Below are 57,671 nucleotides of genomic sequence, written 5' to 3'. Positions count from 1 at the left end.
GATTATCAGCCGCGATCCGTCTACAGTCACGCGGGGTTCAGGTCACCATTTTAGAAAAAGAAGCGGCTTTAGGGGGGAAATTGCAGCGCCATCACGAGGCAGGCTACTCTTTTGATTTAGGACCGAGCACCATTACAATGAAGGCCTATTTTGAAGAAGTGTTTACATCCTGTCATAGACGGATGGAGGATTATGTGACCTTTTATCCGATTTCTCCGCTGACCAAAAATATTTTTCCAGATGGACATACGGTCGAGTTTACGCCGAATATTGAGCTAATGGAATCACAAATTGCTGCATTCAGTCCTGAAGATGCGAAGCAATACCGCGCATTTTTACAGGAATCAAAGACGCTTTTTCAAAAGGCAGAGGAGCAGTTTTTAAATCGTTTGTTATTGAGCTGGAAGGATAAGGCGGATGTAAAGCTGATGAAAGCACTTCTTGCTGTCAAACCATTCACATCGGTTCAGCGCCTGCTGCGTCAATATTTCCGTCATCCCCATACATTGGCGATGTTTGGACGGTATGCCACTTATATTGGCTCTTCTCCCTACGAGGCGCCGGCTATTTTTAATATGATGGCGTATTTAGAAGGAGAGAAAGGGATTTATGGAATACAGGGCGGTACATATCGTTTAGTTGAGGCATTTGAGACGCTGGCAAAAGAATTAGGCGTTCAGATTTACCTCAATGAACAAGTGAACAAGATTCATGTGAAGGATCGGCGCATCAAAGGAGTAGAGACGGATCAGCAGATGTATGAGGTAGATCAAGTCATTGCAGGAGCAGATGCGCTGACTGTATACCGTCATCTCATAGATGAAAAAGACCGTCCTCGTTTTTTAAATCAAAAACTGTCTGGCATTGAACCGTCGTTGTCGGGCTTTGCTCTCTTATTAGGGGTACCTAAAGTCTATGAACAGCTGGTCCATCACAATGTGTTTTTCCCTGAGGATTATGAGCAAGAATTCAAGGATATTTTTCAGAAAAAACAATTGCCTCAAGACCCGGCGCTATACATATGCTATTCAGGCCATTCAGAACCAGCTTTAAGCGGAGGACCGGGAAGAAGCAACCTGTTTGTACTGGCCAATGCACCTTATGTGACAAAAGAGCAAGATTGGGACATGCTAAAGGAGACATATCGTCAGCATGTAAAAAACAAATTAATGGAAAAAGGTCTTTTTAATTTGGATGAGCTTATCGAATATGAAGCGGTTCAAACCCCGCTCGATCTGCAGCAGAAAACGGGGGCATATCGTGGAGCCATTTATGGCATGTCTTCAAACTCGTTCAAACAGGCATTCTTTCGCATCAATAATCAGTCAAAGGATATTGAAGGACTTTGGTTTGTTGGTGGAACAAGTCATCCAGGCGGCGGCACGCCGATGGTGACAAAATCAGGCCAGCTTGTCGCAGAAGCGATACTGAAGCAATGGACGTAATCAAAGATGAAAAGGAGAGAAATCAAGTGATTGTGGAAAAAAGAAGGTTTCCGTCGCCCCATCCGCATATTCACTTATATACAGTGACCTATGAGGCAGATGGACTTCGGATGAAAGGCCTGCTCGCTGAACCAGCCGGGGAAGGTTTCTACGACGGCTTTTTGTATTTACGAGGCGGCATTAAAAATGTGGGGATGGTCAGACCTGGCCGGATTGTGCAATTTGCCGCGCAGGGCTTTGTCGTCTTTGCTCCCTTTTACCGGGGAAACCAAGGAGGCGAAGGGAACGAAGATTTTGCCGGAGAAGATCGAAAAGATGCGTTCGCTGCCTTTCAGCTGTTAAAACAGCACAAAAAAGTGAAGAAGGACCGCATTCATATCTTTGGTTTTTCGCGAGGCGGTATTATGGGCATCTGGACCGCTGTTGAAATGAAACAGGAGGCAGCTTCCTTTGTCACATGGGGAGGCGTCAGTGACATGAAACTGACTTATGAAGAGCGTGTGGATATGAGACGGATGATGAAGCGTGTGATTGGCGGTCCGCCGCATAAGGTGCCAGAGGCATATGAGAACAGAACCCCTTTAAATGATGTGGACAAAATTGAAGCACCTGTCCTTATCATCCACGGAGAAGAGGATCAAAATGTATCGATTGAGCATGCGTATTTGTTAGAAGATGCGCTGCGCCAGCACGGAAAGTCCGTGGAGACATGGTATTTCCATGGATACAACCACTATTTCCCGCCGCAGCATAATCGAGAAATTGTGAGAAGGCTGACCACATGGATGCACAGCCGAAAAAGCGGAAATGTGGTAAAATAAGCAGTATAACGAAATATAGAAAGTAGGGGGATTTTCATTATGGGAATGCCTGTTGAATTTAATACAATGATTGTAACAAAGGGAAAAGAGACAAGAATTGAAGAAAATGTATTTGAACTCATGAAGGATGGATACCGCATTTATCCATTAAATATTCCACTTGAGGTGCGCAAAACGAAAGACGGAGAAAAAACAGGGACAGCACATGTTGAAAAACTGGAGCTGACAGACAATGTCACGAAGGTGACGTACCGTCTTGTGTCATTGCATTCAACAAACTAAAAAAGCTGAGGAATTTTATTCTCCTCAGCTTTTTTCATTTGGTTATACGAGTGGACCGCCTTTGGCTTCAATGTCACTTGCCGCGTGGCTGAATTTTTGGAAGTTCTTTTTAAATTCATTGGCAAGGAAGTGTGCTTTTTCTTGATAAGCCTCTTGGTCCTCCCATGTTTTAGCAGGTTGAAGCACTTCATCTGGTACACCAGGAATATGAAGCGGGATGTGTAAGCCAAAGATGTCATCAGTAATCATCTCGGCATTGTCAAGGTCACCTTCGATTGCTGCCTGCACCATTGCTCTTGTATGAGCGAGATTCATTCGTTTGCCTGTACCGTAGCCTCCGCCAGTCCAGCCTGTATTCACAAGGAATACTTTTGCACCGTGCTCATCAATCTTTTTGCCAAGCATTTCAGCATAGACGTGAGCTGGAAGCGGAAGGAATGGTGAACCGAAGCAAGTAGAGAATGTCGTTTCTGGTGATGTGACACCGCGCTCAGTTCCAGCTAATTTACTTGTGTACCCGCTCAAGAAATGGTACATTGCCTGCTCTTTTGTTAAACGGCTGATTGGAGGTAAGACGCCAAACGCATCAGCTGTTAAGAAGACAATGGCAGATGGATGTCCTGCGATACTTGGTTTCACGATGTTATCAATCATTTCGATTGGGTAAGCAGCGCGTGTATTTTCAGTAAAGAAAGTATCATCGTAATCCGCTTCACGTGTTTCTTCATCAAGCACAACGTTCTCAAGAACTGATCCGAAGCTGATCGCTTTGTAGATCTGAGGTTCTTTTTCTTCACTTAAGTTCACACATTTCGCATAGCATCCGCCCTCGATATTGAAGACCCCTGTGCCAGACCAGCCGTGCTCATCGTCTCCGATCAGCTTGCGGCTTGCGCTTGCAGAAAGCGTCGTTTTCCCAGTACCTGAAAGCCCGAAGAATAAGGCTACATCGCCTTCTTGACCTACGTTTGCTGAGCAGTGCATGGATAAAATGTCTTGCTCAGGAAGCAGGTAGTTCATCACAGAGAAAATGGACTTTTTCATTTCTCCTGCATATTCTGTTCCACCGATAAGAATCGTGCGTTTTTCAAAAGAAACGATGATAAACGTTTCAGAGTTTGTGCCATCTGTTGCAGGATCTGCTTTAAAGTGCGGTGCAGATAAGATGGTGAAAGGTTTTTCGTTTGAAGAAGGTGTTGACCCGTCAGGTCTGATAAATAGCTGCTTGGCAAAAAGATTGTGCCATGCGAATTCGTTTACAACTGTAATCGGCATACGATATCTTTCATCAGCGCCTGCAAACCCTTCAAAGACGAATAGTTCATCACGTTCTTTTAAGTATGACACAACCTTTGTATATAAACGGTCAAATGCTTCTTTGGAGATCGGCTGGTTGACTTGACCCCAATCGATTTTATGTTCAGAGCTTTCTTCTTTGACGATAAATTTATCTTTAGGCGAACGTCCTGTATAGGCTCCAGTTGTGGCGCGGACAGCTCCAGTTGATGTTAAAACGCCTTCATTACGTGCCAAAATCTTTTCAACAAGTTTCGGAACAGATAAATTTTGGTGCGTATTTTCTAATGAGAGCAATGACTGCAAATCTTCTTTTAAATCCACTGAGTTCATAAAAAAACCCTTCCTTTACCGTTGAATTTGTTTGTTTCGATTAGTATAACACATTAATAATAATAGTCTATACTATTTAAAAATTTTTGTGTGTGTTTTTTCATTTCTGCTATGAAAATATGCTTTTTGGTGATGCTAATGGTGAGGAGAAAAAAGAGGGAGATAATTCTTATGAAGCATTGACATGACGCAAGGGTTTAAGATAAGATATCTTATTGAACGGATACTCTTATCCCGAGTTGGTGGAGGGACAGGCCCGATGAAGCCCAGCAACCGGTTTCTTATGAAAAAGGCATGAAAATGCTGAGAAACCAAGGTGCTAACCTGATGCAAGGTACAAGAACACCTTGAGCGATAAGAGTGAAAGGCATGCGATCTCAGACCCTTTCCTCGCAATGAAGGAAATGGTTTTTTTATTTTTGGGATATCATATGAACAAATTGCCAATAACATCTCTAATATAAACGTTTTCAAATATAAGAGGGAACGAGTTCCGTATCATATTGGAGGCCTCATCTTGGGATGATGTGGTCTTGTACAGGAGGAAATAGCCATTATGAGTCAAAATCGTCGTTTATTTACTTCAGAATCAGTGACAGAAGGACATCCGGATAAAATCTGTGATCAAATTTCAGACAGCATTTTGGATGAAATTTTAAAGAAAGATCCAAATGCACGTGTTGCCTGTGAAACTTCTGTTACAACCGGTCTCGTATTAGTAAGCGGTGAAATTACAACGTCTACTTATGTCGATATTCCAAAGACGGTGCGTGACACAATTAAGGAAATTGGCTACACACGTGCGAAATATGGTTTTGATGCGGAAACATGTGCGGTACTTACATCAATTGATGAACAGTCTGCTGATATTGCGCAAGGTGTAGACAAAGCGCTTGAAGCACGTGAAGGAACAATGACTGAAGAAGAAATTGATGCGATTGGTGCAGGTGACCAAGGATTGATGTTTGGTTTTGCTAACAACGAAACCGAAGAGCTCATGCCGCTGCCAATTTCACTAGCGCATAAATTATCTCGCCGTTTAACAGAAGTACGCAAGAATGAAACACTTGCATACCTTCGTCCAGACGGAAAAACACAAGTCACAGTTGAATATGATGAGCAAAACAAACCAGTTCGTATTGACACAGTGGTTATTTCTACGCAACATGCACCAGAAGTGACGCTTGAACAAATTCAAAGTGACTTAAAAGAGCATGTCATCAGTCCTGTCGTTCCAAGTGAACTGATTGATGAACAGACAAAATACTTTATTAACCCAACTGGCCGTTTCGTGATCGGTGGACCTCAAGGGGATGCTGGTTTAACTGGACGTAAAATCATCGTTGATACGTATGGCGGGTACGCTCGTCATGGCGGCGGTGCTTTCTCAGGTAAGGATGCAACGAAGGTTGACCGTTCTGCGGCATACGCTGCACGTTACGTAGCGAAAAACATCGTAGCTGCCGGCCTTGCAGATTCTTGTGAAGTACAGCTTGCTTATGCAATTGGTGTTGCACAGCCTGTATCGATTTCAATTGATACATTCGGAACAGGAAAAGCTTCAGAAGAAAAATTAATTGAAGTGGTTCGTGCAAACTTTGATCTTCGTCCAGCTGGCATTATTAAAATGCTTGACCTGCGCCGTCCGATCTACAAACAAACAGCTGCATACGGGCATTTCGGCCGTCACGACTTAGATCTTCCGTGGGAAAAAACGGATAAAGCCGATACACTTCGCAAAGAAGCATTGGGACAATAACAACATAAAAAACCGCTTATTTTAAGCGGTTTTCCTTTTGATTAAAAAAAAATCTGCAAAAAGCGAAAAAATGTGAAACAAAATCGGACAAAATACTGTCTAATTATAGGTCTACTTTTAAGAAATAACATAACGTGGAGGCAATAATATGTGTGGGTTTGTTGGTGTATTTAATCACCGTCCATTGTCCGAAACTACTGAACAGGAAGAGCTAATTAAACAAATGAATCGTCTCATCGTTCATCGTGGTCCGGATGATGAGGGTTACTTTCATGATGAGCATGTAGGATTTGGATTTAGACGTTTAAGTATTATAGATGTTGAGCACGGAAAGCAGCCGCTTTCTTATGAAGATGAAAAGTATTGGATTATTTTCAACGGAGAAATTTATAACTATGTGGAGCTGAAGGAAGAGCTTGTGAAAAAAGGCTATACGTTCAGCACAGATTCTGATACGGAAGTACTTCTTGCCACATACCGTCATTATAAAGAAGAAGCGGCTTCAAAGCTTCGCGGCATGTTTGCATTTTTAATTTGGGATAAAGAAGCGCAATTATTATATGGCGCAAGAGATCCTTTTGGCATCAAACCGCTTTATTTTACACAAATGGATGAGCAAGTGTACTTTGCGTCTGAACGCAAAAGCTTGATGGCAGTGAACGAGAACATTTTATTTGATGAGACATCCTTACAGCAATATATGTCATTCCAGTTCGTACCTGAGCCAAATACACTTGATCAAAAGGTGCACAAAGTAGAGCCAGGTCATCAGTTTACTTTACGCCCAGGACAGGAGATTGAATTTAAGACTTACTGGAAGGTTCAATTCAAGCCTGAGCAAACACAAGAACAAAAGCTGATTGAAGAAGTCCGCGATGCAATCTATGATTCTGTGAAAATTCATATGAGAAGTGATGTACCTGTTGGTTCATTCCTATCAGGTGGTATCGATTCTTCTTTCATCGTATCTGTCGCAAAGGAATTTCATCCTGAGCTGAAGACGTTTTCTGTTGGCTTCCAGCAGGATGGCTTTAGTGAAGTTGATGTAGCGAAGGAAACGGCTGATAAGCTGGGCTTACAAAACTTCAGCGCGGTGATTTCTCCTGAGGAATATATGAATGAGCTTCCGAAAATTGTTTGGCATTTAGATGATCCTTTAGCTGATCCGGCGGCGATTCCATTGTACTTCGTGGCAAAGGAAGCGAAGAAACAAGTGACGGTTGTTCTTTCTGGTGAGGGAGCAGACGAGCTGTTCGGTGGATATAATATTTACCGTGAGCCGCTTTCTCTTAAACCATTTGAATCTGTACCATCTATGCTGAAAAAGCTTCTTCTTCGTCTGGCGCGCTTAATGCCAGAAGGAATGAAAGGAAAAAGCTTTATCGTCCGCGGCTGTACACCATTAGAGGAGCGTTATATCGGTAATGCGAAAATCTTTGAAGAGCCAGTAAAGAAAAACCTCTTAAAGCAGTATGATCCGAACATTACGTATCGTGATGTGACGAAGACATACTTCGAGGAAAGTGCAGGCTACAGTGATATTAACAAAATGCAATATGTTGATATTCATACGTGGATGCGCGGGGACATCTTACTGAAAGCAGATAAGATGACAATGGCGAATTCTCTTGAGCTTCGTGTTCCTTTCCTTGATAAGGTCGTATTTGAAGCGGCTTCTAAAATTCCAGAAGAGCTGAAAACAAAAGATGGCACAACGAAATATTTATTGCGTAAAGCAGCAGAAGGCATTGTGCCTGACCATGTGTTAAACCGCAAGAAGCTGGGCTTCCCTGTTCCAATTCGTCATTGGCTGAAAAATGAGATGAACGCTTGGGCGAAAGACATCATTAAAAACAGTCAAACTGACGAATATATTAACAAAGCGTATGTGCTTGATTTATTAAATGAACATTGTGCTGGTAAAGCAGATCATAGCCGTAAGATTTGGACCGTTCTGATCTTTATGATTTGGCACAGCATTTATGTCGAGCGCAGTATTGATCCAGAGCAATTGAATCATCAACCGAAAGAAGTCATCTTCAGTTAATGAAAAAAGGTTTTCAGCTTTGTGCTGAAAACCTTTTTTGTCATGATAGAAAGGGGTGGAAAAGGGTAAAATAACAAGCGGTTCATAGTTATTGCTTAATATCCTGAAAAAAACATGATAAAGTGAAGATACACGTATGATGTTAACGAGATAAAAGGGAACGATAGTATTGTCCTTTTTCTACATATTCTCTGCGGATTCGGTCCATGTCTTGGATATCTTCATCTGTTAACAGCCGAACGACTTTGGCTGGACGGCCAAAAGCGAGTGATCCTTTTGGGATGACCTTTCCTTGAGGGACAAGACTTCCTGCACCGATAAAGGCGCCTTCGCCAATCTCCGCACCATCGAGAATAATAGACCCCATGCCAATGAGGGCATTTTTTCGAATGATTGAGCTATGTAATGTGACTTGGTGTCCAATAGTAGCACCATCTTCAATAAGAAGTGTTTTTCCAGGACTTTGATGCAGGCACGATAAATCTTGAATGTTGACGTTCTTTCCAATTCTCACAGGTGCAACATCGCCTCTGATGACGGTTTGAAACCACACGCTCGAATATTCTCCGATTGTGACATCACCGGTAATGGTGGCGTTATCTGCGACAAAGACCGATTCATGAATCTCAGGTGTAAACTGATGATATGGATAAATCACTTTTTCGACTTCCTTTCTTAATACAACATTTGTGAGGTGTTTACTTTGTGGACTTGGCATGCTGAAAGACCAGTTGGTACAATTGTCATTGTACATGGTGCGAGTGAATATCACGGCCGATATAAATGGCTGATTGAAATGTGGCGGAATGCAGGCTATCACGTCGTCATGGGTGACTTGCCTGGACAAGGCACATCAACACGTGCGCGAGGCCACATTCGTTCGTTTCAAGAATACATTGATACAGTCGATGAATGGATCGAACATGCGAAATCATTCAGACTTCCTACTTTTTTACTTGGACACAGTATGGGTGGACTCATTTCAATTGAGTGGATGAAGCAGTATACCCATACGAAGTTGAATGGCCTTATTTTATCATCACCTTGTTTAGGTCTGCAATTTAAACCGAAGAAGCTGATGGATTTTGCGTCAAAAGGTCTAAATGTGCTGGCACCGTCTTTTAAAGTGGAGTCAGGTCTGTCGATTGAACTAGCGACACGAAATCAGGCGGTCATTGAGGCAGACTCAAATGATTCTCTTTACGTGACAAAGGTGTCGGTTCGCTGGTATCGAGAGCTGATCAAAAATATCGATGCGGCGATGCAGCCGACGAATGTCTTTAAATCGATCCCGCTCCTTTTAATGCAGGCGGGAGATGATAAGATCGTCGATAAAACGAGGGTGATTAAATGGTTCAATGGCATAGAATCAACCAATAAATCATACCGTGAATGGGAAGAGCTGTATCACGAAATTTTTAATGAACCAGAAAGAGAAGATGTGTTTAAGGCGGCAAGAGCCTTTACAGATCAATATATTTGATTGTGAGCTTTAAGTTGGGGGTGGAGTGATTTGTCAGTACCAGAGCGTCCTTTTGCACTGATGACAAAGGTGTATAAAGATATTTTTCCGCTTGTTCATCAGGAGCTGAAAAAGTGGCGGGCTCATGCCGAAATGATTGAAAATGAAGAACTGAGAACGCAGGCACTAGCGAGCATATCGAGTAAAACGTTTCACTGTGAAGGCGGAGGCATTTTATCTCTTTTAGCAGGTGAAGAGAAAGAAACGTGTATTGAATTCATTGTGGCGTATCAAACCATTAGTGATTACTTAGATAACCTATGTGACCGCAGCACGTCGCTTGATCCAAAGGATTTCCATATGCTGCATCAAGCGATGAGAGATGCGCTTGATATTCATGCTGAGCTCAAGCCATACTATCAATTCCGTGATGATCAAGAGGATCATGGATATTTACATGCGCTTGTCCGCACATGTCAAAACGTGCTTATGCGCGTTCGGCATTATCCGATCATTCAGCCATATTTACACACGCTGTGTGATTACTATAGTGACCTGCAAGTACATAAGCATGTCGTTCCTCATGAACGTGTGCCAAGATTAGAGTCGTGGTTCCGTCAATATGAAAAGGATTTGCCGAAGATGGAATGGTATGAGTTTTCAGCTTGTGCGGGATCAACGCTAGGGATATTCTGTCTTGTGGCGTATGCGCTGCAGCCTGATTTTACAGAAAAGCAGGCGAAGCAAATTTACGAAAGCTATTTCCCTTATATTCAAGGTCTGCACATTTTACTCGATTATTTAATAGACCAAGAAGAGGATCGGCTTGGGGGAGATCTGAACTTTTGCTCATACTATGATTCTCATCATGAGATGATGGATAGACTTCAGCATTTTATCGAAAAAGCGGATGAGCAGCTGAAAGGTATTCCGCATGAAAACTTTCACAAATTGATTAACAGAGGATTACTGGCGGTCTATTTGTCCGATGAAAAAGTGACAGCCCAAAAAGAGATGAACAAGCTGGCAAAGCGGCTGATCAAATCAAGCGGGAAAACATCGTTCTTTTTCTATATTAACGGAAGAGCCTATCGGACCTATCAGAAAATGCCTTGGATGAAATCATCATAAAAAAGCTCAAATCCATTAGGATTTGAGCTTCAGCGTGTAGACAAACCCTCGCATTCGGTGTCAGGTCTGCGCGCCGGTACTCACGAATGTCAAATTCGCTCCGTTCCGGTGCTTGCCCGTTCCTAGACTGCAAAGGTTTTCTATCACGCTGAAAAGAAGAAAAAAAGCTAAAATGCACATCATTTTAGCTTTTTTTCAATGGCGACCACAAACGGCGGGTCGTTTTGAATATTCATGTATTGATATGATAAAACTTGTACCTCTTCATGAGGCAGTGATCTGCAATAGTCGAGAAGCACTTCTTTTTCTCTTTTTCCTTCGGGATGTCCGTGGTAGATCACAAGGACGATCAGACCTCCGGGTTTGAGCCATTCGAGGAGCTGCTTGATGGCTTCAATGGTTGTATGAGCCTGAGTGGTGACGGCTTTATCGCCTCCGGGCAGATACCCAAGGTTAAACACTGCACCGGATATTTGTCCATAAGCATTCTTCGGAAGATGATCCGACAGTTTTTCATGCCCATCATGGATGAGGTGAACGTAAGGATATTGATCGCCAAGCCTTTTGCTTGTCTGCTGCAAGGCTTCCTCTTGCACGTCGAATGCAAACACTTGTCCATCAGTTCCTACAAGGTCAGCTAAATAGAGTGTATCGTGGCCGTTGCCCATTGTTGCATCTATAACGATGTCGCCTTTTTGACAAGCGCGTTCTAACAGCTCTTTACTAAAAGGAAGCATGCGTTTCAAAATCATTTGGCTGCTTCTTCCAATCTAACGAAACGTTTCCCTTGGTAGCTGTTACGTCTTTCGAGCTCAGTATTAATGGCATTGAGTACTTCCCACTTATTTACACTCCACATTGGACCAACCATTAATTCAATTGGGCCGTCGCCTGTAATACGGTGAATAATCATTTCTGGCGGCAGAATCTCCAGCTGATCACAAACAAGCTGAACATATTCCTCCTGGCTTAAAAACTCAAGCTTTCCTTTTTCATATTGCTTGACCATTGGAGTCCCTTTTAAAAGGTGAAGCAAATGAATTTTAATTCCCTGCACATCTAAATCCGCAACAGCTTTTGCTGTTTCCATCATCATGTCTCGGTTTTCAAGAGGCAATCCATTGATGATATGTGAGCAGACACGAATTCCGTGTTTTCTCAGTTTTTCTACACCTTCAACGTAGCATTCATAATCATGAGCACGGTTAATGAGCATAGCTGTCCGTTCGTGTACCGTTTGAAGACCAAGCTCTACCCATAGGTAAGTGCGTTCGTTTAATTCGGCTAAATACTCCACTACGTCATCCGGCAGACAGTCAGGTCTTGTTGCAATGGATAGACCTACGACACCATCCAGATTCATGACGGTTTCATATTTTTCTTTTAGGACAGGGAGCGGCGCGTGTGTGTTTGTATACGCCTGAAAATACGCCATGTATTTTCCATCTTTCCATTTTGTATGCATCCGGTCTTTGATTTCGTTAAATTGAGTGATGAGATCATCAGCCCGGTTTCCTGCAAAATCACCAGATCCAGCGGCACTGCAAAATGTACAGCCGCCGTGGGCTACAGTACCATCACGGTTTGGACAGTCAAAGCCGCCGTCTAAGGCAACTTTAAATACTTTATGACCAAAGTGTTCACGCAAATGATAATTCCATGTGTGATAACGTTTTTCGCTGTTTGAATATAAAAAAGGGTTATGCTGATCCAAGTCAGTAACCTCCTTGCATAATAATAGGCATCCTTAAAGTTTAACAAAAATCAAGAAGGAGGACAATTGAATCTGTCCAACATTTTCTTTAGTGAAAAAGCTTTACATGGGCAAAATAGGCGGGAGCGATGATGAAATGGAGGGAATGTAAGATGGCAACAAGGCAGTCGATCGATGAATTTATCCAAAAAAGTACGGAAACCCTTGAGTTTGCAAATGAACAATTTGATTTGAGCTCACGTCAGGAACATTATAATGAGGAAGAGTTTTCAAAAGCACAGCTCATGCTTGAGAGTACGGTCAACGAATTAGAAAAATTAAAAGATGTCGCCAATGACCAGCAAAGAGAACGGTTAGACAGGGCGCGTGTTCAAATTCAGAGCTTGCAAAACCAAATGATTTTAGGGATTTCCTACGATAATGAATGATGAACAGATCCTTCTTTTAAGGGTCTGTTTTTTATTTTTTTAATAAGTGATTGACTTTTATACTGGGTGTCTATATTGTATTAAGTGTACTACATCAACTAATACACTACAGACACTTAAAAAGTGAAGAAAGGTGTTCAACCATGAAAAAAGAAAAAAAATCAATCAATTTGAAGTGGATGGTGCTGGCTGTTGCGATAGCATGTACATTTTTTTTCGTTCTCGTTTTCATTGGTTTTGAAGTTCAAAAAGATTTGATACCCGATTCGTTTCCTTTAATGCAAGGACATGAACAAGCGATAGGACTGCAAAAGCATGAATGAGGAAAGAGGGAGCCATCATGATCCAAATAGATCCAAGAAGCGCTGCGCCAATATATGAACAAATCATTGAGCAGCTCAAAATTTTATGTTTAAAAGGCGTGATGAAGCCAGGTGACAAACTGCCCTCTGTCAGAGAGCTCGCCACCATTATTATTGCCAACCCAAACACCGTCAGCAAAGCGTATAAAGAGCTTGAGCGGGAAGGCATTATTGAAACTCTGCGGGGCCGCGGTACGTATGTAACAGAAGGTGCTCAGTTAAAGCTGAATGAAGGGAAGGTGCTCGAGATGAAAGAACAGTTAAGACAACTCATCATAGAAGCTCATTATGCTGGTATTGATATTCATCAGCTCAAGGAATGGCTAGAAGAGATCGGCTCAAGTCTAAAAGGAGGAAAACAAGTTGATTGAGGTCAGAAATGTATCGAAGAAATTAAATGGACGCGAAGTACTCAGCGACGTTTCCTTCAAAATAGGCGAAGGTGAGATCTTCGGTCTGCTTGGCCGGAATGGCTCTGGGAAAACAACACTTCTCAGATTGATTCAGCAAATTCTTCTTCCAGATGAAGGAGAGATTTATTTTAAAGATGTGCTAGTGAAAGACCACCCTTTAGTAAAGCAAAATATTGTATTCATGCCAGTCGTGAATCCTTACTTTGACAGATACAATTACGGACAGCTTGTCCAGCTGTTAAAGCATATTTATCCAAAGTTTGACGTGACCTATGCCAATGAGCTTGTGAACCGCTATGAAATTCCGGAAAAAGTGAAGTATCGTGAATTGTCGACAGGGTTAAAGAAACAGCTGTCATTAATTTTAAGCTTTGCCATCAAACCAGCGGTCATTTTATTAGATGAGCCGACTGATGGTATTGATGCCGTCACAAGAAATGACGTTCTTCAGCTGATGATTGACGAGGTGGCAGAACGACAAACAACGATTTTAATTACATCTCACCGCTTAGAGGACATTGAGCGTATGTGTAATCGAATCGGGTTTTTAGAAGGAAATCAGCTCACAAGTGTCATGGATTTAGATGAATTAAAGAATGACTATGTCAAAATCCAAATGGCTTTTGAAGAAGATATGAACTTAAGTATTCGAAAAAATGGTGTTGCGATTTTGGATCAAGCGGGCGTTTTCTATACAGCGCTTGTTCTAAAAACCGACGAAGAAGCTAAAGAGTACTTGAAGTCACTGAAGCCAAAAGTATGGCATGAACTGCCTGTGAATTTAGAAGAAGTATTCATTGCGAAGTTTGGAGGGAAACGCAGATGGTAAAGCGGCAATTATTATATAAGGAGTGGAAGCAATCTGAGCTGACATTCATTTTAGTGATGCTTGTTGCGATGTTTGCGACACCATTATCCCTCTTAATGGATTACTCAACCTTTCAAGATTGTTTGAAAAATTCAGACTGTATAATGGATTCAACAACATTCACTTATATGTTTAAGAAGGATGCATTTCTCTCACTTTCATGGTTAATGGGAATATTTTTTGCTGTGATTCAGCTAGGGTTTGAGAGAAATAAAGGGCAGATGGACTTTACATTATCCTTGCCATTTAGCAGAAGTGCTATCTTTCATACCAAGTTTTTCTTAGGTGCTGGCATCATCGCAGGCGTTCATGTTGTCTCATATCTTATCATTTATTTACTCAAATTAGGCCTTCATCCAATAGAAACACCTGAGTTCAACAGTCGTTATTTTTATGCACTGTTGTCAGCTTTGATGATCTACACTTTATTTTTTGCAGCAGGTACATTAACAGGAAGTGCTATATCCCAAGCAATCGTTGGATTCAGTACGTCCATTCTACCATTTTTGTTAATTGGACTTCCGATTGTTCATTTAGATTTTATCTTTAGAACAAGTGAGAGGTGGATAGATACGAGCCTCAATTATTTGATATCGCCTATTTCACCAATTACTTATATTACAAATGACATTTTTCAACAAGAATATCAGCATTGGTTTAATGGTGAAGCATTCATCATTCCACTTGTCATGATGGTCATATTTTACCTAATTGGTTTGTTTAGCTTTATAAAACATCCAATTGAAAGAAATGGCCGCTTCTTCCTTTACTCAAGTATGGATAGACCTATTCAGATTATGGTCATTGTCTTCGGTGTTCTAGGGTTTGGATGGTTTGGTTTTTCTTCAGATAATTCCATATTTGGTTATATCGTTGGCATGCTCATCGGTGGAGCTGTGGGCGCACTAACGAGTTATTTCTTAATCTATCGAAAAAGATAAACAGAGAGCAGGGGAGTAGAGATGATTCAGATTCAAGCATTAGATCATGTATTTAAAATTGGTAAAAAGGGCAGGGAAAATGAAATTCCTGTGCTGAAAGGAATTGACCTGTCCATCAAAAGAGGCGATATTGCTTGTATTGTTGGACGAAGTGGTTCGGGGAAATCAACTTTATTGAACTTAATATCAGGCTATATTACGCCAACGAGCGGAAAAATTGTCATTGATGGCACCGATGTGACCGGCTTTAATGAAAAAGAATGGGCAGACTTTCGCTTAGATCACTTTGGCTTTATCTTTCAAAGCTTTCAGTTGATCGGGAGCTTAACAACGTATGAGAATGTTGAACTTCCACTCACTTTAAAAGGGGTGAAGCCGTCTGAACGAAAGGCGAAAGTAAAAGAAATGCTGAAACGAGTAGGACTTGAACATCATGCAGGACATTACCCAAATGAGCTGTCAGGCGGACAGCAGCAGCGTGTGAGTATTGCAAGAGCCTTGATTTTAAATCCATCTATTATTTTAGCGGATGAACCAACTGGGAGTCTGGATTCAGAAACTGAAGGGGAAATTTTAGCCTTTATCCAGCAGCTCAATCGCGAAAAAGGAATTACATTTGTCATCATTACACATGACGATGAAGTCGCTTCAATCGCAGACACAACGTTCCAGCTTCACGATGGTGTATTAAAGAAAGGGGAACAATCCATTGAAATTTAGAGATCAGGTCAAATTCATTAGAAGAAATATGAAGAAAAATAGATTGCGTTTGTTTATGACCATTCTTGCGACGACAATGGCATGCTCTTTCTTAATCGTTCTAGCGTCTGTTGGTTTTGGTTTGCAAAAATCAGCTCAAGATGAAATTATGAAACAGCAAATCATCACAGAAATTAAAGTGTTAGGAAAAGAAAAAGGAGACGTTAAGATTGATGATTTAAAGAAATATGATCATGTGAAATCTGTCGTCTCAAGAACGGCGATCAATCCATCGGTTAACGTCGAGCTCGATAACCGTTCAAGTGAAACGCAGGCTGCTTTGACTGATATGAAAGAAGAAAAAGAAGCAGGACTTGAGCTAGACCGAGGAAAAGTCCCCACATCAGCGAACGAAATTGTGGTTGGGTATCATATGGCGCAGCAACTGTGGACAAAAAAAGAACGCGAAGCCTATGAAAAAGAATTGAACCAGACGTCAAATGGGGAAGAAACACCGAAGGAGCCAAAAGGCTACACGAAGGATATTTTAAATAAAGTGATTCAAATCAAAGTGCCAAAACTAAATGAAGAAGGGGAAGTCGTTAAAGAAAAAACATTTGATTTCCGTGTAGTAGGTGTTTTGAAAAAGCCGAATTTGGAGTGGCAGGAGGATCATAAAATTCTGATTCCGAATGCTTATGAAAAAGAATTTGGTCAAATACTCGACCTGTCTCCTGAAGCTGGAAATGTCGAAAAAATGACTTCTGTTTATGCAGATAAATTCGACAATGTCGGTACGCTCACGAATAAACTGACAGATGAGGGCTATCAAGTCATCTCTGTGACGAACCAGCTTGAAGGAATGGATATGTTCTTTACGGTCTTCAAAATTGGACTCATTTTTGTCGGATGTATTGCAGTCATTATTTCTGCCATCGGAATTTTCAATACGATGACTATGGCGGTAACAGAGCGAACACAAGAGATTGGTATTATGAAAGCCATTGGCGCGAATCCATCCATTATCAAGCGGATGTTCCTAATGGAAAGTGCTTATATTGGAGTAATCGGATCAATCATCGGTATTATCATCTCATATTTGATTAGTTTCGCCGTTAATTTAATCATCCCAGCCATTTTGTCGTCCATGTCTGAGGGAGGATCAAGCGATCAATTCTCGATTACTTTTTCCTATATTCCACTCAGCCTTGTCATTACAGCGACAGTGATCAGCGCAGGGGTAGCGATCATTTCAGGGCTTAACCCGGCACGTAAGGCAACAAAAACGAATGTATTAGCAGCTTTAAGAAGAGAAATCTAAAAAAGAACCTCCTGTAAACCCGATTGGGCGCTCAGGAGGTTCTTTTTTATCTTAATTAAACATCGCTATTGCTTAGGTGCCCTGTATCCGGCACGCTCTGCTTCTTCTACTGAGCAGAACATTTTGGTTACATTCTTTGTTCTAGAGTAGTATCTGCTGCTTGGTGTGTGGTAAATACCGTTGACACTCCCTTTAATGTTACAGGCAGCCGATTCTTTTTTTGCTTCCTTTTGTGATTCATGACCGCCTGTGCTTTTTCCTTCATCTTTAGGTGCGGAGCGCTGGACGGTGGAAGACTTCGTATCGCTGCTGCTATTCTTGATTTCTTGTTTGAGTGTTTCATTGCTGGAGGTGAGCTTGTCTATTTTCTCTTCAAGCGATTGAATGGTCTTCTCTTGCTGTTTGACCGTTTCTTTTTCTGAGGTGATGGTTTCTAGCTTTTTTTCCAGCTTTTCTTTTTCCTTCTCCGCATCTTCTAAAGAGGAGGTAAGCGACTCTTTATCAGCTTTTAAGCGCGAAATGTCAGATGAGAGTTCCTTTTGATCCTTTAACAGCTGTTCGGAAGATGGATCGGCTTGTGCCTTTGGCGCATTTCCAGCAGTAAGCGGTAATGACATAATGGAAAAGAAGAGACCAATGATCAAAAAAGGATAAAAAAGTTTCTTTGAAAAAATCAGCTCGTTCTTGCGTTTGAGTAAGAAGAAATTGACGGCATATCCGATGGCAAAACAAACACATAAAAGACCTAATATGAGTAAAAACATATCTAACAGCCCCCCTAAATTGCTATTTACACCTATCATACCTCATTTTTCCATTTTGGGGAGCGGTTCAATTAAAAAAAACTGTTTACACAGGGTTTTCCAGCGTGTAGACAAACCCTCGCATTGGTTGTCAGGTCTGCGCTCCGGTGCTCGCCCTTCCTAGACTGCAAAGGCTTTCTATCACGCTGAACAGAAGACAAAGGGCTAAAATAAAGATCATTTTAGCCCTTTGTCAACAATCTGAAAAACCCTGTTTACACAGGGTTTTCAGCTAATGGTAATCCTTTTATGGCTTCTTTTACTGTCAAATAAGTGATTGTATTCTGGAAATCTGTATCGAGGTCTTTCATTTTCAGCGCAAGCTGCGGCTTAATCCCAGTGATGATCAGTTCGGTTCCAGTTAGATTGAGAAGATGATGCAGTTTGAAAATACGTGCTGCGACGGAATCATCGACCTCGATTAAACCAGAAAGGTCGACAATTAAATAATCATCCTTTGAATCATCTAATATACAGGTTAACTTAGTGACAATGGCATCAAAGCGTTCTTCAGATAATTTTCCGATAAGCGGAAGAGCAGATACACCATTTTTGATTGGGACGATTGGCGTCGAAAGAGAGGTGACTTCCTGTAAGGAATCTTCTAGGAGCTGTTCATATTCTTTCTGTTTCGTAATATCCTTTTGAAAACCAATGAAAAATGTTTTGTCATCTTGTTCAATGTATAGAGGATCTATATTGAGTTCATTCCAAAAAAAAGTGCCGTCTTTTTTATAATTTTTTAGCTGTGTGGTAATAGGTGTTTTGTTTTGAATTCCATGGACGAATTAAAGCTAGCTGCTTTTGATCCGTGTCTTTTCCTTGAAGGAATCGACAATTACGACCAAGAATCTCATCTGGTTTGTATCCAGTCATTTGTGTAAAGCCGTGATTCACATAAACGATAGGGTTATCCTCTAAGGAAGGGTCTGTAATGACAACACCGATCCGCGCATGATCCAGCGCTTTTTTGATGAGTTCAAGCTGTTTTTGCAAGCCGAAAATGTTCGAGCTGACCATATTACCCTCCTTTGCTGCTATAAGACATATCAAATGGTTGTCTTTTCAACCAAATGAATCCTTTTAAACGTAACATAACATATGTTCTGTTTCAACGATTGCAAACGCTTTGTTAAATTTGTCATCATAGTTTGTCCTCCATTAGAATAGAGTCAGTAAGGAGACTTTTCATTAGAAAAAGAAGGAATCAATTACTCATCATTCATAAAATGACAAAAATAGTTAATATGGATTAGGTAAAAATGATTCCAATGCATCAAGATTGTTTTTGGGTCATTCACATATAATGGAAGAAACAAGCTTTTTTTCTTCGTTAGAGAGAATAGACCTTTTACATGGATTATGACGGAACAGCAGAATGGCATTACAGGGGGCTGGACAGCCTGAAGTCGCTTTACTATTCTAAGGGCTTTAGGAAGGTGATGAAAATGCTGCAACAAGTCATTATTGCTTGCGCCATTGGAGGGGTCATGGGCATTCTCGGTCACGTAAAGAAAAAAGGCAGGCTAGAGAAGCCCAGAATGACAAAAAAGTTTATTTACTTAGGGTTTATTGAAGATTGGCTCGTTGGGATGATTGCCGCTACACTGCTTGTCTTATCCTCAAATCCCGAATCTAGTCTGCACTTGATCATCTTATCCATTATTTCAGGTTACGGAGGAGAAGCAGTTCTGCGAAGCTTCGATTTTGTGAGAGAAGAACGTTCACAGGATGCAGGCTCCAACCGTCATAACCGATCTCCACACGAATAATATCCTCTACTTTACCCTAGTCTAGGGTACATTCCCATTGTATACAAACCTGCTTGCACTTATGATCATAATTCTATAAAATACTACTTAGATGACGGTTACGATAAGAACAGTGAAGAGGAGTAGTAGGAAAGCAGTATTTGTCTTTAGAGAATTGACGGCTGGTGAAAGTCAATCAAATCTGCTTCTGAACTCGCCTCAGAGTTGCAGTTGCGTTAAAGCTTCTGTCGCATGTCTGCGTTAAAGATATTAAGTGAGCGTACGAACAGCATGTTACGCTAACAAGGGTGGTACCGCGGGAACCAAAAAATCTCTCGTCCCTTTCCAGGGATGAGGGTTTTTTGTTGATTTTAGAAAAATCTGAATTCTTGCAGTGGTCATCTAAGCAGATAAAGCCGTACATATTAAAGGAGGTTTTCACATTGAGTTTTCAGCATCGGGAAATTGAAAAGAAGTGGCAGGATTATTGGCTGACACATAAAACATTCGCCACATCTGACTCGGAAGATAAACCGAAGTTTTATGCACTTGATATGTTTCCATATCCATCAGGAGCAGGGCTTCATGTCGGGCACCCTGAGGGCTATACAGCAACGGATATTCTATCACGCATGAAACGTATGCAGGGATATGATGTTCTTCATCCAATGGGATGGGACGCATTTGGTCTCCCGGCAGAACAGTATGCACTTGATACAGGAAATGACCCGGCGGCCTTTACAGAAGAGAACATCAATAACTTCCGCCGCCAAATTCAATCACTAGGGTTCTCGTATGATTGGGATCGAGAAATCAACACGACAGATCCGAATTACTACAAATGGACACAATGGATTTTCTTAAAATTGTACGAAAAAGGATTGGCCTATATCGATGAAGTACCAGTGAACTGGTGCCCAGCGCTTGGCACAGTGCTTGCAAATGAAGAAGTCATTGATGGAAAAAGTGAACGCGGAGGCCATCCTGTTGAAAGACGTCCTATGAAGCAGTGGATGCTAAAGATTACAGCATATGCGGACAGGCTGTTAGAAGATTTAGAGGACATTGATTGGCCTGAAAGCATCAAAGATATGCAGCGTAACTGGATCGGACGCTCTGAAGGAGCGCACGTTCATTTTGAAGTAGAAGGACATGACGAACAGTTTACGGTTTTCACAACGCGTCCTGATACACTATTTGGCGCAACATATGCAGTGCTTGCACCAGAGCATGCACTTGTTGAAAAAATTACATCAGATGCTCAAAAAGAAGCTGTTAAAGCGTATATCAAAGAGATTCAATCAAAGAGTGACTTAGAGCGGACAGATCTTGCTAAAACGAAAACAGGTATTTTCACAGGCGCGTATGCCATCAATCCTTTAAATGGTGAAAAGATGCCGATCTGGATTGCCGATTACGTGCTGGCGACTTATGGAACTGGAGCCATTATGGCGGTTCCTGCCCATGATGAACGTGACTATGAATTCGCCAAAACCTTTGATCTTCCAATTAAAGAAGTTGTAGAAGGCGGAGACATTGAAAAAGAAGCCTACACAGGTGATGGAAAGCACATTAACTCTGATTTCCTAAATGGCTTAGGAAAAGAAGAAGCGATTGAAAAAGCGATTGCATGGCTTGAAGAACATCAAAAAGGTGAAAAGAAAGTCACATATCGTTTAAGAGACTGGCTGTTCAGCCGTCAGCGCTACTGGGGTGAGCCGATTCCAATCATTCATTGGGAGGACGGAACATCTTCAGCTGTTTCAGAAGAAGAGCTTCCACTGATCTTGCCTAAGACGACAGAGATTAAGCCAAGTGGTACAGGTGAATCACCGTTAGCCAATATTAAAGACTGGGTTGAGGTTGTAGATCCTGTTACAGGTAAAAAAGGCCGCCGCGAAACGAATACAATGCCGCAATGGGCAGGCAGCTGCTGGTATTTCTTACGTTATATTGATCCTCATAACACAGAAGAGCTTGCCTCTCCTGAGAAGCTGAAGAAATGGCTTCCAGTTGATGTGTATATCGGCGGAGCAGAACACGCTGTACTGCATCTTCTATATGCACGCTTCTGGCATAAGTTCTTGTATGATATCGGTGTTGTTCCAACAAAAGAACCTTTCATGAAATTGTTCAACCAAGGTATGATTCTTGGGGAAAACAATGAAAAAATGAGTAAGTCAAAAGGAAATGTGGTCAACCCAGATGATATCGTAGAATCTCATGGTGCGGATACATTACGACTTTATGAAATGTTCATGGGACCTTTAGATGCATCAATTGCTTGGTCTGAAACAGGACTTGATGGCGCTCGTCGTTTCCTTGATCGTGTATGGCGTCTCTTTACAAATGAAGATGGTTCACTCAGTGATAAAGTGACAGAGCAATCTGGCGGCGCATTAGAACGCAGCTATCATGAAACAGTTATGAAGGTAACGGATCATTATGAAGGCTTGCGTTTCAATACAGGAATTTCACAATTAATGGTGTTTATCAACGATGCCTATAAGGCGGATACACTGCCGAAAGAATATGCAGAAGGCTTTGTAAAGCTTCTTTCTCCAATTGCACCGCATTTAGCAGAAGAGCTTTGGAATAAACTTGGTCATGAAGGATCTATTTCTTATGAAGCATGGCCTCAATATGATGAGTCAAAGCTTGTCGACGATGAAGTAGAAATTGTTGTACAGCTTAACGGTAAAGTAAAAGCAAAATTAACCGTTCCTGCTGATGCAACAAGGGAGCAGTTAGAAGAGCTTGCGAAAAATGATGCACGTGTAAAAGAACAGCTTGAAGGGAAAACCATTCGTAAAGTGATTGCAGTTCCTGGGAAGCTTGTCAATATTGTTGCGAACTAATGATGACACCCATCGGTATGAACCGGTGGGTGTTCTTTATTTCCCGGGACATAATTTTGTCGAAAACAAGGTGATTCCCGCATCGGTCTCGTATTTTAACAGGTGATCAAGAAAATGAGGAGTGACGTCAATGGAAAAGGAAAGCAAACGTGAACAACTGCTCAGTCTGTTAGGAGAAATGCCAGAACGTCATCGCGTGGAGGCTTATACGTTAAAAATGGAAGAACGTGAATCATCATATGTAGTGGAAACTCTCATTCTCTCCATGAATGGTGTAGAGGAAGTCCCTGCTTATTTCGTGAAACCGAAGGATACGGTGAAAAAAAGACCCGTTGTGCTGTTCCAGCATTCACATGGCGGGAATTACGTGAATGGGAAGGAAGAGCTGTTAAAAGGTGCTCATTATTTGCAAACGCCTTCATATGCAAAAGAGTTTACGTCTAAAGGATATAGTGTACTGGCCATTGATCATGCAGGGTTTGGTGAGAGAAGAGGAAGAACAGAAAGTGAAATTTTTAAGGAAATGCTTTTAACAGGAAAAGTGATGTGGGGCATGATGCTGTATGAAAGTATGTGTGCGATTGATTATTTGCTGTCTCGATCTGATGTGCTGGCGGACAGGTTAGCTGTCTTTGGGATGTCAATGGGCGGTCTTCTTTCCTGGTGGACGGCTGCACTTGATGAGAGGGTCAGTGTGTGTATTGATCTTTGTGCACAGGTGGACCATCATACATTAATTGAAACGAACAATTTGGACAGACATGGCTTTTATTACTATGTACCGGGCTTGGCGAAGCATTTTACAGCAGCGGACATTCAAGAAATGATTTTTCCGAGACCGCATTTAAGCTTAGTTGGAAAACTTGATCAGCTTACGCCTGCTGAAGGCGTTGGAAGGATTCAAAAGGTATTGAGTCAAACCTATCAAGCTGCTTCATTGAAAGAACGTTATCAGCTTACCCGTCTTCATGCAGGTCATTTTGAAACAGCCGCTATGCGTCACGAGGCGACACGATTTTTGAAAAAGTGGCTGTAATCAAGAAACGCTTGGACATACTACGTCAAAAGGAAGGAGGAGACAGATGAAAAAAATCACCATCATTGGCGGATGCGGTGTGATTGGACGTCTTTTAACAAAAGCGCTCTCTGCTGAGTACAGCGTCACGATTATTGATCTAACAAGCTGTGTAGAAGGAGTCATTTTAGCCGATGCAGCGAAGGAACAGAATGTATATGAGGCAATTCCGCGGGATACAGATGTCATCTTGCATCTTCTAAACATGGACATGACGCATGATGTGATGGATCATGAAGAATTTGCAAAAATGACTGATATTTTTTGGAGGAGTACCTATTATATGTTTCGTTCAGCCGCGCGGCATGGCATACGAAAAGTCATTTTTGCAAGCAGTAACCATGTGACGGATCGTTATGAAGAGGATGGACGCTCCTTACTTGGACGGCAGATTACAACTGACGATGTGCCTGCGACTAAAAATGTCTATGGCATATTAAAGTTTGCTTCAGAACAGCTGGGACGTTTGTTCCACGATCAATCGGGAATGTCTGTCATCAATTTAAGAATTGGAACAGTTGTAACAGATGAGATGAAGGCATTGCACAAAAAGCAAAGAACTAAAAGAACTCTGCTGTCACATGAGGATCTTACAGGTATGATAAAGACAGCGGTTGAATCAGATATTCCCTTTGGGACCTATTATGCTGTATCAGAGAATGAAGAAAAGCCTTGGTCTACTGAGAAAACGAAGCTGGAGTTAGGCTATGAACCAGATGTCAATACGACAGAAATCCTCGAAGAAAATGATCGAGCATAAGGCATAATCATGTCATGAGCTAATGATCTTATTCTTTTGTTTCATGAGCATAAAAGCACGGCTGATATGACTATCCAGTTGGTCTGTCAAAATGATTATAGACGCTTTCTTCCCCCGTTTGTTACATTTTAATCACGATATCGTCACAGGCTGCAGCTTACTTTCAGATGAAATGATAACGCTTTCAAAGGAAGGGTGTGATGAACATAGATCGTTCTATTAAAGGCCGATTGTTCAATTTATTTAATTACTCTTTTCTACTCATGTTCGCATTAATATGTGTGCTTCCGTTCATCCATGTCATTGCCGCCTCTTTTGCAACAGTAGAAGAGGTCATCACCAAGAAGTTTATTTTGTTCCCGACGACGTTTTCTCTAGAGGCATATCGATATATTTTTTCTACAGATATTGTGTATCGCAGTCTCATTGTGTCCATTCTTGTGACGCTCGTTGGAACAGCTGTCAGCATGTTTTTGTCCTCGCTTATGGCATACGGGCTGTCTCGTCAGGAGCTAAAAGGCCGGAGAACACTGATGTTTCTCGTTGTTTTCACGATGCTGTTTAGCGGAGGTATGATTCCGACGTTTATTGTGGTGAAAACACTTGGTCTGCTTGATACCTATTGGTCACTTATTCTCCCGGTTGCAATCAATGCGTTCAACTTAATCATTTTGAAAAACTTCTTTCAAAACATACCGGCGAGCCTTGAGGAATCAGCGAAGATGGACGGCTGTAACGATTTAGGGATTTTCTTTAAAATTGTGCTCCCACTTTCTTTGCCAGCCATTGCTACTATTTCACTTTTTTATGCCGTGACGTATTGGAATACGTATATGACTGCCATTCTGTATTTAAATGATTCAGTGAAGTGGCCGATTCAAGTACTGCTGAGACAGATTGTCATTGTCTCAAGCGGAATGCAGGGAGATATGTCGGATATGGGCTCATCCACACCACCGCCAGACCAGACGATTAAAATGGCTGTCATTGTTGTGGCAACCATTCCGGTTCTGCTTGTCTATCCATTTATACAAAAGCATTTCAACAAAGGGGCATTACTAGGTTCTGTAAAGGGTTAAAAAGATGGAACAACGGAGGGATCTTATGGGGAGAAAGAAATTATGGCTGATTGCGTTTGTCCTGTTATTTGCAGCAAGCGGAATTTTGTCAGCCTGTTCAAGTAAAGGGGCAAACTCATCAGATGAGAAGGTTGATTTAGACAAAAAGGTAAAGCTGACATGGATGGCGATTTTATATCATCAGCAGCCGCCGAAGGATTCCGTTTTAAAAGAGATTGAGAAGCTCACAAATACAGAGCTTGATATTACATGGGTGCCTGATGCAGTGAAGGAAGATCGTTTAAACTCCGCACTTGCAGCAGGGAATTTGCCGCAAATTGTGACGATTCAAGACATTAAAAATTCGTCTGCGATTAATGCGTTCAGATCAGGCATGTTTTGGGAAGTCGGTCCGTATTTAAAGGATTATCCAAATTTAAGTAAGATGAACGAACTGATTAATAAAAACGCCTCTATAGACGGTAAGCTTTATGGCATCTATAGAGAAAGACCACTTTCAAGACAAGGGATTGTCATTCGAAAGGATTGGCTTGAAAATTTAAATTTGGATACACCAAAAACATTGGATGATTTGTATGAAGTAGCCAAAGCCTTTACGGAAAAAGACCCGAATCAAAACGGAAAAGCCGATACAATTGGCTTTACGGATCGGAACGATTTAATTTATGGCGCATTTAAAACACTTGGTTCATATGAAGGAATGCCGACAGACTGGAAAGAAGAAAACGGGAAATTCACGCCGGACTTTATGACAGATGAGTATATGAATACAATGAAATACATGAAAAAGCTGCGCGATAATGGCTATATTAACAAAGACTTCCCAGTGACAAGCAAAACACAGCAGCAGGAATTATTCTCACAAGGAAAAGCAGGTATCTATGTTGGAAATATGGTAGATGCCGTGAACCTGAGAGATGATGCGACAGATAAAAACATGAAAGTAGATATTATCAACCGAATCAAAGGCCCAGATGGTAAAGAACGTGTGTGGGCATCAGGGGGGCATAATGGCATCTTCGCATTCCCTAAAACAAGCGTGAAATCAGAGGCGGAATTAAAGCGGATTTTGGCCTTCTTTGACCGTATTGCCGAAGAAGATGTATATGGTCTCATGACGTACGGTATAGATGGCAAGCATTATAAGAAAGAAGAAGGAAATACATTTGTCAGGGAAGAAAGCCAAGTGAAAGACTGGCAGACAGATGTACAGCCGCTTGTCAGTCTTGTAGGAATTGATAAACGTTACTTGAAAAATAAAGGGGATGCAGTTCGTTCTAAATATGAAGAGCTAGAAGAAGACAATCAAAACATCATCGTTGCCAACCCTGCTGAAAGCCTTTATTCAGAAACAGCATCAGAGCGTGGAAACGAATTGAAGAAAATCATCGATGATGCGACGTATAAGTTCATTCTTGGAGACATCAGTGAAGATCAATTTCAGAAGGATGTAGAGAAGTGGAAATCCAATGGTGGGAATAAAATCATAGAAGAATATGAAGCTTCCTTTAAAAAATCAAAATGACCAATAGGAACACCCCCGCAAAGCAAAAAAGCGGGGGTGTTTTCATTAAAAGTCGAAATTATCTGGATCTGGACCGATACGTTTGTTTTCATTTAAGTCAGAAAGACGTTTCATATCTTCATCAGATAAGACAAAATCAAATATATCAGCGTTTTCCTTTAAACGATGTGCTTTCGTTGATTTTGGGATGGTGATGACACCTTTTTGTACATCCCAGCGCAAAATAATTTGAGCAGGTGTTTTACCGTATGTGTCTGCGAGCTCTGTGATCAGCGGGTGATGCAGCAGTTCACCCTGCATCAGCGGTGACCAAGCTTCCATTTGAATGCCGCGAGAGTTCAAATACGTAGAGAGTGTTTCCTGCGTTAGTTTTGGATGAAATTCTACTTGGTTGATCGCTGGTTTGATGTCTGCATCTTTTAATAGCTCGTCTAGATGATGCGGCTGGAAGTTGCTCACTCCGATGGCTCTGACCTTTCCTTCACGATACAAGGTTTCCAGTGCACGCCAAGCTTCTTTGTATTTTCCTTCAACCGGCCAATGGATTAAATACAGATCAAGGTAGTCAAGCTGAAGTTTTTTTAAGCTTTCTTCGTATGCATTTAGAGTAGATTCATATCCTAAATCGGCATTCCACACTTTTGAGGTGACAAAGATGTCCTCACGGCGCAGTCCTGTTTCTGCTAAACCAAGCTGTATGCCTCGTCCAACACCTTCTTCATTTCCGTAAATAGCCGCTGTATCAATACTGCGATAGCCTATTTGAATGGCTGTTTTGACAGCATCAACTAATTCTGCTCCATCTTCCACCTTAAATACACCAAGGCCAAAGCCTGGCATGAGAACCCCATTGTTTAATGTTTTTGTACTTTGTAAATGTTCCATCATAAAAACTCCTTTAAATGGTTTGTGTTTGTTCTTTTTGTTCTATTTGATAACTGATCATCGTAAGAATGGCTGCGATGAGGACCATGATGCCGCCGACCCAGCCTGTATGCACAAGCCCAAGTGTATCTGTCACGATGCCGCCTAAAAATGAGCCAATAGCAATACCGGCATTAAAGGCAGCGATATTCATAGCAGATGCGACGTCGACCGCTCCAGGTGTGTATCTTTCTGCAAAATCAACGACGGCTACTTGCAGCCCAGGCACATTCATGAAAGCAAACAGCCCCATCAGCATGACGGTTCCAATGCCTAACACTGTGAATCCTGCAGTGAAGCTAAGGATAAACAAGATGATGCTTTGGATAATAAACATATAGATCAGTGCTTTCATTGGCTGTTCATTAGCAGCTTTTCCGCCAATGACATTTCCGGCTGCGATCGTGATTCCGTATAAAAGCAGAATCAAGGCCACAGCCCCAGGCGCAAGACCTGTCACATGCTGCAAGAGAGGAGATAAATACGTGAACACGACAAATGTTCCTCCATACCCTGTGGCTGTAATGACAAATAAAAGCAAAATTCTTTTTGTTTTTAATAGGACAGCTTGATCTTTAAAAGATGTTTTCACACCCTGCTTTAATTGAGACGGCACAAGAAAATAGTTGGATATCAGTGCGATCAGACCAATGATCACAATCACACCAAATGATGTCCGCCAGCCGAGCTCGTGACCAAGAAATGTCCCGAATGGCACACCTGTCACAGTCGCTACTGTTAAACCAGTGAACATAAAGGCAATCGCGCTTGCCCGTTTTTCTTTCACGACAAGGCTTGCAGCAATCGTAGAACCGATGGACATGAAGATTCCATGGGATAAAGCTGAAATCACCCGGCCGATTAACAGCACTGAAAAAGTCGGGGCAATGGTGGCAAGTGTATTACCAATCAAAAAGACGAGCATAATGAGCAAAAGCAATGTCTTTCTTTTCATCGTGGAAGTAAGAGAAGTCAATATAGGCGCGCCAAATGTCACACCAAGTGCATATAAAGAGACAGTCCAGCCCGCCTGACTGACGCTCACTCCAAAGTCCTCTGAGATCATTGGCAAAAGACCGACACTAATGAACTCAGTTGTTCCTATAGCAAAAGCACTAATCGCTAGTGCGAGAAGAGCAAAATGGTTTTGCTTTTTCTTCATAAGTAAGTTCACATCCTTCTGTGATGACATTTTGATAGACGAAGCCGATCGGCAAGAGTTATTATCTAACATAGATGACGAAAAAAAAAGTACGTACTTTTTTGTAATATAGGTACTAAAAAGTGCCTGTTCGTACAAAGAGGAGTGAACATTCGATGGAAAAGAAAAAATATAATATCTCTGTGGAAGCAACGCTTGAGGTCATAGGCGGGAAGTGGAAGTGTGTGATTTTATGTCATTTGACACACGGGAAAAAACGGACGAGCGAATTGAAGCGGCTCATGCCAAACATCACACAAAAAATGCTGACGCAGCAGCTGAGAGAGCTTGAAAGTGACGGGGTCATTAATCGGATTGTCTATGAACAGGTGCCGCCTAAAGTGGAATATGAATTAAGTGAATACGGACAGTCGCTCGAAAGAATTCTCAATGCGCTATGCGATTGGGGGGCAGCTCATATTGAACGTGTGTATGGAGAGCCGCTTTCCGTGCTGGAAGACAGCATCTTAAATGAACAGTTTAAATAAAAGAGTCCCGCTTTCTTGTGAGAGCGGGACTCTTTGTCTTACGAGCCTTTTTTCTGGTCGCGGTATTTCCCAGGAGTTGTACCTTCCAGCTTTTTAAAGGACCGGATGAAATTTTGCGGGTTTTTATATTTCAGTTTTTCCGAAATTTCTTTGACAGACATATCGGTTTCTACTAGCCAGTTTTTAGCGACATGGTGTCTGTAGGAAGAGAGATATTCACTAAAGGAGATATCCATTTCCTTTCTGAAAATACTGCTTAAATAATTTGGATTGTAATGCAGGCGTGTGGCGATTTCATCCAATGTGAGATCTGAGTCGAATTCTTGATGAATAATATGAATGATTTTTTCTGAGATGTTTTTGTATTGTGAGTCTTCACGTGCAGCAAGCTGGTCAATAATTGGCCGAATGATTTCATGTTTCAGCCATGCTTCCGTATCTTCAAAGGTTTTAAATTCAAAAATCGTATCATAGAGCATTTTGTTATCTTCGACCTCAAATAATTCAATGCCTAGCAAATGCATCAGCTCGATTAAATTGTTTAAAAAACGAGCGAGGGCGATATGGTATTCGTGCGGTCCTGCATTTTTAGAAAAAATGGATTGCAGGAGCACATGTAAATAGTGATCCGCCTTGCCTTGATCGCCAGCTTTCATTGCATCAAATAAATCATGCTGCAGCTGCTTTGGAAAATGGGTTTTGAACGTCTTTCCTTGCTGAATATGCTCATATAAGATAATGGACTTTTTCTCTGCTTTAAGTCTGTATTTTAAGGCTTCTTTTCCTTCAATGTAAGCATGTTTTGCCATCGTGAGTTCTTTAAACTGGCGGCTGACTCCAATGCTGATCGATAAACCAAGCTCTTTTTCGATACGCTGCTGAATGCTTTCTGCTAATTGATTTAAATATTCAGTAAACTCTTCATCTGACTTTGAGTGGTTGAGGATAATCGTTGTTTGATGCTGATTGACAACGGTTGGCTGAAGGTGCTCCTCTTGCGGAATAATCTGCTCGATCAGTCCATTGATCGCAAATAAAAGCAAGTCAGCATCTTTTTTTTCATAAGGTGTTCCTTTTAATGTATCGATTTGGGTCACAAGCATGGACAAATGAGACCAGCCCTGAGGAAAGCCTAAGCTTTGGAACCGGTTGTTAACTTCTTCATCTGTCAGCTTTCCAAGCAGCAGCCGTACCATAAAGTATTGCTGTAAGTGTGTCACTTGCTGCTCAATTCGTTCCTCTAAATCATTGTTTTGATCTTTCATTTGTTTAATACTCGATTCAATCAACTCAAATTCATTTTGAAAAGGCTGTTTTTGCAAAAATGATTCATTGCGTGCAAATGACTCGTATAATAAGCGGATTGGTTTATAAAAGTGTCTAGAACCGAACCATGAAAATAGCAATGAAAGCGCTAACAAAATAGTGCAGATAATAAAGGTAATCCACCCAATTGATTTCGTTTGCTGCTTAAGTTCTGGAATAGAAACAAAGGATAGGTACGTCCATTCATTATAATCTGATTTTTGAAATGTGATTTGATAGTTGAGTTCGTCGATCTTCATATCAAATTGGCCTGATCGTTTTTCAAGTGAGAGCACATGTTTGACGATATCTTGATGTTTCAGCGATTCACCAATTTGTTCTTTGCGATTATGTAGCAGCACTTTTCCGTTTGTATCGATGACAAACATGCTATCCGATTGAGAGAAGTCAGGCATGTTATCAGCAATGACGCAGCTTGGAATGCTGGCGACAGCGATTCCCTTTTTTTGAACGCTGTTCATAGGCAGTTGTTTGATTAAATTCACATTGTACTTACAAAAGGATGCTTTTCCTTCTTTTGTCGCAACAAGTGGATTATTCTCTTCAAGTGCCCAGCTGGAGTGACTTGGTATATTGAGGTAAGAGGTCAGCGCTTTTTCTTGGTCTTCGCTTGTGACATGATAAAGCCCCGAATTGTTCATGTACCAGTCTTCCATTTTACTGACGAGTGTAATATTGGAAAGATCGGTGTCAAAGGTTTGCAGGTAGTTCAGTTCCTGCTGTACTTGATTATAAAGCTGGAATTGGTCTGGATTTAAAGGTTCTGCCAGTGTTTGAAGGAGAGGCGGCGAACTGACATAGTGAGTGAGAGAATGATCAACAGTTTTTAAAATATGCTCAATATTGGATTGCGTTTGTTTAACGCTGTCGAGCTTTTCATTTGAGATATTTTCAAGTGCTGTTTTTTGTGAATGCTGATAAGAAAAAATGCCGACAATGATAACAGGAATCGTACTAAGTATGAAAAAAAACGTCACTAGCTTGTAATAAAATTTGTACTGCCTTCTTTTCATAAAACCCCCCATTTCAAACAAAACAATCTTTTCCCCTTAATTTATTAATCCAAAAATCTGGTAGGTTTGTCAATAATCATTTTCTGAGATTAGGATCATTTTCTTATGTTTTATGTAACGTTTTGAGTAGCATCACCTATGAAAATATGATCTGTTGATATGATTGTAGACGGATTTTTTATCCTTAGGATACAGTTAACACATGCATTAGCATGGGGGGAGGCTTTATCAATGAAAACAGAGGATGTCACTGCCAAGGGTGTGCCTGCGGCAGCTTTGAAAAGCGAAAAAAGAAAGCGCTTACTTAATCAATTGCTTAGTCAAAAGTTTTTGTATTTAATGATTTTGCCGGGGCTCATTTATTTTATTGTTTTTAAATATGTGCCAATGTGGGGGCTCATCATTGCCTTTCAAGATTACCAGCCGTTTCTCGGCATTCTTGGCAGTGAGTGGGTTGGCTTCAAACACTTTATTCGATTGTTTACAGAACCAACATTTTTCATCTTATTAAAAAATACACTGATTTTATTTGCCATGAATGTCGTGATTTTCTTTCCAATTCCGATCTTATTAGCCCTTCTTTTAAATGAAGTGAGATTGGCATTGTTTAAGAAATTTGTACAGACGATGATTTATATCCCTCACTTCATGTCATGGGTGATTGTCGTGTCCTTATCTTTTGTTTTGTTAACAGTAGATGGCGGGTTAATGAATGAATTGATTGCTTTCTTTGGAGGAGAAAAGATTAACTTCCTTCTTAGTCAGGAATGGTTTAGACCGATGTACATTTTACAGGTAATCTGGCGGGAAGCAGGATGGTCAACAATCATTTACCTTGCGGCTATTACAGCGGTAGATCCGCAGCTATATGAAGCAGCAAAAATGGATGGGGCCGGGAGACTGAGACAAATGTGGCACATCACACTTCCTGCCATTAAAAGTGTCATTGTGGTTCTGCTTATTTTAAAAATCGGTGATACGCTTGAGCTTGGCTTTGAGCATGTCTATCTATTACTGAACGCAACGAACCGGGAAGTAGCAGAGATTTTTGATACGTACGTTTATACAGCAGGTCTTAAGCAAGGACAATTCAGCTATAGTACCGCTGTTGGTTTATTTAAAGCAGCCGTTGGACTTATTTTGGTCATGCTGGCAAACCGTTTAGCGAAGAAATTCGGGGAAGAAGGTATTTATTAAAAAGGGAGATGAGGAAGAATGACTTTATCGATTGAAAAGGGATCACCGCTTGAGCATGCAGAGAAATTAGCACAAACCATTATGAGAGCGTATACACCGATTGAGCTGCCTCCAGCTGGAAGATGGCATTATCATCAAGGGGTTTTCCTTTGCGGCGTCATGAAGCTATATGAGGCAACTGGGAACGAGGCGTATTTCGATTATGTGAAAAACTATGCGGACTCACTCATTGATGAGTACGGAAATTTATTATTTCGCAGGGATGAGCTTGATGCCATTCAAGCAGGACTCATTTTATTCCCTCTTTATGAACGAACGAAAGAGAAGCGGTATGTGCTGGCGGCGGAGAAGCTGCGCGGACTTTATCGTACGCTAAACCGCACGTCTGAGGGCGGATTTTGGCATAAAGACAATTATGCTTATCAAATGTGGCTCGATGGTCTCTACATGGGCGGTCCTTTTGCCTTAAAGTATGCTCAGCTTAAAGGTGAAGAGTCACTAGTGGATATGGTCATCCATCAAGAGCATCTCATGAGAAAGCATACGAAAGATGAACAAACAGGTCTGTATTATCACGCGTGGGATGAACGGAAAACGATGCCATGGGCTGATCAAAAGACCGGCTGTTCCCCAGAGTTTTGGGCAAGATCGTTTGGCTGGTATGTCCTTGCATTAGCAGATATGATCGAGGATCTGCCCGAGCAGCATGAGAGGCGGAAGGTGTGGAAGGAAACGCTGACAGACATGCTGGAAAGTGTGGCAAAGTACCAGGATCAAAAGACAGGTCTCTGGCATCAAATCATTGATAAAGGAAATCACAGTGACAATTGGCTTGAAAGCTCAGGGTCGTGTTTATTCATGTACGCCATGGCAAAGGCCATGAATGAAGGGTATGTAGGTCTCCGTTATGTTGATCATGTGGTCAGAGCATATCAAGGCTTGATTCAGCATAAGACGGCTGAGAAAGAAAATGGTGATTTTACCATCAATGATATTTGTATCGGAACATCGGCGGGATTTTATGATTACTACGTTGGAAGAGAGCGGAGCACAAATGACTTGCACGGGGCAGGCGCTTTTATTATGGCGTTAACTGAGCTAGAAAAGCTGTCTGTTTTTCAAAAGGCATGAGGAGGCGAAAAAGAGCCGTCGTATGGCTCATCAGTTTCATCGCTGCCATTTGTTTATCTGCCTGTCAAGGGAAAACAAACGGGATCGATGTCCTGATTTTTTCTGATATGTCAAAGGGAATGAAGGATCAATTAGTGGAGAAGGCTTTTCAGCCGGAACAAGAGACTTATAGCGTCCACATCTTTCCGGCGATTCCTGAAAAACTTCTTGTTGAAATTACCTCAAAAGAGGGGGACGTGATGCTTGTTCCAGAAGAAATGTTTAGAACGTATGATGATCCTGAAAGCTTTCAGCTGCTGGAAGAGATGAAAATAGGCGATCAAGCAGCAGGGCCATATACGGTCGAGGACAAAAAGACAGGGAAAACGGTCGATTATGCAGTTCAAATTAATAAAGGAAAGAAAAAACTCAACGGCTATACCTTTCAATTACACCGAGATATGGTCGCCTTCATTCCCGTGTATGCTGATAAGACGGAAGAGGCACTGTCTCTTATGAAACAGCTTCGTGAAAACCAATAAAAAATGGGGTGGGGAATGTGAAACGGGTTGTGATTTGCGGGCTGAGCCATCGTGCGTTCAATATGTTTATTAAACCACTCACAGAGGATTTCAATGAGCATTATCGGATTACAGGGCTCCTCGATATAGATCATCAGCGGTATATACTTTGTCAGGAGCGTTTTCCGTCACTCCGGGGCGTTTCGTTTTTTCATGAAGATGCATTTGATCAGATGGTCAAAGAAACAAAACCAGATATCGTCATTGTGGCAGGCAGGGATGACACACATGTCACATATATCATGCAGGCACTTGACCATGATCTAGATGTCATCACCGAAAAGCCGATGGTGACAACAGCAAAAGACGCCAAAAAAGTGATGGAAAAAGAGGCGGAAAGTAAAGGGAAGGTCACGGTCACCTTTAATTATCGCTACAATCCTTTCCATCGAAAGGTAAAAGAACTGATTCTAGACGGGAAAATTGGAAGGGTCACTTCTGTTGAACTGAGCTGGCTTATTGATACGTATCATGGTGCTAGTTATTTCAAAAGGTGGAACCGTACACGTCAATTTTCTGGCGGACTGTCCATTCATAAGTCGACACATCATTTTGATCTGGTCAACTGGTGGATTGATCAAAAGCCGAAACAAGTATTTGCCTACGGGGCGCTGAACTATTACGGCAGCAAAAGCCCTTGGAATCCCTTGCAGGGGGAGGAAAATAGATTTTGCGGAACATGTCATGTGAAAGATATATGTCACTATGAAGCAAGGTGGAATCCGCGGGTTGAGCGCTCGAAGGTGGAGGACGACCATATTGAATCCGGTCAGGAGCAAACGCAGCAGTACTCAAACTATCGCCCGGATGCGTGCATTTTTGATCAGGAAATTGATATTGAGGATACATATGTGGCGTCAGTCGCTTATGATCAAGGGGCTCTGCTCAGCTACTCGATTCAATTCTCAGCCCCATATGAAGGCTACCGTCTGGCTATTAATGGGACGAAGGGGCGTATTGAAACAAATGAGTTTCATGTGCCATCAAGAATTCCTTTTCAATTCCCACAACAAACAATTTCTTATTACCCGATGTTTGGATCAAAGGAGACGATTGAAGTCGTGAAGCAGCCAGGCGGCCATGGCGGCGGAGATCCTCTGCTATTGGCTGATTTATTTATAGGAAAAGATCCCTTGATTGACTATGACATCTTAGCAGGAGCAGAGGCTGGTGCTTATTCGATTGCTCTTGGGGAAGGCATGTGGCGCTCTGTTACAGAAAATCGCCCAATTGAAATCGATGAATTGTTTCATAAAGAGACGGTGTAAAGAGAAAGAGAGGAGGGGAAAGAGATGGATCATGATGGTTCAATGAGCAGAATGCTGAGGATGTGTGAGTGGGTGATGAGACTCGCCTATACGAATTTGTTATGGCTTTTGTTCACCATTCTAGGGCTTGGCGTTTTTGGCTTGATGCCCGCGACCACTGCGTTATTTTCCGTGATGAGAAAGTGGATTCAAGGTCATGAGCAAGTCAATGTATTCCGCACTTTTTGGAAGGTATTCAGGGAGGAGTTTGTACGCTCTAACATCATTGGAGTGGTGCTATTCATCATTGGAACGATTATTTATGTCGACCTTGCTTATATTTATCCGACGAGCTGGCTTTTACATGTGCTTCGCTTTGCTATATATATTTTCGGTTTTCTGTTTATTGTGAGCTTATTTTATATTTTTCCGCTGCTTGCTCATTACGATTGGAAAAAACGTCTCTATCTGAAATTCTCTCTTCTGCTTGGTATCTCATACTTGCAATATACACTCTCTATGCTTGTTTTCTCGGCTGTGCTGTTTGTTCTGTTTGCTTATTTACCGGGAATCGTGCCGTTTTTTAGTGTGAGCATACTCGCCTACGGTCATATGTGGCTGGCCTATCAAGTCTTTAAAAAGGTAGAGTTTGATATTGAGCACGAGACAGCAGAAGTGAAAAAGCGGCTGCCGTCTTTCCTTCAATCGAAGCGGGTGAATACGCAGTGAAGTGAATCATTTGCTATAATGGTGTCACCGTAATGAAAAGGAGAGATGAGAGTCGTGTCAGTGAAAGAAATTTCAATAGAAGAATTAAAACAAAAGCTGGAGCAGGAAGATGCCATTCAGCTTGTCGATGTACGTGAGGATGAAGAGGTAGCAGAAGGGATGATCCCGGAAGCTATTCACATTCGAATGGGCGATATCCCTGAGAAGCTGGATGCATTCGATCAAACGCAGGAATATTATATTATTTGCCGCTCTGGTAAACGTAGTGAAAATGTCTGCTATTACCTAGAAGATCAAGGCTACCAAGCAACAAATGTCGTTGGCGGGATGCTTGCTTGGACAGGAGAAACAAAACCGAAGCTGTAATTAGAAGGCCTTTCATCTTAACGATGAAAGGTTTTTTTGTTCATATGCCTCTCTCTATGTGCATAAAGATAGAGTAGCGAGAGAAGGGAGAGTGGCATAGGTGCTAAAGGTAGCTGTATTTGATGAAGAGCATGAGAAAGATTTGCAGAGCGAAATTAATCATTTTTTAAAAGGAATGGATGACGACCAAATCATTGACATCAAGTACAATGTAGCGGTGATCTGTGAGCAGGGAGGGGAACAGCTCTACTGTTTTTCTGCACTCATTTTATATAAAAAATAGACGGCATCAAAAAAGGACCTGCTTGAAGGGTCCTATTTCTTTGATTAGCTGGCGTCAATATATAACCGGTGCTTGTTGCAGTGAACACATTGAAAAAGATAGCCTTGTAAGTCTCCTCCGTTGACGAGCCATTGCTTTAGGTTCTCTTTCGTTAATCCTTCGCCGCTGCAAATGTCTTCGATATCCTCGGCGAGTTCTTCCTCTAGATGTTCAATCTCTTTCCAGCCGACATACTGGACGATTGCGCAAAAATCTCCGCAATGACTTAACCAATATTCTTGCTGCCATCCGCGATAGCCTGGCGTTCTGAAGATCAGCTCATCGATATATTCCTCTTGATCGACGTCATCACAGCTCGCATCGTCTTGAAAGGTTCCATTGTATTATTTCGCCGCTGATCCATCTTTAATGCACCAAGGACAAATTCCCTCCACATCTTCAACAGTATAAAAAGGGCCATGGTACACATAATCTCTTTCTTTCTCACAAACAGGACATGTCGAATGTTCTTTTTTGATCACGTTTAACGAAACTGGATCTGGGTTGTACTTGAACGTAGGTAACGTCATATAAACCTCCATTATGTAGAAAGTGATGATTCATCACTATTTTAAAGGAATCCTCAAGCTCGCGACAATCTTAGATTGTATATATAGAAAAAAGCCGTTCGGATAAGGAACGGCTTTTTCTCGCTTGCGATTATGCTTTTTTTACTCTTGGACTTCGTGGTTTATTGACTTGATTGGTTTGTTTGATGATTCTTCGTTCATCATTTAGTGATTTATACAGCGAGACAATCATCAATATAATGACAACGGAGAACGGTAAGGCTGCGAGCTTGGCTGTATTTTGCAAGGCTTCAAGTCCCCCTGAAAATAAAAGCACAGCAGCAACAGCCGATTGGATAATGCCCCAGCTGACTTTGACACTGCCAGAAGGGTTCAATGATCCGTAGGTTGTCTGCATTCCAAGCACAAATGTAGCTGAATCAGCCGATGTAATAAAGAATACGGCGATTAAAATGAGTGCCAGTATCGATGTAATCATCGCCAGCGGATATTCATTTAGTACACCGAAGAGCATCGTTTCAGTTGAAAGACCTGCAACATCGACAATATTCTTTTGCTGTAAGTCCATTGCAGATACACCGAAAATCGAGAACCATAGGAAGACTAGGATGGAAGGAGCGACTAAGACACCCAATAAAAATTCGCGAATTGTTCGCCCGCGTGACACTCTAGCGATAAAGATCCCGACAAATGGAGCCCAAGAAATCCACCATGCCCAATAAAAGATTGTCCATCCATTAATCCATTCTCTCTTTTCAGGATCATTTGGAGATAGACGGAAGCTCATTTGAACGATATTGGATAAGTATTGTCCAATCGAGTCAGTAAATGAATTTAAGATAAAAACAGTTGGACCTACCAAAAGTAAGAAAAACATCAGAACAGCTGCTAATACCATATTGATATTACTTAAGTATTTAATGCCTTTTCCAATCCCGCTTAAAGCAGATGCAAGGAAAAGCACCGTCACAATGCTAATAATGATCAATTGTGTGCTAAAGGCAATTGGAATATGAAAAAGATAATTCAATCCACCATTTATTTGTGCCGCACCTAATCCTAGGCTTGTTGCAACACCAACCACAGTTGCAAATACCGCAATACAATCGATGGTTTTACCGATCCATCCGTGAATTTTATTTCCTAAAACAGGCTGGAGTGTTGCACTGATTAAACCAGGTGCATCTTTTCTAAATTTAAAGTAAGCAATGCAAAGTGCAACAATGGCATAAATAGCCCATGCATGAAGCCCCCAGTGGAAAAATGTATAGCGAAGGGAATCGCGGAAGGCCTGCGCAGTTTCAGTCTCCCCTGTTGGTGACTGAATAGCATAGTGGCTGATCGGTTCAGCTGCTCCGTAAAAAACAAGACCAATTCCCATACCGGCACTAAATAGCATAGCAAACCAAGAAAATAAACCAAATTCAGGCTCTTCCCCCGGTTTTCCTAGCGTAATCTTACCGATTGGGCTAAAGATAAAGAATAGACAAAAGCCGACAAGCAGTGATACCACTAACAAGTAATACCAGCCAAAGTCATTTGTAATGTATGTTTGAATTTGATCTGTGACATTTTGCAATGTGTCTGGAGAAAACGCTCCCCACATCACGGCAACAAATGTGATCGCAATCACAATCCAAAATACACTTGATACGTTTTTCACACCATCTCACTCTCCTGTTGTTCTACACGTTTAAGCAGAGGACTTCGCTTAATATCCCCTAACTCAACTTATTTCAAACAAAAAGAGGCGAGCTTCTCACTCGACCTCTACTTTACCGTAACATGTTTTGCTTCCATTTATCAACTATCGATATGGGAAGACGATTTTTCCTCAATCCGTTTGCGAAGACGGTAGACATATTCTTTTAAACATACGGCGAAAATGGTAAACGCCAAAACAATGGCGACTTTTAACGGGGTAATGGACAGCTTCAAGAAAACAGCGGCTGTCAAACTGATAACGACCGCAAGAACAATCGGTAATGCACGTCTGATCATTGATCTCTCTCCTTTGCTTCTAGTGCAGCATTCATGCCGGCAAGCCTGCCTGTCACAAGTGCTGATGTGATATTGTAGCCGCCTGTGTAGCCATGGATGTCTAAAATTTCTCCACAGAAATAAAGACCGGGCATTTTTTTAGACGCCATTTTCTTCGGTTCAATTTCCTTCACAGAAACGCCGCCTCCTGTCACAAACGCTTTGTCCAAGGATAGCGTACCATTTGCATGCACAATAAAATGTTTACAATCATGGGCAAATGCACGCAGTTTATCCTTGGCTAGACCAGAGAATGTGTCTTGTGGATCAATCCCGTTCCGTTCTAACAGAAACAATAAATAGCGTTCTTGCATCCAAGACTTGAGGACATTTTTAATGGCTTTCTTCGGTTCATCTTTAAGGTCACGATGAAGCTTCTGGAACAGCTCCTCGTCATTCAGCTTCGGATATAAGTCTATTTGCAGGCGGACTGTCGGTTGTTTTTTCAATTCCTTCACAACAAATCCGCTGCATCTAAGAACAGCTGGACCTGATAAACCAAAGTGAGTAAAAATCATATCCATGACATGTGTGACGACGGGTTTCCCTTTTTTATTTAAAACACTGACAGCCACACTTCTTAAAGAAAGACCTTGAAGCACTTTTTCTTTAATAAATCGTTCATCGGATGTGACCGGTACCTCTGTTGGGAAGAGCTCTGTAATGGTATGACCGGCTGCTTCTGCCCATGCATAGCCGTCACCAGTAGAGCCGGTATGCGGCACACTTTTTCCGCCGACAGCAATGACGACAGACTTACTTGAAATTTTTTCATCATTATTTGTAACAATTCCAGCTGCTTGTCCGTCTTGATACAGAACTGTTTTAATTTTTTCGTTCGTTCGAATGGTGACATTGAGGGCTCGGAGCCTGTCTAGAAGGGCATCCACAACAGATTGTGCTTTGTTTGAGACAGGGAACATACGTCCATGGTCTTCTTCTTTTAGTTCAATGCCAAGGTTTTCAAAAAACGAAATAATATCCTCGTTGTTGAACTCAGAAAATGCACTATATAGAAAACGGCCGTTTCCGGGAATATGTTTGATGATTTCTTCTACTGGAAGGCGATTGGTGACGTTACAGCGTCCGCCGCCAGAAATGGCCAGCTTTCTGCCAAGTTTGTTTCCTTTGTCAATTAACAGAACAGTCGCACCGTGCTCTGCTGATGCAATCGCGGCCATCAGCCCAGAAGGTCCGCCGCCAATGACAATGACATCATAATGTTTCATGTTACATTCCTCTTTCTACTTTCAGTCATTTTTCTATTATAACGAAGATTAGGGAAGGCTGAAATATGAATTGATTGGTTTTGTGACTTCCGTATTGGATTTGTTACCTGTGTATTGAATTGATGTGGTAAAATAGTTAAGTTGAATATTCATTAGAAAAATGGTGGTTAAGCGCATGTCTAATAAACTGCTTCGTGGTACGTTGGTTTTAACGATAGGGACGTATCTCTCTCGTATTCTTGGTATGATTTATTTAATTCCATTTAGCGCAATGGTTGGAGCTACTGGTGGTGCGCTATTCCAATATGGATACAATCAGTATACGATCTTTTTAAGTATCGCTACGCTTGGTTTTCCAACAGCGGTATCAAAATTTGTTTCCAAATATAATGCGATCGGCGATTATGAGACAACAAGAAAAATGTTCAGGGCGGGTATGTCGGTCATGCTTGTCACCGGGATGATCGCCTTTTCTATTTTATATTTGTCCGCACCGATTTTTGCCAAGATTCAGCTTGGCGGATCAAATGAAACAGGCGGTTTGACTGTCGATCAAGTAGTATATGTGATTCGAATGGTCAGCTTAGGTCTTTTGGTTGTACCGATCATGAGTCTTGTACGCGGGTTCTTCCAAGGACACTCCATGATGGGACCGACAGCTGTTTCCCAAGTGATTGAACAGCTTGTCAGAATCATCTTCCTATTAACGGCGACGTTTATTATTTTAAAGGTGCTTGACGGCGGGCTTGTCATTGCTGTCGGATATGCAACATTTGCGGCTCTGATCGGTGCATTTGGCGGTTTATTCACGCTTTATTTATATTGGCTGAAGCGGAAGGACCGGCTCTTAGCCATGCAGCCGAATACAGGCGCTCACTCTGATTTATCTTATAAGCAAATGTTTACAGAGCTGTTTAGCTATGCGGCGCCGTATGTGTTTGTTGGACTTGCGATTCCTATTTATTCTTATATCGATACAAACACAATTAACAGAGCCATGATTGCATCCGGACATCAGGATATTAGTACAGCGGTATTGTCCATTGTGACGTTATATTTACCGAAGGTCGTGATGATTCCTGTGTCACTTGCCACAGCGTTTGGCTTAACATTGATTCCGACGATTACGGAATTATTTACAGCACGTAATTACAAGCTGCTCAATAGACAAATTGATCAGACGATGCAAGTCATTTTATTTTTCGTGCTGCCTGCTTCATTTGGTATCTCGGCATTGGCTGGACCGGCTTATTGGTTTTTCTATCCGTCTGTTCATCCTGAGATTGGGATTTCCATTTTGTTCTGGTATGCACCTGTTGCATTATTGTTTTCTTTATTCACCATTAATGCAGCGATTCTGCAAGGGATCAACAAACAAAAATTTGCGATCGTCAGTCTTTTGTTAGGGATCATTATTAAAACGGTTCTGAACATCCCGCTAATCAGCTGGCTGCAAGGAAATGGTTCTGTATTGGCAACAGCATTAGGCTACTGTGCGTCCATCTTGTATATGTTTATCATGATTAAACGCCATGCCGGCTATTCGTTCCGCAGAATTTTCAAACGTTTTATTCTCATTGGTATTTTAACGGCGATCATGGCTGTCGTGGCATATTTGACAAGTCAGCTTGTGAACCAAGTAATTTCTTATGAAGACGGAATTTTACAAGCGGGTATCGTCATTTTGATTTCCATGATCACTGGTGGCGGTGTGTATATGTACTTGTCTTATAAGGTGGGATTACTAGAGCGTGTACTGGGCAGCCGTATGCCGAAATTTTTAAGAAAAAAGAGTTAAGAAGAGGTAGATATTCATGAGGCTTGATAAATTACTTGCTAACAGCGGCTTTGGTTCAAGAAAAGATGTGAAAAAGCTTGTCAAAGCCCGGGCGGTCACAGTGAATGGAGAAGTGGCAAAGCAGGTGAAAGATCATGTTGATCCATCAAATGATGAAGTACTCGTACACGGAGAGCGTGTAGAATATAAAGAATTCATTTACTTAATGATGAACAAGCCAGACGGGGTGATCTCGGCAACTGAAGATCTGCGGGATGAAACGGTTGTCGATTTACTTGAGCCGGAGGATATCGCAAGGGAGCCATTCCCTGTGGGGAGACTGGATAAGGATACGGTCGGTCTCCTTCTCCTCACAAATGATGGACAGCTTGCTCATCAATTACTTTCTCCAAAAAAGCATGTGCCAAAAACGTATGAGGTTCATTTGAAATATCCTTTAGGAGATCAAGACATTAAGCGTCTTGAAGAGGGCGTTGTCATCTTAGATGATTATCACACGAAGCCGGCGAAGGTGGAAGTAGATGCAAATGAAGAGGAAGATACACGCATCCGTTTGACGATTACTGAAGGGAAGTACCATCAAGTGAAGCTAATGGCGCAAGCGGTGGGAAATGAAGTGATCTTTTTAAAAAGGCTCTCGATGGGGGCTGTCTCTTTAGATGAAGATCTAGCACCCGGAGAGTACCGTGAATTGACGGATGAAGAATTAGACAGCTTAATGAATCGTGAATAACGTAAGAACAAAAGAAAAGAAGACGAAGGGCTAAAATAAAAATCATTTTAGCCCTTCGTCAACAATCTGCAAAAGAAAAGAACCGGCATATCGCCGGTTCTTTTTGTTATATGGACAATTCATTATACGCTTAAGATGATATTTTTACTTTTTTTCTCGTTGTTTCCCATTTGCCTCTGCTTGGACTATGAACAAGATCGTTATAGGCAAGCACGTTTAAGTCTCTTTGAATGGTTCTAGGTGTGATCCCGAATTCATCAACCAGCTCTTGTGTCGTCACAAGACCTTTCTCTTGAATGAACATATAGACTGATTTGATTCGAGTCATCATACGGTTTGTTGAAGGTTTCAAAAAACCACTCCCTATCAATAAGATCGGATGGACTTGACTAACCACAACTTACTACACTAAAACTGCGAAATAAGGACAAGCAACAATGGTAAATGTTCGTGTTTCTTAATGTTTTATTCTATTATACACGTTATTATGCATCTAGTTCCACCAAAAAGTCAACTTTACGTGTTTTTAAACTTGTCTTCATGAAATAAAATATGGTATATATCATGATTTGAATCCGGTTACAACCCAATAATGATAAGGGATACGATTGGAGTTGACATTTTCAAATTCCGAAAAATAAACACAGAAAATTTACAAAATAAAAAATTCAGTGAAGGCAAAAAGGCACATTCCATGTGAGGATGTGCCTTTTTTGTTTCTGTTATCCTTCTAAGAAAAAGAGCTGAATGAAAAATAAGACCGCAAAGATGAGAACAAGCACATGTACTTCTCTCCATTTCCCTTTTGCCAATTTCACAAGCGGATATGAAATAAATCCAAGTGAAATTCCTGTAGAGATACTAGAAGTCAGCGGCATCGAAAGAATAACAAGGAAAGCAGGGAATGCCTCGTCTAGTTCGTTCCAGCGAATGCGTGACACCGAGTTCATCATCAAGCAGCCAACAATGATTAAAACAGGTGATGTGATCGATGGTAAAGAAGAAATAGCTTGAACGAGCGGGCCAAAAAATAATGCCACAATAAACAGTGCAGCGACCGTTAAAGACGTCAGCCCAGTTCTTCCGCCAGCAGCTACTCCTGATGATGATTCAATATAAGCAGTGGTTGGGCTTGTACCAAACATAGAACCAACCGTTGTTGCAGCAGAGTCAGCGAGCAGGGCTCTGCGCACTTTTAGCAGCTGGCCATTTTTCATTAATCCCGCTTGTTCGGCAACGCCGATCATCGTGCCTGTTGTATCAAAAATCGTCACCAGTAAGAAGGAGAAGACGACAGCATACAAATGATGAGAGAACACGTCACCAAAGGCAGCGATTGGATTTGTAATCAGCATGCCTTCAGGCAGTGCAGGGATGTCCATCAGTGTTTTAGGGAAATGAAGCTGGCCGGTTGCGAGCGCAATCAATGTGGTCGCTAACATGCCGATAAACAGTGCACCATTTATTTGAAGAACCATTAAAATAACAGAAATCATTAAGCCAACAAGCGTTAAAATGACAACAGGCGAGCTTAAATTGCCAAGCTTCACAAGGTTTTCTGGGTCAGCAGCGATGATCCCAGACTGACGGAGGCCGATAAATGCAATGAAAAGCCCGATTCCTGCTGTAATACCGTACTTTAAATTATCTGGAATGGCTTGAATCAGTTGTTTTCTAAGGGATGTTAACGATAAAATAATAAAGAGTATACCAGCAACAAATACCGCACTAAACGCTGTTTGATAGCTAATGCCGCCACCGCCGACAACGGTAAAGGTGAAATAGACATTCAGCCCCATGCCTGGTGCAATGGCAATCGGATAATTTGCAAATAGTGCCATCCAGAGCGTACCGACAACAGCAGCGATGATTGTTGCAGTAAAGACTTGGTCAAAAGGAATACCTGCTTTTGAAAGAATTCCCGGGTTGACGGCAACAATATAGACCATGGTAAAGAATGTCGTCATACCAGCGATTATTTCTTTCTTTATGTTGGTTTGATTTTCTTTTAACTGAAACATAAAATCCTCCATTTACGAACATTATTACAAAACAATTAATATAATATTCGTTTTAAGGGTGGATTGCAACCTTTTTTCAAGGAGGAATGGAAAAATGAATTGGGAAGCTGAAGTAATACGAAAAAAAGACGACTTAATTCAGGACACACAATCTTTTTTACAAATTGAAAGTGTCCTTGATGAAGAAGGCGGCAAAGAAGGAAAGCCATTTGGTGAAAAAGTCGATGATGCCCTGCAGTATATGCTGAAAAAAGGGGAAGACGAAGGCTTCACAGTCAAGAATGTCGACGGCTATGCAGGTCATATTGAATACGGGGAAGGCGAAGACATTGTAGGTGTGCTTTGCCATGTGGACGTGGTGCCTGCTGGCGACGGCTGGACAACCCCGCCATTTTCAGCTGACATCAGAGAAAATAAAATCTTTGCACGCGGAGCTATTGATGACAAAGGCCCAACCATGGCGGCATTTTATGCGCTGAAGATCTTAAAAGATACTGGTCTGCAACTGTCGAAAAAAATTCGAATGATCATTGGAACAGATGAAGAAAGCGATTGGCGCTGTGTGGACCATTATTTCAAGCATGAGGCGATGCCGCAAATCGGATTTGCACCAGACGCCGATTTTCCGATTATTCATGCGGAAAAAGGGATTATTGATGCCACCCTGTCATTTACATATCAACAAACAGCGAATCATCAGCGCTATACGCTAAAGCAATTTACATCGGGTATGAGGCTCAATATGGTGCCAGATGAGGCAGCTGCTACTGTGACTTGTGCACAGGAACACGATGCTGAATTAATAAAAACAGCTTTCGAAGCCTATCTTGCTGATCATCAATTATCTGGTGAGGTCAAAAGCGCAGCGGATGGACTGCATTTTACATTAAAAGGGGTATCTGTTCATGCCATGGAGCCGGCGCATGGGACAAATGCGGGCATTCATATGGCGAATTTCTTATGCGGACACGAATTAGATGAGCAAGGACTTGCCTTTACTTCCCAAATCAACGCTTTATTTGATCAGGATACAAGAGGACAAAAGCTGGGAATTGCTTGCAAAGATGAGATTAGTGGAGATTTGACGTTGAATGTTGGGACAATCCGCTATAAACAGAATGAGGAAGCAAAGCTAGGGTTAAATGTCCGCTATCCAGTAACAGCAGACGGCAAGGACGTCAAAAAAGCAATTGAAAGCATCAAAGGGGCGGCTCTTCTAAAATTCGAAGACAGTCCTCCGCATCACGTCTCAAAAGATCATCCGCTTGTGAAAACCTTGCAGCGGGTATATGAGGAACAAACGGGAGATCCTGCAACTCTAATTGCTATTGGGGGAGGAACGTATGCGAGATCTTTAGAAGCAGGCGTTGCCTTCGGACCTTTATTTCCTGGCAGACCAGACTGCGCCCATCAAAAGGATGAATATATTGAAATTGATGACTTGCTGAGAGCAACAGCTCTTTATGCACAAGCCATGTATGAATTAGCAAAATAGAAATTGGAAAAGAGAAGAGGGGATTCAAAGTGAAAAAAATGTTCTTATGCTCTTCATTCAAAGACAGCTATTTTCTCTTATCTGACTTTGCGGGTGAATCTTTAAAAGGGAAGCGCGTGACTTTCATTCCAACGGCAAGTGCTGTAGAAGAAGTCACGCACTATGTGGAGGCAGCGAAGGAAGCCTTTCAGCAATTAGGGATGCAAATTGAGACTGTGCAGATAGATGAACAGTCCGCTGAAGAAATCACACAGATGATCAAACAAAATGATGTGATGTACGTTTCAGGAGGCAACACTTTTTATTTATTGCAGGAGTTAAGAAAGCATCGTCTCGATGACGTGTTGAAAGAAGAAATCAACAACGGCAAGCTGTACATCGGAGAATCTGCGGGGAGTATCATCATGGCGCCAAGCATTGAATATATCTCCCTGATGGATGAACAAAAGAAGGCGCCGGAGCTTTCATCATTTCAAGGTGTCAATGAAATAAGCTGCTATCCAGTACCGCATATGCATAATGCCTATTTAGGCGAGGCTGCGCAGCAAATCACGGAGAAGTATCAGCAGACGCTCGATTTATGTCCGCTTACTGATGAACAGGCTTTACTGATCAGAGGGGAACAGGCTGAGGTGAAATCAGTCAAAATATCTTAACTGTGAAATGAAGAAAAAGGAACAGGGATTCATCGCCCTGTTCCTTTTTTAATATTGAAAAACATCACTTGATAAGTATCGTTCGCCCGTATCTGCTGTCATACAGATCACAATTTGATCTGCCGGCAATTGCTTGGCTGTTTCAATGGCTGCATAGCAAGCCGCCCCAGAGGATGGACCTACTAAAATTCCTTCAAGCTTAGCGAGCTGCCGTGTGATGTGATAAGCATCTTCGTCACTTACCTGCACGATGTCATCATAGACATGCTCGTTTAAAATATGGGGGATAAATCCTGGGCTTGTGCCAACGAGCTTATGTTTCCCAGGTTTACCGCCAGATAAGACAGGAGATCCCTTCGGCTCTGCCACACGGATGGTCAAATGAGGGAAGGCCTTCTTTAATTCCTCTCCAGTTCCTGTAATAGTACCGCCAGTCCCAGCTGTTGCGACAAAGGCTCCAAGAGGCTGTCCAAGTTGTTTCACAGCTTCCATAATTTCGAACGCTGTTGTTCCTCTATGTGCATCTGGGTTCGCCCTGTTGTCAAATTGCATAGGAATAAAGCTATGAGGAATTTGAGCAGCCAGTTCCTCAGCCTTTCGGATGCAGCCTGGCATTTTTTCTTCTCCTGGGGTTAAGACGACCTGCGCACCGTATGCCTTCAAAATATTGATTCTTTCCTTTGTCATCGTATCAGGCATGACAAGAATGGCTTTATAGCCTCTTGCGGCAGCATTCATGGCTAAACCAATCCCTGTATTCCCGCTTGTAGGTTCAATAATGGTTGCTCCTTTTGTGAGTTTCCCTTGTTTTTCTGCCTCAACGATCATATTGTAAGCCGCGCGGTCTTTGACACTTCCGCTGGGATTAAATGATTCCAGCTTTAAGTAAACAGCCGCCGCATTCTCTGGCTGGAGCCGCTGTAATTTGACAAGCGGTGTATCGCCAATCAGCTCAGCTATATTTTGTGCAACTTTCATCAGATGACACCCTTTCTTCTCATTCCGCATTTCTTTAGTTATACTATCATCAATGGGGATTCGTAAAGTTTGTTAAAAAAGGACAGGTGATATTGTGTCAGAAAACCGTCATTATTTTATAGGGATTCACATCCCTGAACAACTTGCGCATCAAATCAAACAAGACATTGATCAAAGGAGCGGACTGTTCTTTCAAAAATGGACAGCACCACATGATTATCATGTAACCCTTGTCTTTTTAGGCGCCATTCCAGAAGAGCGTTTAAAAAAGATCATCCAGCTGCTTGACCTCCTTTCAAATGAAGCATCTGCATTTCCACTAGAGCTGAATGAGGTAGGGCAGTTTGGTGCGAAGGAACGCCCGAGAGTCTTTTTTGCAAAGCCTCATGAAAGTGATCCGCTCATGCATTTAAGAGAAAAGGTAAAGCAGGCTGTCTTGTCAGCAGGACACCCTGTTGAAAAGAGACCGTTTCATCCGCATATGACGATCGCGCGCAAATGGAATGCGGATGACTCTTATGAAAAGCAAGCGCCTTTACGCAAAGAGCCATATGTGATGGAGGTTTCGCGTATCACTTTATTTGAAATACGTCCGAAGGAAACCCCTCGTTATCACGCAATCAAACAATTTACACTACATAAATGATTCTAGAAGTTGGAGTGAGCAGCAGATGGCGCAAATTATCAAAATCCAAGATTATATATCACGATATGAACAGGACCCGCATCACTATATCAATCAATTCAATCGGTTGAAAAAACAAAGATGGGACGAGTTAAAAAAGGCTTCGAAAGAGGAGGCGCAGCAACCGGCTGACCAAATTCCTCAACAAGCGCCTGAACAAGAGGAAGAAAAGAGAAAGAAATTCTCCTTAAAGAGAAAGCAAAAAGAAGCCGATATGAAAAAGGAACGGGACCTGCGTCTTTTTAACGAGCCGACAGATATAGAGCAAGGGGTTTTCAGAAACGTCCCTACCGATGAAACGCAGCTGATTCACTTTTTTAAGGATCATCTCTTCGAGGTGCAATTAAAATGGGCGAGTTCGACGATTTCACATATTTCAACCGTTTCCCATCATATTCGGTATGATGAAAAGCTGCGGATGCTTGCAAGACAGCTTCCGGATTCATATTTTGTGATGTACAAGCCGGTGCTGCTCATTCAAAAAGCTGAAATGGAATTATGTCCGATACTCATCACGCCGCTCGAAGTGATCTGTTTATCCTTCTTAGAGGCCGAGCCAGACAGCGTCTATATTGGAACGAAGGAACGTTTTTGGGAAAAACGGGCGACTGGGAAAGCTGTACAGTCTGTCTTGAATCCTTGTGCAAGCCTTTTGCGCTCTGGCACCGTCGTGTCAAAGATCTTACAGCAAAGTGGTGTAGACCTTCCTGTGAAAAAAATCCTCATCAGCCGAACCTCTTATATTGATTTACCTGAAGTTCCATATGGGATGGAGGTTATCGATAAGAAGAAGGCAGAAGAGTGGTTTGAAAAGCAGCGGAAAAATACGGCGCCGACAAAGCATCAGCAATTTAAGGCGACAAAGGCATTGCTTGCTTATGGTGAATCAGACAGCAAAAGAAGACAGGAATGGCTCGATTAAAGGCATGATGGAAGGTCACGAAAAATGAGACCTGAGTGGAGCTAATATATGAATGAATGGTACTTTATCGTTAATCCAGAAGCAGGACATGGAAAAGGACTCCGCACATGGAGGAGCATAGAGAAAGAATTACAAAAGGTGGAGGTCTCTTATCGATCATTTCTCACCCAGCATGAAGGCCATGCCGAAGTTTTGGCAAGACAAATCAGTGCCATGCAGGATGACAGGCTGAAGCGCTTGATTGTTATTGGCGGTGACGGCACCATTCATGAAGTACTGAATGGCTTAAAGGAAGTCGATCATGTGCAGCTTAGTTTTGTCCCTGCTGGTCATTGGAATGATGCTGCGAAGGGTCTCGGTATCCATCGTCATGATGTCCTAAAAGAAGTGAGAAAGCAAAAGAGAATGCTCACCAAAACATTTTCTCTCGGCTCCTTTCAAGATCATGCCGAAAGTCCGCAATCTGTTCTCTTTCTCAATCATATCGGTGTGGGGTTTGACGCACATGTACTGAGGAAAACGGTGCATTTTAGAGGGAAGAAGTGGCTGAAACGGCTGGGGCTTGGCTTTATCATCTATCCTCTGTCATTTCTCCATTCTTTATGGTCGTTTAAGCCCTTTGATCTTGCGTTATTTATTGAAAATGAGAAGAAAGTCTATCGCCAAGTGTGGTTTGTGATCGTATGCAATCACCCGTATTACGGGGGAGGGCTGGAAGCAGCGCCGGAAGTGAGTGCGAGGCAACCAGGTTTTCAAACGATGGTTGTCACAGATTTGAATCCATTCAAAGTCCTCTTGTTTCTAAGTGCAATGGTGTTTCGAAAGCACCTTGGGATGAAGGGGGTTACCCTGTTTCAGCATGAGGAAGCGTACTTAGAAGCAGATGAAAAAATCTTATTTCACGCAGATGGAGAAGTGATCGGCGCAACGCCTGTCTTTGTAAAGGCCAGTGAACGATCCTTAAAATTACGTGCTTAAATAACTTGCGGTATATCCGCAGGCAAAGAACCGTGAAAAAAGCCTTCTTTTTCGTAAGGTTCTTGTCCTGATTTTTTAGTTTTGCTTGACGAGTATAAGAAGGTAACGATAAAATCTATAGGACGGCTATTGTTTAGCATCTCATTCTCAATAGCTGTCCTTTTTGTTTTTATGATCATATAAATAAAAAAAGAAACAGCCAATTGATCCTCAATCGGCTGAATTTTGTCGACTAAAAAAGCAAGATTTAAAATATTTTAAGAAATGATGGGTTGAAAATTGATATGAACTGGTTGGGACAAATATTAGGTAGCGAATGGCACATCTCTCCGGCTGGAGGCGCTACGGGAGATGCGTACTTCGCAACACACAATGACCAAAAGCTATTTTTAAAACGCAATACGTCACCGTTTCTTGCGGTTTTGTCAGCTGAAGGCATTGTGCCGAAGCTTGTCTGGACAAAACGGATGGAAAATGGAGATGTGATTACTGCACAGCACTGGCTGAGCGGCAGAGAGCTGAAGCCAAAGGACATGAATGATCGTCCTGTAGCAGAGCAGCTAAGAAAAATTCATACATCAAAAGAATTGCTCGATATGCTGAAACGATTAGAGAAGCACTCTCTAGACCCAGAATCCATTCTGATGCATCTGAAACAGTCCATATTAAACGAGCAAATTGATTCACAAGACATTTCGCGTGCCATCCAGTATTTAGAGAAGCATGTGGAGGCTGTCCATTTTGAGGACAAGGTCGTCTGTCATTGCGATCTCAATCATAATAATTGGCTGCTGACAGATGAAAACCAGCTCTATTTGATCGATTGGGATGGGGCGATGATTGCAGACCCAGCGATTGATCTTGGACCGCTTTTATACCATTATGTGGAGGAAGAGAACTGGGAAAGCTGGCTCTCTATGTATGGCGCCCCGCTGACGGACAATTTGCGAAAGCGCATGGCGTGGTACGTGCTCGCTGAAACCGTATCGTTTGTCGTTTGGCATAAAAGAAAAGGAAATGAAAAGGCGCAAAAAGAAGTGCAAGCGGAGCTAAATGCACTCTTAAAACGGTTAAACATCCATTAAGACAGTGGAATGTTCTCGACCCACTCAGACAGATGTGATTGATGCTCCTCAATATGTGCATCAATTGAACTGACAGAGGTGCCCTTTTGGCTGTAATCATAAATATCTGTTAACAGCTGACGAATGTCAGCATCCAGATCTTCTTTTGCCAGCATTAATTGAATCACGCGTCCCACCTGTTCATATTCTGCAACAGTCCCGCAGCAATCCAGCTGGTGATCGGTTAAAATATCTTTAATTAATTGAAGCTGATGTTGACGGTTTAAACCCATACAAATGCTCCTTTCCTGCGTGTCATTTATGAGGTTAAACTGTGCATTCAGCGCCCAATTTATACATGCGGCAGACCAGCTCAAGCGAAGGGCTGGTCTTTTTATATGGACATAGAAGATGCTGTCTTGCGGGTCTTTATGTTTCATGGTATCTTGATAAAATGTAAAGAAAATAGAGGTGTATCAAATTGAGAATACGACATAAACCATGGGCGGATGATTACTTAGCTGAGAATGCTCATATTGCTTTAGCGAGTCCCGAGCAATATAAAGGGAAATGGCATGAGCTGTTTGGAAATGATCATCCAATCCATATCGAAGTTGGGACAGGGAAAGGGAGCTTTATTGCAGGAATGGGCAAGCTTCATCCTGATATCAACTATATTGGCATTGAATTATTTAAAAGTGTCATTGTGACAGCAGTAGATAAAATCAAAGAGACAGATGTTGAAAATGTAAAGCTTTTGAATATCAATGCTGAGACGCTGACAGATGTGTTTGCGGAAAATGAGATTGACCGGGTATATTTGAATTTCTCTGATCCGTGGCCAAAATCAAGACACGAAAAGCGCAGATTGACGTTTAAAACCTTTTTAGAGCGATATGAACATATTCTTCGTCCAGGCGGTGAATTACATTTCAAAACAGATAACCGCGGGTTATTTGAATATTCCTTAAAAAGTTTTTCTGCATATGGCCTTCTTTTAACGTATGTCAGTCTAGATTTACATGAGGACGGCTTAGAAGGAAACGTGATGACTGAATATGAAGAGAAATTCTCGTCTATGGGACAACCGATTTATCGATCAGAAGTCAAATTCCCAGAATAACAAGTGACATCAAGCTGGCTGCAAAGAAAAATGGCAGTCAGCTTTTTTTATGAAAAGATTGGTGCATGCGATTTTTGGCTGTATTTGCTACGATAGTAAAAGGAGGGATGACAGCAATGGAGACAATGAAAATAGGTGAAATGGAACTATTTTGGTTAAACGGGGGAGATACGCACATGGACGGCGGAGCGATGTTTGGTGTCGTGCCAAAGCCATTATGGTCAAAAAAATACCCGGTAAATGACCGCAATCAAATTGAATTACGGTGTGATCCAATTCTCATTCGGTGGAAGGGACTTCATCTGTTAGTGGATTCCGGGATCGGATCAGGGAAGCTGACAGATAAACAAAAACGCAATTACGGCGTGACAGAGGAAACCAAATTGGAAGAATCTCTAGCGGCGCTTGGCCTGCGCCCATCAAATATTGATTACGTATTGATGACACATCTGCATTTTGATCATGCCAGCGGATTAACAAAACGTGAAGGCGATAAGCTCGTGTCTGTTTTTCAGCAGGCAACAATCATCACATCGAAAATCGAATGGGATGAAATGAGAGCGCCGAACATTCGCTCAAGAAATACATATTGGAAAGAAAACTGGGAGCCTGTGGCAGATCAAGTGGTCACATTTGAAAAAAGCATCGAAGTGACAGAAGGCATCGAGCTGCATCATACAGGCGGACACAGCAATGGTCATAGCATTTTAACGCTCACAAGTGAGGGTGAAACAGCGATTCATTTAGCTGATATCATGCCAACACATGCTCATAAAAATCCACTTTGGGTTTTGGCATATGATGATTACCCAATGACCTCGATTCCAGCCAAGCAAAAGTGGCAGGCATTTGCAGAAGAAAAAAATGCGTGGTACTTGTTTTATCATGATGCCATTTATCGTGCTGTAAAATGGGACGAAGACGGGCAGATCACACACGAAATCAAAAGAGAAACAGGAAGATAAAAGATCATCTGTATGTTTTTTTCGCCTTTCACACAAAATAACGACAAAATGAACTTGTGAAAGGAAGAGTGCAGGTGAACCAATTTTATCGTGTACATGGTGATGTGATCGAAACACCATTAAGAGGGATGGAAGTCATGTCAGTCCCTTATTTAAACAAAGGGGTTGCATTTACAAAGGAAGAGCGGGAGGAGCTCGGGTTAAAGGGATTTCTTCCGCCTAAGGTCTTAACCTTAGAGGATCAGGCAAAGCGTGCATATGAGCAGTTCAAGGCACAGCCGGATGATCTAGGGAAAAATGTGTATTTAACATCACTTCATGATAGAAATGAAGTGCTTTTTTACAAATTACTTAATGAGCACTTGGCGGAAATGCTTCCGATTGTCTACACGCCGACTGTAGGAACGGCTATTCAGCGTTATAGCCATGAGTATCGAAAGCCAAGAGGACTGTATTTATCGATTGATGATCTGGAAGGCATGGAAGAGATTTTTGCCTCTTATGGTGTCGATGAATCAATCGACTTAATCGTTGCAACTGATGCAGAAGGCATTTTAGGTATTGGAGACTGGGGCGTTGGCGGAATTGCCATTTCAGTTGGGAAACTTGCTGTTTATACAGCTGCAGCAGGCATTGATCCCAGCCGCGTGCTGGCAGTAGTGCTTGATGCTGGAACGAACCAGGAAAGTCTCTTGAATGATCCGCTTTATGTTGGAAATCAGCACTCCCGCGTTCGAGGAGAGCGCTATGATCAGTTCATTGATCAATATGTCGAGCTTGCCCGCGCTACTTTCCCAAATGCCCTCCTTCACTGGGAAGACTTTGGGACAAAGAATGCCCGTGCGATATTGGAAAAATATAAGGACCGTATTTGTACATTTAACGATGACATTCAAGGGACTGGCGCAGTTTCACTTGCTGCAGTTCTGGCATGTGCAAAGGCTTCGAAAGTTCCGCTGAAAGATCACCGTATTGTTATTTTTGGAGCTGGTACGGCAGGTATTGGTATAGCCGAGCAAATCCGTGATGCGATCGTCAGAGATGGAGTCAAAGAAGAGGAGTCCTACGATCATTTCTGGTGTATTGATAAAACGGGGCTGCTCACAGATGATTCACCTGACATTCAGCCATTTCAAAAGCCGTATGCAAGACGTTCTGACGAAGTAAAGGATTATGCCCGTAATGGTCCAAAGCATTCGATTGATCTATTAGAGGTCGTTAAGCAGGCGAAACCAACAATCTTAATTGGCACCTCGACGGTCGGAGGAGCATTTACAGAAGAAATTGTGAAAGAAATGGCGTCACACGTGGAGCGCCCTGCGATTTTACCGATGTCGAATCCGACCCCTCTTTCAGAAGCAAAGCCGCAAGATCTGATCGAGTGGACTGAAGGACGCGCCCTTGTGACAACGGGAAGTCCATTTGATCCTGTCGAGTATGGCGGTGTCACATATGAAATTGGACAAGCGAATAATGCCCTTGTCTTCCCAGGACTTGGTCTAGGCACAATTGTGTCAAAAGCAAGGTTGATGACAGACAGTATGTTTGTTGCGAGTGCTGAAGCCATTGCAAGCATGGTCAATGTTGGGAAGCCGGGTGCAGCGATGCTGCCAAGTGTCGATCAGCTTCGAACCGTTTCAGCGACAGTGGCCGTCCGTGTGGCGCAGGCAGCAATTGATGAAGGAATAGCAGAAGAAACGCCTGATGATCTTATTCAGGCTGTGCAGGATGCTATGTGGCATCCTGTGTACAAAAAAATCAAAGCCATATAAAAAAGCTTCGCAAGGATACGTCTTTGCGAAGCTTTCTTGATCAAGCAACAGAATCAATGACATCCACGATCATGCCAGTTTTGGCATCAATCATCACTTCATACTGTTCAAGCTCGCCAAAGGCAGAGCGGGTGATGCCAGATTTGTACACATCAATCGTTTCACCATTTACGGTATACGGTTCTGGTACAGTATAAATCCAAGAGCCATCAATAGGGCCGCGCTGTTTAAAAGCAGATTTCACAATTTTTAATGCTTTTTCAGATGAGATATACGTAGGGAAAAATACTTTCTTTGCAACAATTGCAGCGGCTACGCCAATACTCGCACCAATCAGAACATGTTTTAACTTCAACGTGCTGCACCTCCGTATTGCTGTTTTTTCCATTATACAAAACTTGTCCATTGATGTTAAGGAATCCGAATACTTGAAAGCATATTCAAAATTTCTGGAGAGATACTTGGAAAACCGAAAGAATTCTTATAGTATAAAGTGAGTGTTATTTTTATAGGAATATATATGGTCATTACATAGAAACGAGGTAAACTGTAGAATGAACGAAGAAACATTGTCACTTTTCCGAAAGTTAACAGAATTACAGGGAACTCCAGGAAATGAGCACCATGTGCGTGCTTTTATGAAAAAGGAACTTGAGAAATATTCTGATGAACTCATTCAAGACCGTCTTGGCGGAGTGTTTGGCGTACGCAAGGGGCAGGAAAACGCACCGAAAATTATGGTAGCGGGTCATATGGATGAAGTCGGATTCATGGTCTCATCGATTACGAAAAACGGGATGATTCGTTTTCAAACACTTGGCGGCTGGTGGAGTCAAGTCATGCTGGCGCAGCGTGTGGACGTCCATACCGATCACGGGCCAATTCCTGGTGTCGTCTCTAGTACACCTCCTCACCTTCTGACGCCAGAACAAAAAAGCAAACCTGTGAAGCCGTCAGATATGCTCATTGATATTGGTGCAGACAGTGAAGAAGAGGCAAAAGAGC

At 42.0% G+C, this 57,671-nt stretch carries 56 protein-coding genes, 2 pseudogenes, 1 riboswitch and 1 other annotated feature (2 of these 60 cut by a window edge); of the genes and pseudogenes, 40 read left to right on the top strand and 18 right to left on the bottom strand.

The annotated features are described in order from the left end of the window. The 3 genes in view from ASE42_RS16935 to ASE42_RS16925 are tightly spaced (at most 39 nt apart) and all read left to right on the top strand, a layout consistent with a single transcriptional unit that may run on beyond the window. Window positions 1–1,445, top strand: partial view of a phytoene desaturase family protein gene (locus tag ASE42_RS16935; RefSeq protein WP_056768316.1) — the 3' portion only. 37 nt of this gene lie to the left of the window's left edge; only the last 1,445 of its 1,482 coding nucleotides appear in the window; its start codon lies off the left edge, out of view; it ends in the stop codon at window positions 1,443–1,445. Between the two features lie 26 nt (window positions 1,446–1,471). Then, a complete protein-coding gene (locus tag ASE42_RS16930; protein ID WP_041107366.1) occupies window positions 1,472–2,266 on the top strand; it encodes an alpha/beta hydrolase family protein in 795 nt (264 codons plus the stop codon). Between the two features lie 39 nt (window positions 2,267–2,305). After that, window positions 2,306–2,548, top strand: a complete 243-nt coding sequence (locus ASE42_RS16925; protein WP_025092385.1) for a DUF2584 domain-containing protein — start codon at window positions 2,306–2,308, stop codon at window positions 2,546–2,548. A gap of 42 nt (window positions 2,549–2,590) precedes the next feature. On the opposite strand, the gene pckA is transcribed toward ASE42_RS16925, so the two are convergent. Further along, a complete protein-coding gene (pckA, locus tag ASE42_RS16920; protein ID WP_056768315.1) occupies window positions 2,591–4,177 on the bottom strand; it encodes a phosphoenolpyruvate carboxykinase (ATP) in 1,587 nt (528 codons plus the stop codon). A gap of 226 nt (window positions 4,178–4,403) precedes the next feature. Further along, a riboswitch (SAM riboswitch) is annotated at window positions 4,404–4,538 on the top strand. A gap of 195 nt (window positions 4,539–4,733) precedes the next feature. Between pckA and metK the strand changes: the two genes are divergently transcribed. Beyond that, window positions 4,734–5,936, top strand: coding sequence for a methionine adenosyltransferase (gene metK / locus ASE42_RS16915; RefSeq protein WP_024424909.1), 1,203 nt, complete (start codon window positions 4,734–4,736; stop codon window positions 5,934–5,936). 148 nt (window positions 5,937–6,084) lie between these two features. Beyond that, window positions 6,085–7,983, top strand: coding sequence for an asparagine synthase (glutamine-hydrolyzing) (gene asnB, locus ASE42_RS16910; RefSeq protein ID WP_024426217.1), 1,899 nt, complete (start codon window positions 6,085–6,087; stop codon window positions 7,981–7,983). Window positions 7,984–8,125: 142 nt separating this feature from the next. On the opposite strand, the gene ASE42_RS16905 is transcribed toward asnB, so the two are convergent. Beyond that, window positions 8,126–8,641 (bottom strand): gamma carbonic anhydrase family protein, encoded by a 516-nt coding sequence (locus ASE42_RS16905; protein ID WP_024426216.1) that lies wholly within the window; start codon window positions 8,639–8,641, stop codon window positions 8,126–8,128. A 45-nt stretch (window positions 8,642–8,686) separates the two neighbouring features. On the opposite strand from ASE42_RS16905, the gene ASE42_RS16900 reads away from it, so the two are divergent. Further along, complete coding sequence (locus ASE42_RS16900; protein ID WP_024424906.1) at window positions 8,687–9,466, top strand: alpha/beta hydrolase; 780 nt, start codon at window positions 8,687–8,689, stop codon at window positions 9,464–9,466. 30 nt (window positions 9,467–9,496) lie between these two features. Next, entirely contained in the window at window positions 9,497–10,576 is a 1,080-nt protein-coding gene (locus ASE42_RS16895) for a tetraprenyl-beta-curcumene synthase family protein (protein WP_041107357.1), read from the top strand. Between the two features lie 179 nt (window positions 10,577–10,755). On the opposite strand, the gene ASE42_RS16890 is transcribed toward ASE42_RS16895, so the two are convergent. Both ASE42_RS16890 and ASE42_RS16885 read right to left on the bottom strand, forming a co-directional pair. Then, the gene (locus ASE42_RS16890) at window positions 10,756–11,328 is read right to left on the bottom strand and encodes a tRNA (mnm(5)s(2)U34)-methyltransferase (protein WP_056768314.1); all 573 of its coding nucleotides are present in this window, start codon (window positions 11,326–11,328) and stop codon (window positions 10,756–10,758) included. Continuing rightward, window positions 11,325–12,290 carry a TIGR01212 family radical SAM protein gene (locus ASE42_RS16885; RefSeq protein ID WP_056768313.1) on the bottom strand — a complete coding sequence of 322 codons (966 nt, stop codon included), beginning with the start codon at window positions 12,288–12,290 and terminating at the stop codon, window positions 11,325–11,327. The genes ASE42_RS16890 and ASE42_RS16885 overlap by 4 nt, the downstream gene beginning before the upstream one ends. 152 nt (window positions 12,291–12,442) lie before the next feature. Here ASE42_RS16885 and ASE42_RS16880 point away from each other — a divergent pair, with 152 nt between their 5' ends. The 7 genes from ASE42_RS16880 to ASE42_RS16850 all read left to right on the top strand — a co-directional run bounded on the left by ASE42_RS16880 (window position 12,443) and on the right by ASE42_RS16850 (window position 17,322). Beyond that, window positions 12,443–12,718, top strand: a complete 276-nt coding sequence (locus tag ASE42_RS16880; RefSeq protein ID WP_056768312.1) for a YtzC family protein — start codon at window positions 12,443–12,445, stop codon at window positions 12,716–12,718. A gap of 143 nt (window positions 12,719–12,861) precedes the next feature. Further along, window positions 12,862–13,041 carry a hypothetical protein gene (locus tag ASE42_RS16875; RefSeq protein WP_041107353.1) on the top strand — a complete coding sequence of 60 codons (180 nt, stop codon included), beginning with the start codon at window positions 12,862–12,864 and terminating at the stop codon, window positions 13,039–13,041. A gap of 17 nt (window positions 13,042–13,058) precedes the next feature. Then, complete coding sequence (locus tag ASE42_RS16870; RefSeq protein WP_019743690.1) at window positions 13,059–13,451, top strand: GntR family transcriptional regulator; 393 nt, start codon at window positions 13,059–13,061, stop codon at window positions 13,449–13,451. Further along, complete coding sequence (locus ASE42_RS16865) at window positions 13,444–14,322, top strand: ATP-binding cassette domain-containing protein (protein WP_024426211.1); 879 nt, start codon at window positions 13,444–13,446, stop codon at window positions 14,320–14,322. Before ASE42_RS16870 ends, ASE42_RS16865 begins: the two co-directional genes overlap by 8 nt. After that, entirely contained in the window at window positions 14,316–15,302 is a 987-nt protein-coding gene (locus tag ASE42_RS16860; RefSeq protein WP_056768310.1) for an ABC transporter permease subunit, read from the top strand. The genes ASE42_RS16865 and ASE42_RS16860 overlap by 7 nt, the downstream gene beginning before the upstream one ends. Window positions 15,303–15,323: 21 nt before the next feature. Next, window positions 15,324–16,022, top strand: a complete 699-nt coding sequence (locus ASE42_RS16855; RefSeq protein WP_024424897.1) for an ABC transporter ATP-binding protein — start codon at window positions 15,324–15,326, stop codon at window positions 16,020–16,022. Then, window positions 16,012–17,322, top strand: coding sequence for an ABC transporter permease (locus ASE42_RS16850; protein WP_056768301.1), 1,311 nt, complete (start codon window positions 16,012–16,014; stop codon window positions 17,320–17,322). Before ASE42_RS16855 ends, ASE42_RS16850 begins: the two co-directional genes overlap by 11 nt. A gap of 65 nt (window positions 17,323–17,387) precedes the next feature. Here the strand turns inward: ASE42_RS16850 and ASE42_RS16845 are convergent, their stop codons facing one another. Continuing rightward, window positions 17,388–18,086 (bottom strand): hypothetical protein, encoded by a 699-nt coding sequence (locus ASE42_RS16845; RefSeq protein WP_056768300.1) that lies wholly within the window; start codon window positions 18,084–18,086, stop codon window positions 17,388–17,390. Between the two features lie 254 nt (window positions 18,087–18,340). Then, window positions 18,341–19,145 (bottom strand): annotated as a pseudogene (locus ASE42_RS16840) (PAS domain-containing protein). Between the two features lie 422 nt (window positions 19,146–19,567). Between ASE42_RS16840 and ASE42_RS16835 the strand changes: the two are divergent. From ASE42_RS16835 to ASE42_RS16810, 6 genes are all read left to right on the top strand, one after another. Then, window positions 19,568–19,897, top strand: a complete 330-nt coding sequence (locus ASE42_RS16835) for a DUF4257 domain-containing protein (protein ID WP_008343006.1) — start codon at window positions 19,568–19,570, stop codon at window positions 19,895–19,897. Between the two features lie 103 nt (window positions 19,898–20,000). After that, window positions 20,001–20,222 (top strand) — a binding site (T-box leader). A gap of 97 nt (window positions 20,223–20,319) precedes the next feature. Beyond that, window positions 20,320–22,734, top strand: a complete 2,415-nt coding sequence (gene leuS, locus ASE42_RS16830; RefSeq protein ID WP_024424893.1) for a leucine--tRNA ligase — start codon at window positions 20,320–20,322, stop codon at window positions 22,732–22,734. A gap of 130 nt (window positions 22,735–22,864) precedes the next feature. Then, window positions 22,865–23,770: a dienelactone hydrolase family protein gene (locus tag ASE42_RS16825; protein WP_056768295.1), complete on the top strand. Its 906-nt coding sequence runs from the start codon at window positions 22,865–22,867 to the stop codon at window positions 23,768–23,770. A gap of 46 nt (window positions 23,771–23,816) precedes the next feature. Beyond that, a complete protein-coding gene (locus ASE42_RS16820; protein WP_056768293.1) occupies window positions 23,817–24,569 on the top strand; it encodes an NAD-dependent epimerase/dehydratase family protein in 753 nt (250 codons plus the stop codon). A 218-nt stretch (window positions 24,570–24,787) separates the two neighbouring features. Beyond that, window positions 24,788–25,648, top strand: a complete 861-nt coding sequence (locus ASE42_RS16815) for a carbohydrate ABC transporter permease (RefSeq protein WP_087976618.1) — start codon at window positions 24,788–24,790, stop codon at window positions 25,646–25,648. A gap of 25 nt (window positions 25,649–25,673) precedes the next feature. Further along, complete coding sequence (locus ASE42_RS16810; protein WP_041107339.1) at window positions 25,674–27,173, top strand: extracellular solute-binding protein; 1,500 nt, start codon at window positions 25,674–25,676, stop codon at window positions 27,171–27,173. A gap of 45 nt (window positions 27,174–27,218) precedes the next feature. Here the strand turns inward: ASE42_RS16810 and ASE42_RS16805 are convergent, their stop codons facing one another. Beyond that, window positions 27,219–28,061: an aldo/keto reductase gene (locus ASE42_RS16805; protein ID WP_056768292.1), complete on the bottom strand. Its 843-nt coding sequence runs from the start codon at window positions 28,059–28,061 to the stop codon at window positions 27,219–27,221. A 10-nt stretch (window positions 28,062–28,071) separates the two neighbouring features. Further along, window positions 28,072–29,259, bottom strand: coding sequence for an MFS transporter (locus tag ASE42_RS16800; RefSeq protein ID WP_056768291.1), 1,188 nt, complete (start codon window positions 29,257–29,259; stop codon window positions 28,072–28,074). A 155-nt stretch (window positions 29,260–29,414) separates the two neighbouring features. Between ASE42_RS16800 and ASE42_RS16795 the strand changes: the two genes are divergently transcribed. Continuing rightward, on the top strand, window positions 29,415–29,786 hold the full coding sequence (locus ASE42_RS16795; protein ID WP_003217763.1) for a winged helix-turn-helix transcriptional regulator: 372 nt from the start codon (window positions 29,415–29,417) through the stop codon (window positions 29,784–29,786). Window positions 29,787–29,824: 38 nt separating this feature from the next. Here the strand turns inward: ASE42_RS16795 and ASE42_RS16790 are convergent, their stop codons facing one another. Next, window positions 29,825–32,125 (bottom strand): helix-turn-helix domain-containing protein, encoded by a 2,301-nt coding sequence (locus ASE42_RS16790; protein ID WP_056768288.1) that lies wholly within the window; start codon window positions 32,123–32,125, stop codon window positions 29,825–29,827. Between the two features lie 231 nt (window positions 32,126–32,356). Here ASE42_RS16790 and ASE42_RS16785 point away from each other — a divergent pair, with 231 nt between their 5' ends. From ASE42_RS16785 to ASE42_RS16755, 7 genes are all read left to right on the top strand, one after another. Continuing rightward, window positions 32,357–33,322, top strand: coding sequence for an ABC transporter permease (locus ASE42_RS16785; protein ID WP_024424886.1), 966 nt, complete (start codon window positions 32,357–32,359; stop codon window positions 33,320–33,322). An 18-nt stretch (window positions 33,323–33,340) separates the two neighbouring features. Beyond that, entirely contained in the window at window positions 33,341–34,453 is a 1,113-nt protein-coding gene (locus ASE42_RS16780; RefSeq protein ID WP_056768285.1) for a glycoside hydrolase family 105 protein, read from the top strand. Beyond that, window positions 34,450–34,974 (top strand): hypothetical protein, encoded by a 525-nt coding sequence (locus ASE42_RS16775; RefSeq protein ID WP_056768282.1) that lies wholly within the window; start codon window positions 34,450–34,452, stop codon window positions 34,972–34,974. The genes ASE42_RS16780 and ASE42_RS16775 overlap by 4 nt, the downstream gene beginning before the upstream one ends. Before the next feature lie 17 nt (window positions 34,975–34,991). Then, window positions 34,992–36,281, top strand: coding sequence for a Gfo/Idh/MocA family protein (locus ASE42_RS16770; RefSeq protein WP_056768276.1), 1,290 nt, complete (start codon window positions 34,992–34,994; stop codon window positions 36,279–36,281). 24 nt (window positions 36,282–36,305) lie between these two features. After that, window positions 36,306–36,989: a YesL family protein gene (locus ASE42_RS16765; protein ID WP_056768274.1), complete on the top strand. Its 684-nt coding sequence runs from the start codon at window positions 36,306–36,308 to the stop codon at window positions 36,987–36,989. 54 nt (window positions 36,990–37,043) lie between these two features. Then, window positions 37,044–37,355, top strand: a complete 312-nt coding sequence (locus ASE42_RS16760; protein WP_024424882.1) for a rhodanese-like domain-containing protein — start codon at window positions 37,044–37,046, stop codon at window positions 37,353–37,355. 100 nt (window positions 37,356–37,455) lie between these two features. Further along, on the top strand, window positions 37,456–37,638 hold the full coding sequence (locus tag ASE42_RS16755; RefSeq protein WP_024424881.1) for a sporulation protein Cse60: 183 nt from the start codon (window positions 37,456–37,458) through the stop codon (window positions 37,636–37,638). A 44-nt stretch (window positions 37,639–37,682) separates the two neighbouring features. Here the strand turns inward: ASE42_RS16755 and ASE42_RS16750 are convergent. The 4 genes and pseudogenes from ASE42_RS16750 to ASE42_RS16735 all read right to left on the bottom strand — a co-directional run bounded on the left by ASE42_RS16750 (window position 37,683) and on the right by ASE42_RS16735 (window position 41,476). Continuing rightward, window positions 37,683–38,207, bottom strand: a pseudogene (locus tag ASE42_RS16750) (CbrC family protein). Between the two features lie 130 nt (window positions 38,208–38,337). Further along, window positions 38,338–39,870 carry a glycine betaine transporter OpuD gene (opuD, locus tag ASE42_RS16745; protein WP_056768272.1) on the bottom strand — a complete coding sequence of 511 codons (1,533 nt, stop codon included), beginning with the start codon at window positions 39,868–39,870 and terminating at the stop codon, window positions 38,338–38,340. Between the two features lie 140 nt (window positions 39,871–40,010). Continuing rightward, window positions 40,011–40,208: a hypothetical protein gene (locus tag ASE42_RS16740; protein WP_024424878.1), complete on the bottom strand. Its 198-nt coding sequence runs from the start codon at window positions 40,206–40,208 to the stop codon at window positions 40,011–40,013. Continuing rightward, on the bottom strand, window positions 40,205–41,476 hold the full coding sequence (locus ASE42_RS16735) for an NAD(P)/FAD-dependent oxidoreductase (protein ID WP_024426195.1): 1,272 nt from the start codon (window positions 41,474–41,476) through the stop codon (window positions 40,205–40,207). Before ASE42_RS16735 ends, ASE42_RS16740 begins: the two co-directional genes overlap by 4 nt. Window positions 41,477–41,651: 175 nt before the next feature. Here ASE42_RS16735 and ASE42_RS16730 point away from each other — a divergent pair, with 175 nt between their 5' ends. Together ASE42_RS16730 and ASE42_RS16725 are read left to right on the top strand one after the other, a co-directional pair. Next, the gene (locus tag ASE42_RS16730; protein WP_056768271.1) at window positions 41,652–43,274 is read left to right on the top strand and encodes a polysaccharide biosynthesis protein; all 1,623 of its coding nucleotides are present in this window, start codon (window positions 41,652–41,654) and stop codon (window positions 43,272–43,274) included. A gap of 16 nt (window positions 43,275–43,290) precedes the next feature. After that, entirely contained in the window at window positions 43,291–44,007 is a 717-nt protein-coding gene (locus tag ASE42_RS16725) for a pseudouridine synthase (protein WP_024424876.1), read from the top strand. A 130-nt stretch (window positions 44,008–44,137) separates the two neighbouring features. Here the strand turns inward: ASE42_RS16725 and ASE42_RS16720 are convergent, their stop codons facing one another. Together ASE42_RS16720 and ASE42_RS16715 are read right to left on the bottom strand one after the other, a co-directional pair. Next, complete coding sequence (locus ASE42_RS16720; protein WP_008356419.1) at window positions 44,138–44,359, bottom strand: DeoR family transcriptional regulator; 222 nt, start codon at window positions 44,357–44,359, stop codon at window positions 44,138–44,140. Between the two features lie 370 nt (window positions 44,360–44,729). Next, the gene (locus tag ASE42_RS16715) at window positions 44,730–46,028 is read right to left on the bottom strand and encodes an NCS2 family permease (protein ID WP_056768262.1); all 1,299 of its coding nucleotides are present in this window, start codon (window positions 46,026–46,028) and stop codon (window positions 44,730–44,732) included. 94 nt (window positions 46,029–46,122) lie between these two features. On the opposite strand from ASE42_RS16715, the gene pepV reads away from it, so the two are divergent. Next, on the top strand, window positions 46,123–47,523 hold the full coding sequence (pepV, locus tag ASE42_RS16710) for a dipeptidase PepV (RefSeq protein ID WP_056768259.1): 1,401 nt from the start codon (window positions 46,123–46,125) through the stop codon (window positions 47,521–47,523). Window positions 47,524–47,552: 29 nt separating this feature from the next. Then, window positions 47,553–48,179: a Type 1 glutamine amidotransferase-like domain-containing protein gene (locus ASE42_RS16705; protein WP_056768255.1), complete on the top strand. Its 627-nt coding sequence runs from the start codon at window positions 47,553–47,555 to the stop codon at window positions 48,177–48,179. Window positions 48,180–48,227: 48 nt separating this feature from the next. Here the strand turns inward: ASE42_RS16705 and cysK are convergent, their stop codons facing one another. After that, window positions 48,228–49,157, bottom strand: a complete 930-nt coding sequence (gene cysK, locus ASE42_RS16700) for a cysteine synthase A (protein WP_056768252.1) — start codon at window positions 49,155–49,157, stop codon at window positions 48,228–48,230. A 94-nt stretch (window positions 49,158–49,251) separates the two neighbouring features. On the opposite strand from cysK, the gene thpR reads away from it, so the two are divergent. The 4 genes from thpR to ASE42_RS16675 all read left to right on the top strand — a co-directional run bounded on the left by thpR (window position 49,252) and on the right by ASE42_RS16675 (window position 52,827). Then, window positions 49,252–49,803 (top strand): RNA 2',3'-cyclic phosphodiesterase, encoded by a 552-nt coding sequence (gene thpR, locus ASE42_RS16695; protein ID WP_056768246.1) that lies wholly within the window; start codon window positions 49,252–49,254, stop codon window positions 49,801–49,803. Between the two features lie 25 nt (window positions 49,804–49,828). Then, window positions 49,829–50,764, top strand: coding sequence for a hypothetical protein (locus ASE42_RS16690; protein WP_056768245.1), 936 nt, complete (start codon window positions 49,829–49,831; stop codon window positions 50,762–50,764). Between the two features lie 48 nt (window positions 50,765–50,812). Next, on the top strand, window positions 50,813–51,742 hold the full coding sequence (locus ASE42_RS16685; protein WP_056768244.1) for a YegS/Rv2252/BmrU family lipid kinase: 930 nt from the start codon (window positions 50,813–50,815) through the stop codon (window positions 51,740–51,742). 284 nt (window positions 51,743–52,026) lie between these two features. Beyond that, window positions 52,027–52,827 (top strand): phosphotransferase family protein, encoded by an 801-nt coding sequence (locus ASE42_RS16675; protein WP_024424868.1) that lies wholly within the window; start codon window positions 52,027–52,029, stop codon window positions 52,825–52,827. Here ASE42_RS16675 and ASE42_RS16670 read toward each other — a convergent pair. Next, window positions 52,824–53,099, bottom strand: coding sequence for a YtzH-like family protein (locus ASE42_RS16670; RefSeq protein ID WP_024424867.1), 276 nt, complete (start codon window positions 53,097–53,099; stop codon window positions 52,824–52,826). The genes ASE42_RS16675 and ASE42_RS16670 overlap by 4 nt on opposite strands. A 188-nt stretch (window positions 53,100–53,287) precedes the next feature. On the opposite strand from ASE42_RS16670, the gene trmB reads away from it, so the two are divergent. The 3 genes from trmB (at window position 53,288) to ASE42_RS16655 (ending at window position 56,666) form a co-directional block, all read left to right on the top strand. Continuing rightward, window positions 53,288–53,929 carry a tRNA (guanosine(46)-N7)-methyltransferase TrmB gene (trmB, locus tag ASE42_RS16665; protein ID WP_056768243.1) on the top strand — a complete coding sequence of 214 codons (642 nt, stop codon included), beginning with the start codon at window positions 53,288–53,290 and terminating at the stop codon, window positions 53,927–53,929. A gap of 116 nt (window positions 53,930–54,045) precedes the next feature. Further along, entirely contained in the window at window positions 54,046–54,894 is an 849-nt protein-coding gene (locus ASE42_RS16660) for a YtnP family quorum-quenching lactonase (RefSeq protein WP_056768242.1), read from the top strand. Between the two features lie 74 nt (window positions 54,895–54,968). Further along, window positions 54,969–56,666 carry an NAD-dependent malic enzyme gene (locus ASE42_RS16655; RefSeq protein WP_024424864.1) on the top strand — a complete coding sequence of 566 codons (1,698 nt, stop codon included), beginning with the start codon at window positions 54,969–54,971 and terminating at the stop codon, window positions 56,664–56,666. 40 nt (window positions 56,667–56,706) lie between these two features. Here the strand turns inward: ASE42_RS16655 and ASE42_RS16650 are convergent, their stop codons facing one another. Further along, entirely contained in the window at window positions 56,707–57,021 is a 315-nt protein-coding gene (locus ASE42_RS16650; RefSeq protein ID WP_003217759.1) for a PepSY domain-containing protein, read from the bottom strand. A 199-nt stretch (window positions 57,022–57,220) separates the two neighbouring features. Between ASE42_RS16650 and ASE42_RS16645 the strand changes: the two genes are divergently transcribed. Beyond that, a protein-coding gene (locus ASE42_RS16645; protein ID WP_056768234.1) for a M42 family metallopeptidase crosses the window boundary here: on the top strand, window positions 57,221–57,671 show its 5' end (the start). 623 nt of this gene lie beyond the right edge of the window; the window shows 451 of its 1,074 coding nt (coding positions 1–451); it begins with the start codon at window positions 57,221–57,223; its stop codon lies beyond the right edge, outside the window.

The sequence above is a fragment of the Bacillus sp. Root920 genome (assembly GCF_001429445.1).
Classification (GTDB): Bacteria; Bacillota; Bacilli; order Bacillales; family Bacillaceae; genus Bacillus; species Bacillus safensis.
The sequence above is the reverse complement of the archived record's forward strand: the minus strand, read 5'-3'. Positions and strand labels throughout refer to the sequence as shown.

Bases quoted from the DNA above. Each gene is read 5' to 3' on its own strand.
- ASE42_RS16925 (WP_025092385.1), top strand. From the start codon at position 2,306: ATGGGAATGCCTGTTGAATTTAATACAATGATTGTAACAAAGGGAAAA.
- pckA (WP_056768315.1), bottom strand. From the start codon at position 4,177: ATGAACTCAGTGGATTTAAAAGAAGATTTGCAGTCATTGCTCTCATTA.
- metK (WP_024424909.1), top strand. From the start codon at position 4,734: ATGAGTCAAAATCGTCGTTTATTTACTTCAGAATCAGTGACAGAAGGA.
- asnB (WP_024426217.1), top strand. From the start codon at position 6,085: ATGTGTGGGTTTGTTGGTGTATTTAATCACCGTCCATTGTCCGAAACT.
- ASE42_RS16890 (WP_056768314.1), bottom strand. From the start codon at position 11,328: ATGATTTTGAAACGCATGCTTCCTTTTAGTAAAGAGCTGTTAGAACGC.
- ASE42_RS16880 (WP_056768312.1), top strand. From the start codon at position 12,443: ATGGCAACAAGGCAGTCGATCGATGAATTTATCCAAAAAAGTACGGAA.
- ASE42_RS16875 (WP_041107353.1), top strand. From the start codon at position 12,862: ATGAAAAAAGAAAAAAAATCAATCAATTTGAAGTGGATGGTGCTGGCT.
- ASE42_RS16870 (WP_019743690.1), top strand. From the start codon at position 13,059: ATGATCCAAATAGATCCAAGAAGCGCTGCGCCAATATATGAACAAATC.
- ASE42_RS16860 (WP_056768310.1), top strand. From the start codon at position 14,316: ATGGTAAAGCGGCAATTATTATATAAGGAGTGGAAGCAATCTGAGCTG.
- ASE42_RS16855 (WP_024424897.1), top strand. From the start codon at position 15,324: ATGATTCAGATTCAAGCATTAGATCATGTATTTAAAATTGGTAAAAAG.
- ASE42_RS16845 (WP_056768300.1), bottom strand. From the start codon at position 18,086: ATGTTTTTACTCATATTAGGTCTTTTATGTGTTTGTTTTGCCATCGGA.
- ASE42_RS16835 (WP_008343006.1), top strand. From the start codon at position 19,568: ATGAAAATGCTGCAACAAGTCATTATTGCTTGCGCCATTGGAGGGGTC.
- ASE42_RS16825 (WP_056768295.1), top strand. From the start codon at position 22,865: ATGGAAAAGGAAAGCAAACGTGAACAACTGCTCAGTCTGTTAGGAGAA.
- ASE42_RS16820 (WP_056768293.1), top strand. From the start codon at position 23,817: ATGAAAAAAATCACCATCATTGGCGGATGCGGTGTGATTGGACGTCTT.
- ASE42_RS16810 (WP_041107339.1), top strand. From the start codon at position 25,674: ATGGGGAGAAAGAAATTATGGCTGATTGCGTTTGTCCTGTTATTTGCA.
- ASE42_RS16805 (WP_056768292.1), bottom strand. From the start codon at position 28,061: ATGATGGAACATTTACAAAGTACAAAAACATTAAACAATGGGGTTCTC.
- ASE42_RS16800 (WP_056768291.1), bottom strand. From the start codon at position 29,259: ATGAAGAAAAAGCAAAACCATTTTGCTCTTCTCGCACTAGCGATTAGT.
- ASE42_RS16795 (WP_003217763.1), top strand. From the start codon at position 29,415: ATGGAAAAGAAAAAATATAATATCTCTGTGGAAGCAACGCTTGAGGTC.
- ASE42_RS16790 (WP_056768288.1), bottom strand. From the start codon at position 32,125: ATGAAAAGAAGGCAGTACAAATTTTATTACAAGCTAGTGACGTTTTTT.
- ASE42_RS16785 (WP_024424886.1), top strand. From the start codon at position 32,357: ATGAAAACAGAGGATGTCACTGCCAAGGGTGTGCCTGCGGCAGCTTTG.
- ASE42_RS16780 (WP_056768285.1), top strand. From the start codon at position 33,341: ATGACTTTATCGATTGAAAAGGGATCACCGCTTGAGCATGCAGAGAAA.
- ASE42_RS16775 (WP_056768282.1), top strand. From the start codon at position 34,450: ATGAGGAGGCGAAAAAGAGCCGTCGTATGGCTCATCAGTTTCATCGCT.
- ASE42_RS16765 (WP_056768274.1), top strand. From the start codon at position 36,306: ATGGATCATGATGGTTCAATGAGCAGAATGCTGAGGATGTGTGAGTGG.
- ASE42_RS16740 (WP_024424878.1), bottom strand. From the start codon at position 40,208: ATGATCAGACGTGCATTACCGATTGTTCTTGCGGTCGTTATCAGTTTG.
- ASE42_RS16735 (WP_024426195.1), bottom strand. From the start codon at position 41,476: ATGAAACATTATGATGTCATTGTCATTGGCGGCGGACCTTCTGGGCTG.
- ASE42_RS16730 (WP_056768271.1), top strand. From the start codon at position 41,652: ATGTCTAATAAACTGCTTCGTGGTACGTTGGTTTTAACGATAGGGACG.
- ASE42_RS16725 (WP_024424876.1), top strand. From the start codon at position 43,291: ATGAGGCTTGATAAATTACTTGCTAACAGCGGCTTTGGTTCAAGAAAA.
- ASE42_RS16715 (WP_056768262.1), bottom strand. From the start codon at position 46,028: ATGTTTCAGTTAAAAGAAAATCAAACCAACATAAAGAAAGAAATAATC.
- pepV (WP_056768259.1), top strand. From the start codon at position 46,123: ATGAATTGGGAAGCTGAAGTAATACGAAAAAAAGACGACTTAATTCAG.
- cysK (WP_056768252.1), bottom strand. From the start codon at position 49,157: ATGAAAGTTGCACAAAATATAGCTGAGCTGATTGGCGATACACCGCTT.
- ASE42_RS16690 (WP_056768245.1), top strand. From the start codon at position 49,829: ATGGCGCAAATTATCAAAATCCAAGATTATATATCACGATATGAACAG.
- ASE42_RS16685 (WP_056768244.1), top strand. From the start codon at position 50,813: ATGAATGAATGGTACTTTATCGTTAATCCAGAAGCAGGACATGGAAAA.
- ASE42_RS16675 (WP_024424868.1), top strand. From the start codon at position 52,027: ATGAACTGGTTGGGACAAATATTAGGTAGCGAATGGCACATCTCTCCG.
- ASE42_RS16670 (WP_024424867.1), bottom strand. From the start codon at position 53,099: ATGGGTTTAAACCGTCAACATCAGCTTCAATTAATTAAAGATATTTTA.
- ASE42_RS16660 (WP_056768242.1), top strand. From the start codon at position 54,046: ATGGAGACAATGAAAATAGGTGAAATGGAACTATTTTGGTTAAACGGG.